The sequence below is a fragment of the Bradyrhizobium guangdongense genome, from assembly GCF_006483445.1.
In the GTDB taxonomy this organism is placed as follows: domain Bacteria; phylum Pseudomonadota; class Alphaproteobacteria; order Rhizobiales; family Xanthobacteraceae; genus Bradyrhizobium; species Bradyrhizobium guangdongense_A.
In genome coordinates, this window is sequence record NZ_PPPT01000027.1 from 1 (window position 1) to 48,136 (window position 48,136).

The 48,136-nt window shown below is 65.1% G+C and carries 53 protein-coding genes; 22 read left to right on the forward strand and 31 right to left on the reverse strand.

The window, feature by feature from the left end:
* Positions 1-168 precede the first annotated feature (168 nt).
* Positions 169-3,978, forward strand: coding sequence for a tetratricopeptide repeat protein (locus C2U70_RS04155; RefSeq protein WP_186294052.1), 3,810 nt, complete (start codon positions 169-171; stop codon positions 3,976-3,978).
* A gap of 100 nt (positions 3,979-4,078) precedes the next feature.
* Positions 4,079-4,315 carry a hypothetical protein gene (locus C2U70_RS04160; RefSeq protein ID WP_140976594.1) on the forward strand — a complete coding sequence of 79 codons (237 nt, stop codon included), beginning with the start codon at positions 4,079-4,081 and terminating at the stop codon, positions 4,313-4,315.
* 7 nt (positions 4,316-4,322) lie between these two features.
* On the opposite strand, the gene fliP is transcribed toward C2U70_RS04160, so the two are convergent.
* Together fliP and C2U70_RS04170 are read right to left on the reverse strand one after the other, a co-directional pair.
* Positions 4,323-5,081, reverse strand: coding sequence for a flagellar type III secretion system pore protein FliP (gene fliP, locus C2U70_RS04165; RefSeq protein WP_140976595.1), 759 nt, complete (start codon positions 5,079-5,081; stop codon positions 4,323-4,325).
* On the reverse strand, positions 5,078-6,004 hold the full coding sequence (locus C2U70_RS04170) for a flagellar biosynthetic protein FliO (RefSeq protein WP_140976596.1): 927 nt from the start codon (positions 6,002-6,004) through the stop codon (positions 5,078-5,080). Before C2U70_RS04170 ends, fliP begins: the two co-directional genes overlap by 4 nt.
* 350 nt (positions 6,005-6,354) lie before the next feature.
* Between C2U70_RS04170 and flgB the strand changes: the two genes are divergently transcribed.
* From flgB to C2U70_RS04225, 10 genes are all read left to right on the forward strand, one after another.
* Positions 6,355-6,759: a flagellar basal body rod protein FlgB gene (gene flgB / locus C2U70_RS04175; RefSeq protein ID WP_140976597.1), complete on the forward strand. Its 405-nt coding sequence runs from the start codon at positions 6,355-6,357 to the stop codon at positions 6,757-6,759.
* Between the two features lie 19 nt (positions 6,760-6,778).
* Entirely contained in the window at positions 6,779-7,204 is a 426-nt protein-coding gene (flgC, locus tag C2U70_RS04180; RefSeq protein WP_140976598.1) for a flagellar basal body rod protein FlgC, read from the forward strand.
* A 14-nt stretch (positions 7,205-7,218) separates the two neighbouring features.
* Positions 7,219-7,527, forward strand: coding sequence for a flagellar hook-basal body complex protein FliE (gene fliE, locus C2U70_RS04185; protein WP_140976599.1), 309 nt, complete (start codon positions 7,219-7,221; stop codon positions 7,525-7,527).
* Between the two features lie 144 nt (positions 7,528-7,671).
* Positions 7,672-7,935 (forward strand): flagellar biosynthesis protein FliQ, encoded by a 264-nt coding sequence (gene fliQ / locus C2U70_RS04195; RefSeq protein WP_060736542.1) that lies wholly within the window; start codon positions 7,672-7,674, stop codon positions 7,933-7,935.
* A 17-nt stretch (positions 7,936-7,952) separates the two neighbouring features.
* Positions 7,953-8,723, forward strand: coding sequence for a flagellar biosynthetic protein FliR (gene fliR, locus C2U70_RS04200; RefSeq protein WP_140976601.1), 771 nt, complete (start codon positions 7,953-7,955; stop codon positions 8,721-8,723).
* Between the two features lie 7 nt (positions 8,724-8,730).
* Complete coding sequence (flhB, locus tag C2U70_RS04205) at positions 8,731-9,810, forward strand: flagellar biosynthesis protein FlhB (RefSeq protein ID WP_140976602.1); 1,080 nt, start codon at positions 8,731-8,733, stop codon at positions 9,808-9,810.
* Between the two features lie 152 nt (positions 9,811-9,962).
* Positions 9,963-12,554: a cell cycle histidine kinase CckA gene (gene cckA, locus C2U70_RS04210; protein WP_140976603.1), complete on the forward strand. Its 2,592-nt coding sequence runs from the start codon at positions 9,963-9,965 to the stop codon at positions 12,552-12,554.
* 226 nt (positions 12,555-12,780) lie between these two features.
* Complete coding sequence (locus tag C2U70_RS04215) at positions 12,781-13,746, forward strand: Tim44 domain-containing protein (protein WP_140976604.1); 966 nt, start codon at positions 12,781-12,783, stop codon at positions 13,744-13,746.
* A gap of 231 nt (positions 13,747-13,977) precedes the next feature.
* Positions 13,978-14,604 carry a lectin gene (locus tag C2U70_RS04220; protein ID WP_140976641.1) on the forward strand — a complete coding sequence of 209 codons (627 nt, stop codon included), beginning with the start codon at positions 13,978-13,980 and terminating at the stop codon, positions 14,602-14,604.
* 141 nt (positions 14,605-14,745) lie between these two features.
* Positions 14,746-15,450 (forward strand): glutathione S-transferase, encoded by a 705-nt coding sequence (locus C2U70_RS04225; RefSeq protein WP_140976605.1) that lies wholly within the window; start codon positions 14,746-14,748, stop codon positions 15,448-15,450.
* Positions 15,451-15,519: 69 nt separating this feature from the next.
* Here C2U70_RS04225 and C2U70_RS32810 read toward each other — a convergent pair whose 3' ends face one another.
* The 3 genes from C2U70_RS32810 to C2U70_RS04235 form a co-directional block, all read right to left on the reverse strand.
* Entirely contained in the window at positions 15,520-15,696 is a 177-nt protein-coding gene (locus C2U70_RS32810; protein ID WP_186294053.1) for a hypothetical protein, read from the reverse strand.
* 224 nt (positions 15,697-15,920) lie between these two features.
* Positions 15,921-16,400 (reverse strand): hypothetical protein, encoded by a 480-nt coding sequence (locus C2U70_RS04230; RefSeq protein ID WP_140976606.1) that lies wholly within the window; start codon positions 16,398-16,400, stop codon positions 15,921-15,923.
* A gap of 75 nt (positions 16,401-16,475) precedes the next feature.
* Positions 16,476-16,931: a hypothetical protein gene (locus C2U70_RS04235; protein ID WP_140976607.1), complete on the reverse strand. Its 456-nt coding sequence runs from the start codon at positions 16,929-16,931 to the stop codon at positions 16,476-16,478.
* Between the two features lie 216 nt (positions 16,932-17,147).
* On the opposite strand from C2U70_RS04235, the gene C2U70_RS04240 reads away from it, so the two are divergent.
* A complete protein-coding gene (locus tag C2U70_RS04240; RefSeq protein WP_140976608.1) occupies positions 17,148-18,803 on the forward strand; it encodes a fumarate hydratase in 1,656 nt (551 codons plus the stop codon).
* A gap of 22 nt (positions 18,804-18,825) precedes the next feature.
* Here the strand turns inward: C2U70_RS04240 and C2U70_RS04245 are convergent, their stop codons facing one another.
* The 7 genes from C2U70_RS04245 to C2U70_RS04275 form a co-directional block, all read right to left on the reverse strand.
* Positions 18,826-19,815 carry a DUF3616 domain-containing protein gene (locus tag C2U70_RS04245; protein WP_140976609.1) on the reverse strand — a complete coding sequence of 330 codons (990 nt, stop codon included), beginning with the start codon at positions 19,813-19,815 and terminating at the stop codon, positions 18,826-18,828.
* Positions 19,816-19,960: 145 nt separating this feature from the next.
* Positions 19,961-20,905, reverse strand: a complete 945-nt coding sequence (locus C2U70_RS04250; RefSeq protein WP_140976610.1) for an SH3 domain-containing protein — start codon at positions 20,903-20,905, stop codon at positions 19,961-19,963.
* 20 nt (positions 20,906-20,925) lie between these two features.
* Positions 20,926-21,222 carry a hypothetical protein gene (locus C2U70_RS04255; RefSeq protein WP_140976611.1) on the reverse strand — a complete coding sequence of 99 codons (297 nt, stop codon included), beginning with the start codon at positions 21,220-21,222 and terminating at the stop codon, positions 20,926-20,928.
* A 115-nt stretch (positions 21,223-21,337) separates the two neighbouring features.
* A complete protein-coding gene (locus C2U70_RS04260; protein ID WP_140976612.1) occupies positions 21,338-21,892 on the reverse strand; it encodes an inner membrane-spanning protein YciB in 555 nt (184 codons plus the stop codon).
* An 11-nt stretch (positions 21,893-21,903) separates the two neighbouring features.
* Positions 21,904-22,479 carry a hypothetical protein gene (locus tag C2U70_RS04265; RefSeq protein WP_140976613.1) on the reverse strand — a complete coding sequence of 192 codons (576 nt, stop codon included), beginning with the start codon at positions 22,477-22,479 and terminating at the stop codon, positions 21,904-21,906.
* Positions 22,480-22,623: 144 nt separating this feature from the next.
* A complete protein-coding gene (locus tag C2U70_RS04270) occupies positions 22,624-23,034 on the reverse strand; it encodes an MAPEG family protein (RefSeq protein ID WP_186294054.1) in 411 nt (136 codons plus the stop codon).
* A 174-nt stretch (positions 23,035-23,208) separates the two neighbouring features.
* Positions 23,209-24,606 (reverse strand): carotenoid oxygenase family protein, encoded by a 1,398-nt coding sequence (locus tag C2U70_RS04275; protein WP_140976615.1) that lies wholly within the window; start codon positions 24,604-24,606, stop codon positions 23,209-23,211.
* Positions 24,607-24,714: 108 nt separating this feature from the next.
* Between C2U70_RS04275 and C2U70_RS04280 the strand changes: the two genes are divergently transcribed.
* The gene (locus C2U70_RS04280) at positions 24,715-25,464 is read left to right on the forward strand and encodes a TetR/AcrR family transcriptional regulator (protein ID WP_140976616.1); all 750 of its coding nucleotides are present in this window, start codon (positions 24,715-24,717) and stop codon (positions 25,462-25,464) included.
* 7 nt (positions 25,465-25,471) lie between these two features.
* Here C2U70_RS04280 and C2U70_RS04285 read toward each other — a convergent pair whose 3' ends face one another.
* Positions 25,472-26,074 carry a hypothetical protein gene (locus C2U70_RS04285; protein WP_140976617.1) on the reverse strand — a complete coding sequence of 201 codons (603 nt, stop codon included), beginning with the start codon at positions 26,072-26,074 and terminating at the stop codon, positions 25,472-25,474.
* A gap of 164 nt (positions 26,075-26,238) precedes the next feature.
* Between C2U70_RS04285 and C2U70_RS04290 the strand changes: the two genes are divergently transcribed.
* Entirely contained in the window at positions 26,239-26,799 is a 561-nt protein-coding gene (locus tag C2U70_RS04290) for an SET domain-containing protein (protein WP_140976618.1), read from the forward strand.
* Between the two features lie 107 nt (positions 26,800-26,906).
* Here the strand turns inward: C2U70_RS04290 and C2U70_RS04295 are convergent, their stop codons facing one another.
* The 3 genes from C2U70_RS04295 to C2U70_RS04305 all read right to left on the reverse strand — a co-directional run bounded on the left by C2U70_RS04295 (position 26,907) and on the right by C2U70_RS04305 (position 29,044).
* Positions 26,907-28,118, reverse strand: coding sequence for an MFS transporter (locus C2U70_RS04295; protein WP_140976619.1), 1,212 nt, complete (start codon positions 28,116-28,118; stop codon positions 26,907-26,909).
* 253 nt (positions 28,119-28,371) lie between these two features.
* Positions 28,372-28,770, reverse strand: coding sequence for a hypothetical protein (locus tag C2U70_RS04300; RefSeq protein ID WP_140976620.1), 399 nt, complete (start codon positions 28,768-28,770; stop codon positions 28,372-28,374).
* A 43-nt stretch (positions 28,771-28,813) separates the two neighbouring features.
* Positions 28,814-29,044: a hypothetical protein gene (locus C2U70_RS04305; protein ID WP_140976621.1), complete on the reverse strand. Its 231-nt coding sequence runs from the start codon at positions 29,042-29,044 to the stop codon at positions 28,814-28,816.
* 101 nt (positions 29,045-29,145) lie between these two features.
* Between C2U70_RS04305 and C2U70_RS04310 the strand changes: the two genes are divergently transcribed.
* Both C2U70_RS04310 and C2U70_RS04315 read left to right on the forward strand, forming a co-directional pair.
* Positions 29,146-29,964: a helix-turn-helix domain-containing protein gene (locus tag C2U70_RS04310; RefSeq protein WP_140976622.1), complete on the forward strand. Its 819-nt coding sequence runs from the start codon at positions 29,146-29,148 to the stop codon at positions 29,962-29,964.
* 44 nt (positions 29,965-30,008) lie between these two features.
* Positions 30,009-30,833: a helix-turn-helix domain-containing protein gene (locus C2U70_RS04315; RefSeq protein ID WP_140976623.1), complete on the forward strand. Its 825-nt coding sequence runs from the start codon at positions 30,009-30,011 to the stop codon at positions 30,831-30,833.
* Here C2U70_RS04315 and C2U70_RS04320 read toward each other — a convergent pair.
* Entirely contained in the window at positions 30,821-31,621 is an 801-nt protein-coding gene (locus C2U70_RS04320; RefSeq protein ID WP_140976624.1) for a thioesterase family protein, read from the reverse strand. The two genes, C2U70_RS04315 and C2U70_RS04320, sit on opposite strands and share 13 nt — an antisense overlap.
* A gap of 160 nt (positions 31,622-31,781) precedes the next feature.
* On the opposite strand from C2U70_RS04320, the gene C2U70_RS04325 reads away from it, so the two are divergent.
* Positions 31,782-32,447: a DsbA family oxidoreductase gene (locus tag C2U70_RS04325; protein WP_140976625.1), complete on the forward strand. Its 666-nt coding sequence runs from the start codon at positions 31,782-31,784 to the stop codon at positions 32,445-32,447.
* A 6-nt stretch (positions 32,448-32,453) separates the two neighbouring features.
* On the opposite strand, the gene C2U70_RS04330 is transcribed toward C2U70_RS04325, so the two are convergent.
* The 7 genes from C2U70_RS04330 to C2U70_RS04360 all read right to left on the reverse strand — a co-directional run bounded on the left by C2U70_RS04330 (position 32,454) and on the right by C2U70_RS04360 (position 38,099).
* Positions 32,454-33,644 carry a GNAT family N-acetyltransferase gene (locus C2U70_RS04330; protein WP_140976626.1) on the reverse strand — a complete coding sequence of 397 codons (1,191 nt, stop codon included), beginning with the start codon at positions 33,642-33,644 and terminating at the stop codon, positions 32,454-32,456.
* Between the two features lie 117 nt (positions 33,645-33,761).
* On the reverse strand, positions 33,762-34,259 hold the full coding sequence (locus C2U70_RS04335) for a DUF6789 family protein (protein ID WP_246666658.1): 498 nt from the start codon (positions 34,257-34,259) through the stop codon (positions 33,762-33,764).
* Positions 34,256-35,695, reverse strand: coding sequence for a cytochrome c oxidase accessory protein CcoG (gene ccoG, locus C2U70_RS04340; protein ID WP_140976627.1), 1,440 nt, complete (start codon positions 35,693-35,695; stop codon positions 34,256-34,258). The genes C2U70_RS04335 and ccoG overlap by 4 nt, the downstream gene beginning before the upstream one ends.
* 36 nt (positions 35,696-35,731) lie before the next feature.
* Positions 35,732-36,121: a DUF302 domain-containing protein gene (locus tag C2U70_RS04345; protein WP_140976628.1), complete on the reverse strand. Its 390-nt coding sequence runs from the start codon at positions 36,119-36,121 to the stop codon at positions 35,732-35,734.
* Positions 36,122-36,144: 23 nt separating this feature from the next.
* The gene (locus C2U70_RS04350; protein WP_140976629.1) at positions 36,145-36,348 is read right to left on the reverse strand and encodes a YgaP family membrane protein; all 204 of its coding nucleotides are present in this window, start codon (positions 36,346-36,348) and stop codon (positions 36,145-36,147) included.
* Positions 36,349-36,372: 24 nt separating this feature from the next.
* Complete coding sequence (trxC, locus tag C2U70_RS04355) at positions 36,373-36,816, reverse strand: thioredoxin TrxC (RefSeq protein ID WP_140976630.1); 444 nt, start codon at positions 36,814-36,816, stop codon at positions 36,373-36,375.
* A complete protein-coding gene (locus C2U70_RS04360; protein WP_140976631.1) occupies positions 36,813-38,099 on the reverse strand; it encodes an NAD(P)/FAD-dependent oxidoreductase in 1,287 nt (428 codons plus the stop codon). Before C2U70_RS04360 ends, trxC begins: the two co-directional genes overlap by 4 nt.
* A gap of 119 nt (positions 38,100-38,218) precedes the next feature.
* On the opposite strand from C2U70_RS04360, the gene C2U70_RS04365 reads away from it, so the two are divergent.
* The 4 genes from C2U70_RS04365 (at position 38,219) to C2U70_RS04380 (ending at position 43,226) form a co-directional block, all read left to right on the forward strand.
* Positions 38,219-38,518, forward strand: a complete 300-nt coding sequence (locus C2U70_RS04365) for an ArsR/SmtB family transcription factor (RefSeq protein ID WP_186294055.1) — start codon at positions 38,219-38,221, stop codon at positions 38,516-38,518.
* A gap of 124 nt (positions 38,519-38,642) precedes the next feature.
* The gene (locus C2U70_RS04370) at positions 38,643-39,644 is read left to right on the forward strand and encodes an efflux RND transporter periplasmic adaptor subunit (RefSeq protein WP_186294056.1); all 1,002 of its coding nucleotides are present in this window, start codon (positions 38,643-38,645) and stop codon (positions 39,642-39,644) included.
* Positions 39,641-42,859, forward strand: coding sequence for an efflux RND transporter permease subunit (locus tag C2U70_RS04375; protein WP_140976633.1), 3,219 nt, complete (start codon positions 39,641-39,643; stop codon positions 42,857-42,859). Before C2U70_RS04370 ends, C2U70_RS04375 begins: the two co-directional genes overlap by 4 nt.
* A 10-nt stretch (positions 42,860-42,869) precedes the next feature.
* Positions 42,870-43,226, forward strand: a complete 357-nt coding sequence (locus C2U70_RS04380; RefSeq protein ID WP_140976644.1) for a carboxymuconolactone decarboxylase family protein — start codon at positions 42,870-42,872, stop codon at positions 43,224-43,226.
* A gap of 61 nt (positions 43,227-43,287) precedes the next feature.
* Here the strand turns inward: C2U70_RS04380 and C2U70_RS04385 are convergent, their stop codons facing one another.
* From C2U70_RS04385 to C2U70_RS04415, 7 genes are all read right to left on the reverse strand, one after another.
* The gene (locus tag C2U70_RS04385) at positions 43,288-43,620 is read right to left on the reverse strand and encodes a hypothetical protein (protein WP_140976634.1); all 333 of its coding nucleotides are present in this window, start codon (positions 43,618-43,620) and stop codon (positions 43,288-43,290) included.
* Between the two features lie 128 nt (positions 43,621-43,748).
* Positions 43,749-44,162: a DUF3830 family protein gene (locus C2U70_RS04390; RefSeq protein WP_140976635.1), complete on the reverse strand. Its 414-nt coding sequence runs from the start codon at positions 44,160-44,162 to the stop codon at positions 43,749-43,751.
* Entirely contained in the window at positions 44,155-45,423 is a 1,269-nt protein-coding gene (locus tag C2U70_RS04395; RefSeq protein WP_140976636.1) for an allantoate amidohydrolase, read from the reverse strand. The genes C2U70_RS04390 and C2U70_RS04395 overlap by 8 nt, the downstream gene beginning before the upstream one ends.
* Positions 45,424-45,478: 55 nt before the next feature.
* Positions 45,479-46,210: an amino acid ABC transporter ATP-binding protein gene (locus tag C2U70_RS04400; protein ID WP_140976637.1), complete on the reverse strand. Its 732-nt coding sequence runs from the start codon at positions 46,208-46,210 to the stop codon at positions 45,479-45,481.
* On the reverse strand, positions 46,197-46,847 hold the full coding sequence (locus C2U70_RS04405; RefSeq protein ID WP_140976638.1) for an amino acid ABC transporter permease: 651 nt from the start codon (positions 46,845-46,847) through the stop codon (positions 46,197-46,199). Before C2U70_RS04405 ends, C2U70_RS04400 begins: the two co-directional genes overlap by 14 nt.
* Positions 46,844-47,512, reverse strand: coding sequence for an amino acid ABC transporter permease (locus C2U70_RS04410; protein WP_140976639.1), 669 nt, complete (start codon positions 47,510-47,512; stop codon positions 46,844-46,846). Before C2U70_RS04410 ends, C2U70_RS04405 begins: the two co-directional genes overlap by 4 nt.
* A 33-nt stretch (positions 47,513-47,545) precedes the next feature.
* A partial coding sequence (locus tag C2U70_RS04415) for a transporter substrate-binding domain-containing protein (protein WP_140976640.1) occupies positions 47,546-48,136 on the reverse strand: 591 nt, incomplete at its 5' end.

The following is a 48,136-nucleotide window of genomic DNA, read 5'->3' on the forward strand; positions in this document are numbered from 1 at the left end:
CGCCGCCGATGCCGCCGACCTGCCCAAGATCGACGGCCGCCCGACCCCGCCGCAAAAGTCGAATTGAGCGTCATATTTAACAGACCCTTAATTGGCAAAACCTACATTCGATGGCACGGGCCGGCGCCATTGCCGGCATGGACTGTCGAACCGGAAGAAATGCCGCCAATGGCGCGAATGGCTGCCGCTGGATTTTGGTCGCTTGCCCGCGCCTTCACGCGGGTTGCGCGCCGTCGCGTGCTGCCTGCCCTTGCGCTCGTTGCCCTGATCGCTGCCGCGACGCCTGCCAGCGCCGCCGAGCCGGTGCAGGGCGAAGCCACCATGGGCGCTGCCGGCGGTTTCGGGCGGCTGATCATCAAGCTCGCCGAGGATGTGCCCTCTGAGGTCACGAGCGCGGGCTCGATCGTGATCATCCGCTTCGAACGCCCGGTGGACGTGCCCGTCGAGCGCATTCCAGAAGGAGCACCCGACTACATCAACTCCGCCCGGCGCGACCCCGATGGCAGTGCCATCCGGTTGTCGCTGTCACGCCGGGTGAAGGTCAACACGATGAATGCCGGCGAACGCACCTTCGTCGACCTGCTGCCGGAAAGCTGGAAGGGGCCGCCGCCGAGCCTGCCGCTCGACGTCGTCAAGGAACTGGCCGAGCGTGCCCGCGCCGCCGAGAAGGCGCTGCGGACTCAGCGCGCGATTGCCGAGAGCAAGAAGCGGCCGCCGCTGCGCGTGCGCGCATCCGTGCAGCCGACCTTCGTGCGCTTCGTGTTCGAGATGCCCGACGGTGTCGGCGTGTCCTCGATCTTCAACGAGCAGAAGCTCACGCTCGCCTTTAACGCCGCGCTCAACATCGATCTTGCCGACGCCATCATCGCCGCGCCCGCCAACGTCGCCTCGATCAAGCAGAAGACCGAGATCGATCAGACCAGTGTGGAATTCGTGCTGATCGGCGAGTCCGACGTGCACAATTTCCGCGACGACAAGAATTACGTCGTCGACGTCGCTTTCCAGCCAAGCGACAAGAAGAAGGCCACGCCGACCGCGGAGTCGCTGCTTGCGCCGGCAAAATCCGCGACTGAGGCCAAGCCTGCAGCCGAGCACGGACCGAAGGCGGCCGTCGAGAAGCCGAAGGAGCAGCAGGCCCAGCGCGAGATCGCGCCGCCGACCTCGGAAACGATCGCGCGCGAGGCCAAGATCGACATCAAGCCGGTCGAGACCAGGCCGGAGCAGGCGGCAGCGCCGGCCGCGGAAGCGCCAAAGTCGTCGCCGCCCGTGAGCGAACCGGGCGCGTCGCAGGCGCATGCGACCGAAGCGCCGAAATCTGCACCAATGACTGCCCCCGTCGCCGAAGCGCCGAAGGCGCCCGCGGCAGCCGAGACGCCTGCGCCCGCCAAGCCGGTGATCGCGGAAGCTCCGAAGGAAATGCCCAGGGAGGCGGTCAAGGAAGTCGCCAAGGAACCGGTAAGAGAAGCAGTCGTGGAAGCGCCGAAGCCGGCGACGCCTGCGGCTGCTGAAGCGCCGGCGCAGCCCACGGCACCTCCCGCTGCAAGCGTTGAAGCGCGTCGCGACAGCGACGGCCTGCGCGTGCTCATCCCGCTCTCGGTGGCAACGCCGGCGGCCGCATTCCGTCGCGGCGACACGGTGTGGCTGGTGTTCGACAGCGCAAAGCCGATCGACTTCGAGCCGATCCGCGCCAGGGGCGGCGCGATGATCGGTGAGGTCAGCCACATGGCGCTCGCCAAGGGGCAGGCGGTCCGCATCCGGCTGACCCGTCCGCTGGTCTATTCGCTGACGACGGAAGAGGTCGGCAAGGAGACCAACTGGCTGCTCACGCTCGCCGACAAGATCCAGGCGTCGCCGCTGCCGCTGATGATGATGCGCAACATCACCGATCCCGCGCTCGCCAACATCGCCATTCCCTTCACCAATCCCGGCGTGCTGCACAAGGTGACCGATCCCGATGCCGGCGACACGCTGTTCGTGGTCACCGCGCAGCGTCCGGTGCGCGGCTTCATCAAACGGCAGGACATGGTCGATCTGTCGCTGCTCGAATCCGCGCATGGCATCGCCATCCGTCCCAACTCGGAAGAGGTCGCCGTCGAGGTCGGTCTGGAGAAGGTGCTGCTGGGCAAGAAGGGCGGACTGACGCTGTCGCCGGTCGACGTCTCGGCGGAACGTGCGCCGACCGCGGTGCGGCCGCTCTTCAACATCGAGGAATGGCGCAAGGGCCAGACCGAATACTTCATGACGCGCCAGCCGGCGCTGCTTGCCGCGATTTCCGCCGCCGAGCCGGCACTGCGCTCCATCCCGCGGCTCGATCTCGCGCATTTCTACATGTCGCGCGCGATGTATTACGAAGCCAAGGCCGTGACCGACGTCATGCTCTCCGATCCCCAGAACAAGGAGGAGAGCAACGCGCTGGTGATGCATGCGATCGCCAGCATCCTGATCGGTCGTCCGGCCCAGGGCCTGAAGGACCTCTCCAACCCCGTGATCGGCAACAGCCACGATTCGCAATTGTGGAAGGCGCTGGCCTATGCGCGGCAGGGCAAGTGGGCCGATGCGCGCGAAAAGTTCAAGAACGTCGAATTCGCCATTGCCTCGCTGCCGCTCGACATCCAGCGCATCGTCACCATGGACGCAATGCGCGCCTCGCTCGAGGTCAAGGACTATGCCGGCGCCTCCAAGCGCCGCAGCGAGCTCGAGGTCGTCGGCATTCCGCCCGAGATGAAAGCGTCCTTCGCGGTGCTGCGCGGGCGGCTCGCCGAGGCGCTCGGCCACGACAAGGATGCGCTCGACGATTACAAGTTCGCGGTTGCCTCCAACGATCGTCCGGCGGCAGCCGAAGCCAAGCAGCTCGAGGTCGCACTGCGCCAGAGGCGCGACGAGATCACCAAGGACGATGCCCTGAAGGATCTCGAAACGCTGGCGGTGACCTGGCGCGGCGATACGACCGAGGTCAAGACGCTGCAGATGCTGGCACGGATGTATGCCGACAACGGCCGCTATGCCGAAGCGCTCCAGGCCGCGCGGACCGCAACCAAGCTGCAGCCGAATGCGGAAGCCTCGCGGCAGGCACAGGATCTCGCATCCGAGCTGTTCGTGCAGATATTCCTGGGCCCGAAGGGCGACGACATGGCGCCGATCGAGGCGCTCGCGATGTTCTTCGAATTCCGCGAGCTGACGCCGATCGGCCGCCGTGGCGACGAGCTGATCCGGCGGCTTGCCGACCGTCTGGCCTCGATCGACCTGCTCGACCAGGCCGCCGAGCTCCTGCAATACCAGGTCGACCATCGCCTCGAAGGCGCGGCGCGCGCCCAGGTCGCCGCGCGTCTTGCCATGGTCTATCTTGCCAATCGCAAGCCTGACATGGCGATCTCGGCGCTGCGTGCCAGCCGCATCAGCGACCTCTCGGGCGAATTGCGGCAGCAGCGCCTGTTGCTGGAGGCGAGGGCGCAGAGCGACGTCGGCCGCCACGATCTCGCGCTCGATATCGTGTCCAACGTGGCGGGGCGCGAGGCGATCCGGCTGCGCTCCGACATCTTCTGGGCGGCGCGTCGCTGGCGTGAATCCGCCGAGCAGATCGAGCTTTACTATGGCGAGCGCTATCGCGACTTCAAGCCGCTCAACGCGGTCGAGAAGAGCGACGTGATCCGCGCCGCGGTCGGCTTTGCGCTCGCCGACGACACCATCGGCCTGTCGCGGTTCCGCGAGAAATACGCGCCGCTGATGAGCGAGGGCGCCGACCGTGCCGCCTTCGACATCGCCAGCAAGCCGGCGGCGTCATCCAGCGCCGAGTTTGCCGAGATCGCAAAGCTCGCCGCCAGCGTCGACACGCTCGACGGCTTCCTGCGCGAGATGAAGGCCCGCTTCCCCGACGCCACCGCGCGCGCGCCGACCTCGCCCCAGGCCAAGGACCAGACCGACCACACCGGCTCGCTGCCCGAGATCAAGCCCGTGAGGCAGATCAAGATGACCCGGTAGGGCCGGTGCTACATTAGACCCCTCGACAGGTGCCCGGCGAGACGGCAAGTTCTCGCCCAAAGCGCGCCTGATCAAGCGCTGTTGCCGGGAGAGGGTCGAAATGAGCAAGCCTGTGAAGACCGAAGCCGAACTCATCGCCATGGCGCGCGCCGAGTTGAAGGTCCACGCCGATAGTTTCGAGGGTATGACCATCTCGATCCTGCGCGACGGCGACAGTTGGGAGTTTCGCGCGGCCGCCGACCAGGCAACGATCGACAAGCCCGGTTACCCCGAAGCCGTCGCCATGCTGGTGCAGATCGGCGATCACCTCAGCAAGCAGTACGACGTGAAGGGGTAGGGGGCGGCTACCCCCCGTAACTCTGCACCAGGCTTCCCGCGACCAGCGACCAGCCGTCGACCAGCACGAAGAAGATCAGCTTGAACGGCAGTGACACCACGGCCGGCGGCAGCATCATCATGCCCATCGACATCAGCACGGAAGCGACCACGAGGTCGATGATGAGGAAGGGCAGGAACAGCAGGAAGCCGATCTCGAAGGCGCGTTTCAGCTCCGAGATCATGAAGGCGGGGACGAGGATGCGCAGCGACAGATCGTCGGGCGTCGCCGGCGGCGGCTCGCCCGAGAGATCCATGAACAGTTTCAGGTCCTTCTCGCGCACGTTCTTCTGCATGAAGCCGCGCAGCGGCACCGAGGCGCGCTGCAGCGCCTCCTCGACCTGAATCTGGTTGGCGACCAGCGGACGAATGCCGTCGTCATAGGATTTTTGCAGCACCGGCCCCATCACGAAGGCGGTGAGGAACATCGCAAGCGCGATGATCACCGAGTTCGGCGGCGCAGTCGCCGTCCCCATCGCGGTGCGCAGCAGCGATAGCACGACGACGATGCGGGTGAACGACGTCATCATGATCAGGATCGACGGTGCGATCGACAGCACCGTGAGCAGCGCGATGAGCTGGATCGCGCGCTCGGTAACCCCGCCGCCGCCCTGACCACCGCCGAGATTGATGCTGATGTCTTGCGCAGCCGCAGGCACCGCGAGAGCCGCGGCACCGATCAGAACTGAAAAGAAAACAACTCTACGCGGGAAAGCCGAGGGCCTCACGAAGACGGCTTCGGACGGCCGAGCAGGGAGGCCATCTCGTCTTCGAGGTTTTCAAAGCTCGTCTTTGCGGGCGCTGCGGCCGGCGCCTCGCTGCGCGACGGGCGCGGCGGCGGTGCGGACGGAGGCTCCGGCGCGACCGGCGGCGCGACGGTCTCGCCAGCCGGGCGGCGCAAGGCGGCTTCGAGCCGCTGCGCCATCTCCGCGAGATTTTGCTCGGCGCTCGACGGCGCGGGCGGCGGCGGAGGGGACGGCGGCGCTGCTGCCGGCGGGGGCGGCGGCGGCGCGGCTGCGCGTTCGGCGCGAACCGGCGGCACGCGCGGCGCTTCGCGCGGAGTATCGTTGCCGCGCGGCGGGCGCGGCATCATCGGCTCGCTGCGCGGGACGCGCGGCGGCATCGGTTCGGGGCGCGGCGCGATCGGTTCTGCCGTGAAGCCCGCGAGCGGATCGTTGCGGCGCTCGGTGAGGGCCGGCGCCGGGCGGCGCACTTCGTCCGCGAAGGAGGGGCGCGCCGGGCGCGGCGGCGGTTCGGGCATCTGCGGCTCGGGAAGATCGAGCGATTCGGGGCGCGGGCTTTCGTCCCAACCGCCGGCATCCGGCATCGGGGCAAGGCGCGGCGGCTCGGCGCCGCCGGGCCGTTGCGGCAGTTGATCGCGGGAGGGCGCTGCGCGCACGATATTCGGCTCCACGACGATGTCGGTCGGGCCGCCGATCATCAGGAGATGCTCGACATTGTCGCGCCGGACCAGAACCAGGCGGCGGCGGCCGTCCACCGCGGCGGCGTCGATCACGGCAAGCCGGGGCATCCTGCCACGCTGCGTATTGGCACCCAGCCGGTTGGACGCGAATCGGCGAACCAGCCACGCGGCGACGCCGATCAGCGCCAGAACGGCGATGAATGCGAAGATAAAGGTCACGGCCTGCATGCTTGTCCCCGGCAAATGGCGCTTTCCTCAATGCGGCCGTGGTCGAATCCGCTCGACCCAAGGCCCGCAACGCCCCAGAAGTTTGATCTCTCAACTCCCCACGGCAAAGCCCGCCGTCCCCGAACTCTTAATAACCTATGAATCGCTCGATCCAAAACGACTTCTTGGAATTCGCTCCTTTGCCAAGCGATTGGGTTAATTTCGCTTTTGGCGCGTAGAATCACGGGAGCCCGAGGCATCGTCCCGTTGGGGGACAGGCGGGCGCCACATCTTAACCAGCTATTAACCATACACGCGGCAAATTCTGCCTAGCTCCGGACATGATCCGGAGGCGGAAGGAGCCGCAGACGATGGCCATCAACGACCTGCCGGTGCTCTCGGCGCTTCGCACCAAGATGCAATGGCACCAGGAACGCCAGCGCGTCCTGTCCGAGAACGTCTCGAATTCCGACACCCCCCGTTTCCGCCCGCGCGACCTGGTCGAGCCCAAATTCGACAAGGCGGGCGCGGTGACCGGCTCGATGGGGCCGTTGGCGATGGCGCGCACCAGCGCCTCGCACATGGGCCCGTCGGGCGCGCAGTCGAGCTTCGACCAGAACAAGAATGCCGGCTTTGAGACTCGTCCCGCAGGCAACGCGGTCAATCTCGAGGAAGAGATGTTGAAGTCCGCGGCCAACCAGATGGACTACGCGGCGGCGACCTCGCTCTACTCCAAGAGCCTGAGGCTGCTGAAGACGGCGATCGGGAAGGCCTAGGGGCTGAAGGAGGCGGATCATGGCGAATGACAGCAGTGACTTCGGCCGCTCAATGGCGATCGCGACCTCCGGCCTGCGCGCGCAGGCCGGGCGCATCCGGGTAATCTCGGAGAACATCGCCAACGCGGAATCGACCGCACAGAGCGCCGGTGGCGATCCCTATCGCCGCAAGGTGCCGACCTTCTCCTCCGCACTCGACCGCACGCTCGACGCGCAGGTCGTGACGCTTGGCAAGATCAAGCCCGACCAGTCCGCCTTCCGCGTCAGGTACGAGCCGAACAATCCGGCGGCGGACGCCAGCGGCAACGTCAAATATCCAAACGTGAACTCGATGGTCGAAATGACCGACATGCGCGACGCGCAGCGGTCCTACGAGGCCAACCTCAACATCATCAGTGCGACGCGCCGGATGATCCAGCGCACGCTCGACATCCTCAAGTCCTGACAGGGAATTAGGCCATGGCTTCTCCGACAATTGCCGCCAATGCTTATGCCAATCTCGCGCGCGTGCTGGAAAACAGCGGCCCCGGCAAGGGCTCCGAAGCGCCGGGCCAGTCCTTTGCCTCACTGCTGAAGGACGCCGTCGGCAGCGTCATGGAAAGCGGCCGCAAGTCGGACGCCCAGTCGGTCGCGATGGCGAGCGGCAAGGCGAATGTGATGGACGTGGTCACGGCGGTCGCCGAAACCGACGTCGCTGTCTCCACGCTCGTCTCGGTCCGCGATCGCGTGATCCAGGCCTACGAAGACATCCTGAAGATGCCGATCTGATCGTCATTGCGAGCGCAGCGAAGCAATCCAGAATCTTTCCGCGGCGGCACTCTGGATTGCTTCGTTGCGCTCGCAATGACGGGGGAGAGGCCGAACTGTCCTCGTCAGTGCGGTGGGGATGAGACTTGGACAAAGGAATTTGCAATGACCGGACCTGAAACCCTCGACGTCGCACGCGATGCGATCTGGACCATCGTGATCGTCTCCTCGCCCCTGATGGTCGTCGGCCTCGTGGTCGGTGTCGTGGTGTCGCTGTTCCAGGCGCTGACGCAGATCCAGGAGCAGACGCTGATCTACGTGCCGAAGATCCTTGCGATCTTTGCCACGATGCTGCTCGCGCTGCCGTTCATGGCCGACTCGCTCCACGCCCACATGCTGCGGATATCGTCGCGAATCATCGGCGGCTGATGCACAATGCGTGAGTCATGCGCATCGACATCTCCTTGCTGCCGGCGCTCGCCGCCTCCTTCATGCTCGCCTTCGCCCGGGTCGGTGCGATGGTGATGCTGCTGCCGGGATTGGGCGAAACCAACATCCCGACCCGCGTCAAACTGTCGATCGCGCTGCTGCTGACATTGATCATCCTGCCGTTGCATCGCAACGCCTACAATGTCGACATGAACTCGATCACCTCGCTGCTCGTGCTGATGATGCATGAGATCGTGATCGGCATCGTGCTGGGTGCAACCGCGCGCGTGACGCTGTCCGCCCTCCAGGTGGCCGGCGCCATCATCGCGCAGCAGATGGGGCTGGGCTTCGTCACCTCGGTCGATCCGACGCAGGGCCAGCAGGGCGTGCTGGTCGGCAACTTCCTCACCATGCTGGGCGTGACATTGCTGTTCGCGACCGACAGCCATCACCTCGTGATCGCAGCCCTCAACGACAGCTACAAGATTTTCGCCCCGGGCGAGACGATGTCGAGCGGCGACGTTGCTGCGCTCGCCACGCGCGCGTTCTCGTCGGCGTTCCGGCTGGGGCTGCAGCTCTCCGGGCCGTTTTTGGTGTTCGGCCTCGTCTTCAATATCGGGCTTGGCGTGCTGGCGCGGCTGATGCCGCAGATGCAGGTCTATTTCGTGGGCGTCCCGCTCTCGATCTTCGCAGGCTTCCTGGTGCTTGCCGTCGTGATCGCGGCGATGATGGGAACCTTCCTCGACTACTTCATCGGTGTTATGCACCAGATGATGCCCATGAAGTGAGGGATCAATGGCGGACGAAAGGGATCCCGACAGTCAAACAGAAGACCCGACACAAAAACATCTCGAAGAGGCGCACGAGCGTGGCGACGTCGCCAAGAGCCAGGAGATCAACACCTGGTTCGTGATCGCGGGCGCGACGCTCGTGATCTCGACCTTTTCCGGCTCGATCGGCGGCGGCCTGTTGATGCCGATGCGAAACCTGCTCGCCAATTCCTGGATGATCAAGACCGACGGCAAGAGCCTGATCGCACTGACGCAGCAGCTCGAACTCGCGATCGTTGCCGCGATCGGCGTGCCGCTGTTGATGCTGGCGCTCGCCGCGATCGCCGGCAACATGCTGCAGCACCGCCTGGTGTGGTCGGCGGAATCCCTCAAACCCAAATTCAGCAAGATCTCGCCCGCTGCAGGCTTTAGCCGCATCTTCGGCAAGCAGGCGGCTGCCAACTTCCTCAAGGGCATCGGCAAGCTCATCGCGCTCGGCGCGGTCATGACCATGATTCTGTGGCCGGAGCGGCACCGCATGGAGGCGATGGTCAAGCTCGACCCGTCGGCCATGATGGGCGCGACCACGACCCTGACCATACAGCTCTTGGGCGCGGTGGTTGCCGCGCTCGCGATCGTGGCGATCGCCGACTACCTGTTCCAGTACCGGAGCTGGTTCCAGCGCCAGAAGATGTCGTTGCAGGAGATCAAGGAAGAGTTCAAGCAGTCCGAAGGCGATCCCCACATCAAGGGCAAGCTGCGGCAGTTGCGCCAGCAGCGCTCGAAGAAGCGCATGATGGCGGCGGTTCCAAAAGCCTCCGTGATCATCACCAACCCGACCCACTATTCGATCGCGCTGTCCTATGAGCGCGGCATGTCGGCGCCGATCTGCGTCGCCAAGGGCGTCGATAATCTCGCCTTCAAGATCAGGGAGATCGCCAAGCAGCACGACATCCCGATCGTCGAGAACGTACCACTGGCGCGCGCGCTCTATGCCACCGTGGATATCGACCAGGAAATCCCCGTGGAACACTACCACGCGGTCGCCGAGGTCATCGGCTACGTCATGCGGCTGAAGCGCGGTTTCTCGGCCGGGCGCGGCTAAAACATCCGAAAAGTACCGGAAATGGCCGTAAACTGGGAATCAGCGTACGTTTGCCCCTTGCTGCCCTTGCGCCCGCAGGTCCGATTCAGGCAGGGAGGACAGCGCCGCGCCGAAAGCGCGTCCTTTTCTGCCGACAGGTTGCGCCGTTTGATATGACCGCCGAGACCGACCACGACCTGTCACGCGAGCCAGCCGCGGCGCATGATTCGCCGCAGCGCGCGGGCAGCATTGCGCTGGTGCTGCTGGTGGCGGCGGCCCTGGTGGCGGTCGCCGTCGGCCTGATGACGCTCGGGCGCGCCCAGGCGCAGCCCTATATCCTCGGCATCCTCGCGGTGCTGGCGATGGTCGGCCTGTTCAGCCTGTTCGCCTTTGCCGCCGGCATCACCCGCTTCGTTGATCGCAATCTCGATGATCCCGTGATGGGCCGTATCGCCGATCACGCCTTTGACGGGCTCGCGGTGACCGACCCGCGCGGTCACGTCATCTATTCCAACGCCGCCTATCTGACGCTGACAGGTGCCGCCGGTCCGCAGGACGTCCGTCCCGTCGAACGCGTCTTCATCGGCAATCCCGATGTCTCCGAGGCGGTCTTCCGCCTGCTGAAAGCGGCGCGCGAAGGCAAACGCCAGCAGGAAGAGGTGCGCATCTCCGGGCAGGACGGCAGTCAGGGCCGCTGGCTGCGCATGCGTGTGCGCCCGCTCGGCACCGCCAAGCGCGAGGCGAAATACGCGGTGTGGTCGATCGCCGACATCACCCGTGACCGCGAGCGCCAGGAAGACGTCTTCCAGGAGCTCCAGCACGCGATCGAATATCTCGACCACGCGCCCTGCGGCTTCTTCTCCGTCAACCCTGCCGGCGAGCTCGCCTATGTCAACGCGACGCTGGCGAACTGGCTCGACTACGATCTCGCCGAGATCGGCTCGGGCGGGCTGAAGCTGACCGATATCGTCTCCGGCGACGGGGCCTCGCTGCTCACCTCGATCGTGGCGGTGCCGGGCGAGGTGAAGACGGAAGTCTTCGACATCGACCTGCGCATGCGCACCGGCAAGAGCATGCCGGTGCGGCTCTATCACAAGCTCGCCTTCGGCGCCGACGGCGTGCCCGGGCCGTCGCGCACGCTGGTGATCAGCCGCGCCCGCGACGAGCGCAGCGATCCCGATCGCGCCGCCGAAGTGCGCTTCATGCGCTTCTTCGACCACACGCCGATGGCGATCGCCACCGTCGACCGCGGCGGCAACGTGGTTCGGGCCAACGCCCGCTATGCCAAGCTGGGGCAGGCGCTCGGCCTCGACAGTGCCAGCAAGTCGATCTTCCGCGCGGTCAATTCGCGCGACCGGCACATTCTCATCGCGGCGATCAACCAGGCCGCCGAAGGCCAGGCCGACATCGCGCCGGTCGAGGTCGCGCTGGAAGGCACGAAGGAGCGCTGGGGCCAGTTCTTCGTCACGCCGGTGGAAGAGGACGAGCGCGACACCGAAGCCGCCATCGTCTACATGCTCGAGACCACCGAGCGCCGTGCGCTGGAAAACCAGATCAACCAGTCGCAGAAGATGGAGACGGTCGGCCAGCTCGCCGGCGGCATCGCCCACGACTTCAACAACGTGCTGTCGGCCATCATGATGGCCAACGACTTCCTGCTGAACGCGCACAAGCCGACCGATCCGTCGTTCCAGGACATCATGCAGATCAAGCAGAACGCGACGCGCGCGGCGACGCTGGTGCGCCAGCTGCTGGCGTTCTCGCGCCGGCAGACGCTGCGTCCGCAGGTGCTCGATCTCGGCGATGCGCTCTCCGATCTCGCCATGCTCTTGCGCCGGCTGATCGGCGAGAAGGTCAAGCACGAGACCATCCACGGCCGCGATCTCTGGCCGGTCAAGGTCGACGTCTCCCAGTTCGAGCAGGTCATCGTCAATCTCGCGGTCAACGCGCGCGATGCGATGCCCGAAGGCGGCAAGCTGATCATCCGCACCGCGAACGTCACGGCTGACGAGTCGGCCAAGCTCGCCTACAAGGGCATGCCCGCCGCCGACTATGTGCGCATCGAGGTGTCCGACACCGGCACCGGCATTCCCGCCGACATCCGCGACAAGATCTTTGAGCCGTTCTTCTCGACCAAGGAGGTCGGCAAGGGCACCGGCCTCGGCCTCTCGACCGTCTACGGCATCGTCAAGCAGACCGGCGGCTTCATCTATGTCGATTCCGAGCCGGGCAAGGGCACCTCGTTCCAGATCTTTTTGCCCCGCCATCGGCAGGAACCCGAGACGCAAGCCGACGCGCCGGCTGCCGCGACCAACGGCGCTGCTGTCGCTTCGACCGAGGCCGCCAAGACCGCGCCTCCGACTGAGGCCAAGCCGCGGACCGATCTCACGGGACAGGGCACCATCCTGCTCGTCGAGGACGAGGAGGGCCTGCGCGCGCTGAACGCACGCGGCCTGCGCTCGCGCGGCTATACCGTGGTCGAGGCCGAGAACGGCGTCGAGGCGATGGAGGTGCTGGACGAGCAGAGCGGTGCGATCGATCTCGTCGTCTCCGACGTCGTCATGCCCGAGATGGACGGTCCGACGCTGCTCAAGGCGATGCGCGAACAGAACCCGGACATCAAGTTCATCTTCGTCTCCGGCTATGCCGAGGATGCCTTCGAGAAGAGCCTGCCCGAGGGCCAGCAGTTCGACTTCCTGCCAAAACCCTTCACGCTCAGCCAGCTCGTCGCCGCGGTGAAGGAGACGATGGCGAAGGCCGGGTGAGCCTTTGTTGAGGCAATCCGGGAGTGCTTTTGCCTCGTGCGCAACGCCGCCGGGAACCACCGGTACCCGGCGACCAGCACCCCGCCAAACCCTCGCCAAATATGGGCTTTTGCCACATCCCCGCGACTGAGGGCCGCAGCCGCGGGTTCCGATAGTGGCTTCACTTTTGCGCCGTCGTGCCCATCTTAAGGGCACTTCCCCATGCCGGGGAAAATGGGAAACGCACATGATTTTCTCGCAACGTAGCCGCAGTATTTTGAAGACCATCGCCGTCGTGCTGGCGCTGGCGCTGCCGACCGCGCTCGCGATCTCGTCCGCCGACGCCCGCGTCGGCGGTGGCTTCTCGTCGGGCTCGCGCGGCTCGCGGACGTACTCCGCGCCGCCCTCGACGCAGACCGCGCCGGGCTCGACCTCGCAGTTCAACCGCACCTACACCCAGCCGGGCGCCGGCATGAATTCGGCCGCAGCCGCGCCCGCGCGCGGCGGCCTGTTCGGCCGCGCAGGCGGCTTCATGGGCGGCCTCGCGGCCGGCTTCCTGGGCGCAGGCCTTCTGGGCATGCTGTTCGGTGGCGGTCTGTTCGGCGGTCTCGGCGGCCTGTCGTCGATCCTCGGTCTGATCATCCAGATCGCGCTCGTCGTGCTGGTCGTGCGGCTCGCGATGTCCTGGTGGCAGCGCCGTCATACGCCGCAGGCGGCCTACGCGGGCCCGAGCGCCGGACCCGATCCGGGCGCACAGACCAACTATCGCAGCGGCCTGTCCGGCTTCGGCTTCGGCGCCAACAACGCGCCGCTCGAGATCAAGCCTGACGACTACGAGGCGTTCGAGCGCCTGCTGGGCGAAACCCAGGCAGCCTGGTCGAACGAGGACGTGTCCAAGCTGCACACGCTCGCCACGCCCGAAATGGTCTCCTATTTCGAGAAGGACCTCGCCGAGAACCGCGCGCGCAACGTCGTCAACAAGGTGACCAACGTAAAACTCCTGCAGGGCGATCTGGCGGAAGCCTGGCGCGAGGGCGAGACCGACTACGCCTCCGTCGCGATGCGCTTTGCGCTGACCGACAAGACGGTCGACCGCAACACCGGCGCGACCGTTGCCGGCAGCGAGCAGCCGATCGAGGCCACCGAGGTCTGGACCTTTGCGCGCCGCACGGGCGGCAATTGGGAACTGTCGGCGATCCAGCAGACCAACTGATCGCCGCTGCAATGCGAACACAAAAGGCGCCGCGCTCCCGCACGGCGCCTTTTTCTTTGAGACGGCCGCCTTGCACGACTGCGACGGAATAATGCGGCCTGCGGCGTGTTCGTGTCAGGCGGCAACCAAGAATAGCGACATCAGGAGGAAGAGATGATCCGTACCGGAAAATTCGCGCAGTCAAAATTCTTCCAGCCTCTTTGCCTTGCTTTCGCTGTGTCGACGCTTCCCATGCTCGCCGTCGGTGCGGCGCAGGCGCAGTCGGCCGACATGAGCTTCTTCGTGACCTCGAGCGGGCCCGGCAAGGGCGCCGATCTCGGTGGCCTCGACGGCGCCGACGCGCAATGCCAGAAGCTCGCGCAGGCTGCCGGCGCCGGCGCAAAAACCTGGCGCGCCTATCTCTCGACCCAGGCCGCCGACGGCAAGCCTGCGGTGAACGCACGCGACCGCATCGGCAAGGGTCCCTGGCAGAACGCCAAGGGCGCCGTCATCGCCAAGGACGTCGCCGACCTGCACAGCGCCGCAAACAATCTCACCAAGCAGACGGGGCTCAACGAAAAGGGCGAGGGGACCAACGGCGCCGGCGACCAGCCGAACCGGCATGACATCCTCACTGGATCGCAGCCGGACGGCACCGCGTTTGCCGCGGGCGAGGACAGGACCTGCAAGAACTGGACGAGCAGCACGCAAGGTGCCGCGATGCTCGGCCATTTCGATCGCAAGGGTCTGCGCGACGACGAGCCGTCAAAATCCTGGAACAGCTCGCACCCCTCGCGCGGCTCCGAAGGCGGCTGCTCGCAGGCCGACCTCAAGAGCACCGGCGGCGATGGGCTGCTGTACTGTTTCGCGGCGAACTGATTGATGGTCATTCCGGGGCGATGCGCAGCATCGAACCCGGAATCTCGAGATTCCGGGTTTCGGTCCTGCGGACCGCCCCGGAATGACGGAACCTCTGATCGCGTGCTAGGTTTGCAGCAACGTTCTCACAGGTTCTCTCCCATGAAATACGAACTCTACTACTGGCCGGAAATCCAGGGTCGCGGTGAATATGTCCGGCTCGCACTCGAAGAAGCCGGCGCTGCTTATGTCGACGTCGCGCGCGGCGCCCGCGGCACGGCCGCAATGATGAAGCTGATGGATGCACGCGATACGCCGCCCTTTGCGCCGCCGTTCCTGAAAGCGGGCAAGCAGATCATCGGCCACACCGCCAACATCCTGCTCTATCTCGGCGCCCGCCACGGGCTCGCGCCGAAAACCGAGGCCGGCAAATTATGGGTGCACGGGCTCCAGCTCACGATCGCCGATTTCGTGCTTGAGGTTCACGACACCCATCATCCGCTCGGCCCCTCGCTCTATTACGAGGACGCGCGCCCTGAGGCGAAGAAGCGCACCGCTGCGTTCTGGGACGAGCGGGTGCCGAAATATCTGGGCTATTTCGAAGGACTGTTGAACAGCAATGGCGGCGCCTACGTCACCGGGCGCAAGCTCACCTATGTCGATCTCTCGCTGTTCCAGATCGTCGCCGGCCTGCGCTACGCATTTCCGAGGCGCATGAAGAATTTCGAGAACGAAATCCCCGGCCTGGTCGGTCTCCACGACCGCGTCACGGCGCGACCGAACATCAAGGCTTATCTCGCGAGCGAGCGGCGCATTGCCTTCAACGAGCAGGGCATCTTCCGCCGCTACAAGGAGCTCGATCGCTAGACGAGCAAATCCGGCGCGCGGGCTCGCGCCCGCCGGCCGGATTTCATCCCGAGTCTGAAGCGCTCCGTGTCAGGCGATCTGGTCGATCCGCGTGCCCTGGCCCGGCGGCAGCGGCGCGGGCGGCGGCGGCTGATAGGCCTTCTCGGCTTCCTTCTGCGCCTGGTTGTCCTGCGCCTTGTTCGCATTGGTGTCGTAGCTCGGCACCACGACAACCACCGGCGGCGGCGCAACGCTGGAAACACTCATTGGTCAAACCTCTCACATTGAAACATGTGAGACTGACCTTGGGGACGCCAAGGATCCCTGAAATGGATCGTTAAAATGCGAGCGAATTTGCGCGGGACCGTGATGGATGGTGAAGATCAGGTAGACTCTCGCCACCTGTCATTGCGAGCGCAGCGAAGCAATCCAGTCTGTGACCGGGGCGAGACTCTGGATTGCTTCGCTGCGCTCGCAATGACGGAGCGCGTTTACTCGTCCTTGCCGCGCGTGATCGAGATCGCCGCGTCGGTCTTGGTGCGCGTGCATTCCATGTTGAGCCGGCGATAGCGCATCGTCACCTTGTCACCGCGCAAAATGCCCATGCGCTTCAGACAGCGCGTCGCGCCCGTGGTGGTGTCGTCCTTCGTCACCGTGAAGATGATCGCGGCTGCCGCGCCGACCAGATCGTAAAACTGTTGCGTCGGCCGGCGGTCGCCCTTGGCATAGAGTTCGTTTGAGTAGTTTTGCCCGTTGCCGCGGCAGCCGAGCGACAATTCCTTGGCCGCCGGGTGCGTGAGATAGACGATGTTGGCGGCCTTGAAGTTGACCTTGAGCCCGTCGATGTTGTGCGCGAGCTGTTTTGAAATGTCGTCGCACTGATCCGCGCGCGCAGGCGCGGCTGACGCCACAAGGCCGGAGATTGCGGCGGCGATGAGAAACGCGCCGCGAGAGTTCAGTTTCAAAATCATGTCAGGGAGCCCCTTCGGCCGGTATAAAAGCGTGTGCGCCGGGCTCATGCAAGGGGCGGGCGTGCAACAACGGCCTCAAAACCCAGGGATGGTCACGCCCAGCGCGGACGCCGTCACGTTCAGCAGATTGACCAGCGTCGGCACGGATACCAGCAGCGTCGCGAGGCCGAGCTGCTGGTCGCGGATCGTGCAGGCGATGGCGCCGGCGGCCATCAGCGGGAAGACGACGATCTGAGCCGCCGTCATCAGGGCGCTGATGCCGGGAAGATCGAAGCCGTGCTGGAGGGCCGAAGGCATCAGGTTCAGCAAGGCCATGAATGTGATGGCTGTGAGCGCGAGGATCGCGCCGCGCATGTGACTGATGGCTGTGAAAACCAGCGCCGTCAGCGCCAGCACCGGCTGCGCGGCGAGGAAGGCCTTGGTCAGGTATCCGCTGTAGCCGGGACCGGGGATTTCGATGCTGCCGTCAAACAGGAACGTCACGTGGGACAGGCCGTCGTACGCCTCCATGAGCGCGAGGGCGGCGAGCACGACCAGGAGGGCAAGCCTGTGCTTTTCGGGTAGCGGAGAAGCCGGTTGGGACGAGGTTTGATGGGCCATTGCGGGGGCAGGGGACATTCGCGAAATCGATTGCTGGGGGGCGTCTGAAAACCTTCCCTTTGTGGGAAAAGGGCTTAGAAGGGTTCAAACCTCAGCCCTTTTTGGCATCTTTTGCCGCGGCTAGCCGGCCCAACCCGAGACCAGACCATGAACGCTCCGACCGCCTTCCCCGACTCCTCCAAGCCCGTTCCGCCCTACAAGCACACCCCGCTGTTTCCGCTCGGCAAGGACGAGACGCCCTACAAGAAGATCTCATCCGAGGGCGTGCGGGTCGAGAAGGTGCTCGGCAAGGACATGCTGGTGGTGTCGCGCGAGGCGCTGCGGGCGCTGTCGGAGGCGGCCTTCGGTGACATCAACCACTACCTGCGCCCCGGCCATCTCAAGCAGCTCCGCTCCATCCTCGACGACAACGAGGCGAGCCCGAACGACAAGTTCGTCGCGCTGGACTTTTTGAAGAACGCCAACATCGCCGCCGGCGGCGTGCTGCCGATGTGCCAGGACACCGGCACCGCGATCATCATGGGCAAGAAGGGCTGCAACGTCATCACCGATGGCGACGACGAGGCCGCACTGTCGGAAGGCGCGCGCGATGCGTATCTGCGCCGCAATCTGCGCTACTCGCAGGTCGCGCCGCTCTCGATGTACGAGGAAAAAAACACCGCCAATAACATGCCGGCGCAGTGCGAGATCTACGCCGAGGGCGATGATGCCTACAAGTTCATGTTCATGGCCAAGGGCGGCGGCTCCGCCAACAAGAGTTTTCTATTCCAGGCGACGCCGTCCGTGCTCACCAAGGACCGGCTGCTCGCTTTCCTGAAGGAAAAGATCCTGACGCTCGGCACCGCGGCGTGCCCGCCCTATCACCTCGCGATCGTGATCGGCGGCACCTCGGCCGAGCTCTGCATGAAGACGGTGAAGCTCGCCTCCGCGCGTTATCTCGACGCGCTGCCGACCCAGGGTTCGCCCGACGGCAACGCCTTCCGCGACGTCGAGATGGAAAAGGAAATCCACAAGATGACGCAGTCGCTCGGTGTCGGCGCGCAGTTCGGCGGAAAATATTTCTGCCACGACGTGCGCGTGATCCGCATGCCGCGTCACGGCGCTTCGCTCCCGATTGGGCTGGGCGTCTCCTGCTCGGCCGACCGCCAGGTGCTCGGCAAGATCACCCGGGACGGCGTCTATCTCGAGGAGCTCGAGCACAATCCGGCGCAGTATCTGCCGCAGGTCGAGCAGACCCTCGACGGCGAGGTCGTCAAGATCGACCTCAACCAGCCCATGAAGGACATCCTCGCGACGTTCTCCAAATATCCAATCAAGACCCGCGTCTCGATGACCGGCACCATGATCGTCGCGCGCGATAGCGCGCATGCAAAACTGCGCGAGCGCCTCGAGCGCGGCGAGCCGCTGCCGGACTACTTCAAGAACCATCCGGTCTATTACGCCGGTCCCGCCAAGACTCCCGAAGGCTACGCCTCCGGCGCGTTCGGTCCAACCACCGCGGGGCGCATGGATTCCTTCGTCGACCAGTTCCAGGCTGCCGGCGGTTCCATGGTGATGGTGGCGAAGGGCAACCGCGCACCGGCGGTGCGCGAGGCCTGCAAGAAGTATGGCGGCTTCTATCTCGGCTCGATCGGCGGTGCTGCGGCAAACCTCGCCGAGCACTGCATCAAGAAGGTCGAGGTGCACGAATATCCCGAGCTCGGCATGGAAGCGATCTGGCGCATCGAGGTCGTGGACTTCCCCGCCTTCATCATCATCGACGACAAGGGCAACGACTTCTTCAAGGAGTTGAACCTGGGCTAGAGCTCGGCTTTCGAGCGGTGCGCTACCGCGGAACGCGATATTCCGCCGGCGCGCCGTTCTCCGGCCCGTCGAACATCACGAGCACGCGCCACGGCTGTCCGGCGGTGTCGCTCAGCACCAGCAGCGTCTCGGCCTTTGCGGTGGTGTCGGCGACCGTGAGATTGTGGCTCGTGCCGAGCGTGCCGGTCTTTGGATCGTAGAACACGATGGCGGGCGTGATCGCCTGCTCGTTGACCGGTCCGGTCAGCAGCAGCAGGCCGCCCGAGACGGCGGCGATGTCCCTGATGCCGATCGTGGTGCCGAGGGGCAGCGTCTTGAGCTCCGCATTGAGCGGTGCAGCTTCCGTGAAAACGGCCTGTGCGTTCACCGCGAGGATGTAGGCCTTGCCGTCGTCGGAGGGGCCGCGGAAGCCGAGATACATCCGTCCGTCCGCGACTGCGATGCCTTCGATGTTGGCGCCGTTCTCGCCGAGCGGCTTGTCGTAGGCCGAGGGAAGCGCGTCTTTGATCGCACCGCGCAGCCGCATCACGGATGCCTCGACGCCGACGACCTCGTCGTCGGAGATGTCATAGGGTGGCATTCCCGTGCCCTTGTCGACGGGAATTCGGAAGACGTGATAGCTCGTCGGATTGCTGTCCTCGGGATGATGCCGTTTGCGGCCGTGCGATCCGATCACGTAGAAATAGCCGTCATCATAGGCCGCGCCTTCGGCATCGGGATCGCCGCTGGCCTGATCGCCGAGCAGCTTGATCACCTTGCCCGGCTTGATCGTGGTGCCGTCTATGGCGAAGAATTGCGCGTATTTCTTTTCGTCATTGGCGATGAGACAGGCCGCAGGCGTCGCGCAGGCCGCGCCGCTGAGATTGGTGCGGGCGTCGGCGCTCTTCTTGAACGGTTCGCTCACTTGCCAGGCCGGCGACTGCGGCTCGAGCGTGTCGGCGCTGACAGGCGTTGCCGAGGCGAGCGCAATGATGGCTGCGAACAGATGGATGCGTGCGGAAAGGGGCGACATTCAAACCTCCCCTCTGATCGGTTGAAAGTGTATTGGTCGCAACTAAAAATTCTGGGTTGCACGACGACCTTGCGCCCAAAGCCCGTCGCGGTCAACGACACGAACGCTTGAACGCCGTGGCCAAAGACCGCAGCGCGAGCGGAGTTTAGCTGCAATTCGTGACTTGGTTGGAGCACAACGCGCGCCACCAGCCGCGCACGCCGTCATGGCTCTCGACAAGGCCCCAGGCGCCGCTGCATGCAAGGAGGCGCTTTGGTCCGCCGTCGGTGTCGAGCGCGCCGCCGAGCTCGCGCTGTGCCGGCGTCCATTTGGCGTCAATGAAGGGCGCGGTGAACAGTCCGCCCATGCGCGTGCCGCCATTGGCGTAGGCCGCGCCGACCTTGTTGGCGGCGACCCAGCCGCGCCCCGCATAGGGTTTTGGTGCGTTGCGCGGATATTTTTTCTCGTCCTCATAGTCCTTGCCCGGAGGCTTTGCGCCTTCGATCAGGAACCAGCCGTCCTTGAAGCCGATGATGCGGAATTCGGTCAGCCACCCGCCCTCGGGGGTGTTCTCGGCGCCACCCATCTTGAGGCGATAGGGCGCGGGCAGGGTGCCCAGCACGCGCGCCTTCACCGACGGCTCGGCCCGCACGTTGAGGCCGCTCGGATCCTTGTCCTGCGTCCATGCGCCGATATCGCAGGGCTCGGTGCCCTCGGGAAGGGAGGCGCGCTTCGCCGCGAGATCGGCGTGGAGTTTTGTGTAGTCGCTCTCCTCGCCGTCGGCATCGCTCATTGTGGTGTCGCGATTGCCGCGGGCGGGATCGGTGCGCGGCTTCAGCTCGGCCGTGACTGCGCGCGTACGATCGTCGGACAGCTTGACGATGAGCACCTGACGCTGCGCGAACACGCTGGCCGGTATCTTGGGATCGTTCGATGTTGCGGGATCGAGCGCGAGGTAACCGGTGGCGCCATCGGTGCGATAGGCTTCGCCCGCGACATATCCTGCGGGTACCAGGGCGAGCGCGCTTGCGCGCCACGCCGGTTCGCTGTCGCCTGCGCGCGCCGCCGCGACGGAGAGGGCCGTCGCGGCGATGATGCTGAGAACACGCATGGCGAATGCAAAGCGGGCGATTAAGCCCGCGTGCCCGTGAACGGGAAGCTGCCCATCGGGCCGATGCCCATCTCGCCGCTCATGCTGTCGCCGGCGACCTTGCCAATGAACTCGAGCGTCAACGGCATCGGGTTGGTGATCGAGACCTTCCAGTTGACGGCATCGCCGCTGATGGCACCGTCGAAAATCTCGGCACTGTTGCCTTCGGCACCTTGCGTGCCGGTCAGCGTGCCGCCGGAGCTCTTCAGGCTCAGCGTCGCCTGGCGCTCGCCCATCGGCGTTGTCATGGTCAAATTCCAATTTCCGTCAACGGCCATTCCTGTCTCCCAACTTTTTTACCCGGCAGTCCGCGATGAGCCGCGGCGGGGCCAAGGCGAGCGTATAGCCTAACTCGTCCGACCTGCCTAACGCACTCTTTGACGCGGCTGGACTTCAGGCGCGGGCGGCCGCACGGATGCGGCTGCCGACGATGAGGCGGAAGGCGGCGTACTGGATCGCGAATGCGCCGAGCTTGGTGCCGACCAGCACCACCGAGATGTAGAAGGCCCACAGCTTCATGTCGCCGGTCATCGCCACCGCAACCGTGCCGGCGGCGAGCACGAACATCAGCGCGGCCCAGGCGTAGCCGGCAACCGTCACATATTCCGGGATCGTCTCGCTCACGACCGGCGGCATGTAGCGCAGCATCCAGCCGCGCTTGAGCATGATGATGCCGATCGCGACATGGCCGATCGCGGGCTTTGCCAGCACGAAGCGCGGATCGTGGGTGAGCAGCGTCAGGCTGCCGAGCACGATGACGAGGCCGAGGCTCGCCCAAGTCATGTAGCTCAGCGTCTGGCCCTTGTACCGCGACCAGGCCACCTGGGCGATAGCGCCGATGATCGCAACGGCAGTCGCGAGAATGACGTTGTCGGTCGCGAGATAGATGACCAGGAAGACGATGGTCGAGAGGAAGTCGGAGACGAGCCGGCGGAATACGTCTTTCATCGTCTGTCCTGTCAGTGCGTGTGGGGCAGGGCGTTCGGGGGCGTACCGTACTTGATCTTGCGGTACTCGGGATACCATTTTGTGAAATAGATCGCGCTGTTGCGGGCCGCAAACGCGATCGCAATGCTCGACCAGATCGGCAGGCCCGGCACGTAGAGCAGCACGACATTGGCCGCCAGCATCAACAGCGCGGCTGCGGTCCACGCCGCGGTAATGATGTAGTTGGCACGCATGAAGCCGGGCATCGCCGCGATCTCGGCCGGCACGGCCTCGATCGCATATTGCAGCGTGAAGGGTTTGCGGATCAGCATCGAGCCCAGCGAGATGACGAAGATGCCGACGTCGACCGATACCTTCACCCCGAGCGTGCCGAAGGCGGGATCGACGAGGACGATATAGAGGCCGATCGCGGCGAGGATGATCGCGGAGCCCGCGGCCAGCATCTTCACGGAGCGGCCGTACCAGAGATCGATTGCGATGGTGGCGAGGCAGACCGCGGACGCCGTGAACACGCTGACGGCCGCGGAGGCTACCAGCATCAGGAAGGTGAAGACGCCGTAGGGGGCAAGGATCAGGAAAATGGCCATGTGGGGTGCCTCGGTCGGCAAATCTTTACAGTGTCAAGATGGATAATGCAGATCCCGGACCGGGTCAAGGAAAATCTTTACAGTGTCAAAATGATGTGAAGAATGTAGGGTTAATCGAATAATTACAGTCGCTTGACGCCTGAATCATTGCGGCATCGTCCCCGCAATAACCCGCGACAAGATGTTCACCGCGCAGGTCACGAGCAAGCCGATCGTGACGACAATGCTGCCGCCGCGACAAATCCAGAACAGTCGTGAATTCGTCACCGCATACATGCCGAGCGGATGAAGCAGCCGCGACAGCAGTAGCGCGCCCATCAGCAGGTGAATGCGCAGGGGCGTCGTCCCCGCCATCTCGATCATCGCGACCATCAGTGAGATGATCGGGACATATTCCATGAAATTGCCGTGTGCGCGGATTGCGCTGCGCAACGCGATATTGCCACCATCATTGAAAGCAGCCTGATTGCTTCGCCGCAGCCGGATCACCTGGAGCGCGAGCACGGCGTACAGCAAGGCGAGGATCGCGAGATAACCTGCGGTGATCGACGGCATGTGCATGCGGATCTCCGTTGTGCGTATCAACCGCTGTCATTCCGGGGCGCGACGAAGTCGCGAGCCCGGAATCCATCGAGCGGCACCACTTGCGGTACAATGGATTCTCAGATGCGCAATTGCGCATCAAAGCTCGCGCCAAGTGGCGCGCCCCGGAATGACCAGGGGAGGGCTTTACTGCGTCCCCACCCAATTGCCGTGGAATCCATCAGGCACGCGATGGCCGAGCTGCACCAGCGCGACGGGGCCGGCCTCGACGTCCTGCGCGTTGAATACCGCGAGATCGCTGCGGTTCTCACGCGCGCGCCAGACCACCGACAGCAGCCAGCCGTCGCCTTCGGCGGCATCCTTGCCGCGCTCGACGAAGACAGGCTCGGAGATGGTGTCGCCGGCCGGCAGCAGATAATGCGCGAGCCGTTTTCCGGCGCCGTCGACATGCACGATGCCGGAGAGCGCGCCGAACATCGGCAGCTTCGGATTGGCGCAGGCGTACCAGCCGTGGTTCGTCTTTAGCCCGGCTCGGCGGTCGTCGACGCGCGGGAATTCGCCGGTGAGGTCGTCGAGATAAGTCTGCTGGAAGCGGTCGGTATTGTCAGAGAGATCGAAGGTCCAGCGGCAATGACGCGCGCGCGACTTGTCGGGATCGGTGGGCCTGCCGTCCGGATGCGGGAACAGCGGCGCTTCCTCGAACTGCATGACGTCGGCGATGATGCGGTTGCCTTCCTCCCACGCATTCATGACGTGGAAGACGTAGCAGCTCTCGGCGCGGAACCAGACGATGTCCTTTTCCGAGCCGCTTCGTTTCATCACGCCGACATAGGCGCCTTTCTCGGGCTCCCAGGCGTAGGGCGGCTTGCCGCTCATCGCGCGCTGCATGCTGCCGGTGATTGGCAGGATCGGAAACAGCACGTGGTTATCCGTGACGATGAAGTCGTGCACCATGCTGGCATAGGGCGCGTCGAATCGCGTGAAGCGCGTCACCTTGCCGGAGGCGTCGATCGCCCCGTAGGAAAGGGCGGGTGTCAGCGGGCCGCTCGCATTGTAGCCGAAGAACACGAGCTCGCCGGTCGTGGGGTCTACCTTGGGATGCGCGGTGAAGGGCCCGGCGATGCGGCCCCCGAAGTTGCAGTAGCCGCGGGTCGCGAGCGTGCCGGGTTCGATCTCGGTCGGCAGATGCCCCTCTTCGAGTGCGAGCAGCTTGCCAGCGTGGCTGATGATGTTGGTATTGGCGACGCCGCCGTCGGTGAGGTGCGCCGGCGCGTCCGGCATCTTGCGGCCGAAGCCGCCGAACAGTGCGCGGCCGGCATCGTGCTCGGCGAGGAATTTTGGCGTGCGGACCCAGCGGTTGCGATAGCTCGCCTTGCCGTTCTCGAGATGAAAGGCGTGCAGCATGCCGTCGCCGACGAACCAGTGCGCGCCGGGCGCGTCGAACTGCGGATTGGGCCCGTTGCGATAGAGCGTGCCGTTCAGCTCCCGCGGCAACTCGCCGACGATCTTGAGGTGTGGCGCATCTGCCTCGAACGGGATCGGCGCGAGGTTGGTCCGGCTATCCTTGATGGCTTCCTGCAGCACGTCGTAGACCCTCCCTATCTTTACGTTGTAAAGATTCGATACAGGAGCTGTTGGCTCTGGTCAAGTGAAATCTTTACACTGTCAAAATTGCGTGACATAAGTTGACTTATGGCCAAGACCGACACTGCGCGCCGCCCGCGCGCCAAGAGAGCATCACCCTCCGCATCCGTTGCGCGACCGCGCCTTGCGCGCAAGGCCGGCCCCGCGAAGAGCACGAGCGCCAAGACCGAAACGCCCTATCACCATGGCGCGCTGCGCGAGGCCCTGCTGCAGGCGGCCGAGCGCATTCTGGAGCGTGACGGTCTTGCCGGCCTCACGCTGCGCGCGGTGGCGCGCGAGGCGGGCGTGTCGCATGCCGCGCCCACGCATCATTTCGGCGATCTGACCGGGCTGATCTCGGAGCTCGCGGCGATCGGCTTCCGCAATTTCAATGCGGCCATGGTTGCCGCCCGCAACAGCGAAACGCATCCGTTGATGAAGGGGATGGCGAACGCCAAGGCCTATGTCGCCTATGCGCGCGCGCATCCCGGCATGTACAGCCTGATGTTCCGCACCGAGCGGCTCGATTACTCACGGCCGTCGTTGCACGAGGCCGCCAGCGCCTCGTTCAAGGGCCTGGCGAGCTCGGCCCGCTTCGCGCCTCCCGAGCAGCTCACCGAGGATGCGCTCGAGGCCTTGTCGCTCGAGCATGCCGCGGTCATCGCGCGCAACTGGTCGCTGGTGCACGGCTTCACCATGCTGATGCTCGACGGGCGCCTCAGCGACATCCTGCATCGCCTGCCGCCGGGCACCACGCCCGAAAAGCTTCTCGAAGCGGTTCTGCTGTCGACGGTCGCCAATAAGCAACCGGGCTGCTAATCGGGGTCTAGCGCGCGACGAGCTCCACCGCGCGGCCGCTCGCACCCACGATCTTCAGTTCGTCCTTGCCGCATTTGAAGCCGCGCGCAAGTTCGTCCGCAGCCTTGCGCGCGAGCTCGTTGGCGTTGGGATTGGCGATCGCATCGACATAGGCGACATGGCAGACCGCTCCCGGCGGCAGCCGCGTCACGACCAGCAGCGCCTTGGTGTTCGGCCGTCCCTGCTTGTCGGGGTCGTTGTTGTCGGCGATGTGCCAGCGCTGGATGATCGCGAATGGCTTGCCGTCGGCGGCGCGCCACTCGACGGTGTGCTCACTCGAATTGAACGGGCCGAACCAGACCTCGGCGGCGGGCTCCTTGGCGGCCGCCGAACGGTTCTTTCCGACCGAGACGATTTCGCGAAGATCGTCCTCCGAGATCAGCACGATGAGGCCGGCCTTGCCCGGACACACCCGCACGGTGCTGTCGTCGACACCATTGCCTGCGCTTCTAACGCGGCAATCCCTGGGCGCGGTCGAGGTATAGCTGCTGCCGAAAGATTGGGCGTGGGCCGGGCCATACCAGGCGCAAGCAAGCAGCGCGATCAGGCAGGCGAGCGTGACATGCTTCATGACGAGGCCTCCGGCCCCCTGGAACTCTCTCCATCAGACGTGTTCATTGTGGGGAAGGTTCAAACTTGGCTCCGAGGCACCTGACAGCGGCGCGGAATCGTTCTAGAAGGGCGCCTTCGCCTGAGCCCTCGCGGCTCCATTCGCGTTTCTCAACTTTCTCGGTCATGCCCGCTATCTCCTCGAACAAACCGTTTCGCGTCGGCCGCTCCAAGACTGGACTTGGTCTCTTCGCCACCAAACCGATCAAGAAGGGGACCCGGATCATTCGCTATTTCGGGCCGATCCTGGATTCCCGGATCAAGGAACAGGACGACATCGAGAACAAATATCTGTTCGAACTGAACGGCCGCTGGACCATCGACGGCTCCGTGCGCAAGAACGTCGCCCGCTACATCAATCATTCCTGCCGGCCGAACGCGGAATCCGACGTGCGCCCGCGCGAGCGCAAGGTCTTCATCCGCGCCATCAAGAACATCGAGCCGGGCGACGAGATCAACTACGACTACGGCACCGACTATTTCAAAGCCTATCTGAAGCCGATCGGCTGCAAATGCGCCTCATGTGAGACCAAGCGCAAGAAGCTGCGCGCCGAAGCCCGTGCCGAACGCGCCAAGGTCAAGGCCCGCGCGGAGCGCAAGGCGCAGAAGGCCACCGGCAAGGCGCCCGCAAAGAAAAAGCTGAACGGCAAGCATTTTAACGGCAAGGTCGGGCGCGTTCGGGGCTAAGTATTCGCTGGAACGCGTCGTAGCCCGGATGAGCGAAAGCGACATCCGGGATCCTTGTCCGTGGCTTCCCGGGTATCGCTTCGCTCACCCGGGCTACGAACTCAGGCCTATCTCACCGCCCGTCGATACAGCACCAGCAGCAGTCCAAACAGCACGGCCGCCGACACCCCAAGCGACCAGTGGATGCCGATCCCGGCGCCGACGACGCCCACGGTGAGGCCAGAAAAGGCGCGCATGCCGAGGCCGGCCATGTTGAACAGGCCCACCACGCGGCCGCGGCTGTCGGCCGGCGCGTTGATCTGCACCAGCGCCTGCGCCATCGTGTTGAACGACAGCTCAAAGAATCCGGCCGCAAACAGCAGCGCAATGGCGACACCATAGATTCCGACGGTGGCGAAACCGAGCAGGGTGACGCTCCAGAGGATCGCGAGCAGGATCGCGGTCCGCGGGCTCGGTTTCAGCCGTCCCCAGGATTCGAGCGCGATGGCCGCGAGCACCGCGCCGCCGGCGTCGGCCGCCAAGAGCACGCTGTAGGACACGCCGGGGTCGCCATGGCCGAGATCGCCGGCAAAGCCCGGCATCTGGGCGTGATAGGCGTTGCCGATCATGAAGGAGGTGAGGCCCGCGAGCCACGTCATCGAGGTCAGCACCGGCTGCTTTGCGATGTCGCGGATGGTCTGCACGATGTCGCCAAAGCCGCGCACCGCGAAGCGCCGCGGTGTCGCGCTCCTGTCGCTCGTCGGCGCCCAGAACAGCCACAGCAGCATCGGCAGATAGAACAGCGTGTTGAGGATGATGCCGTGGGCAGGTCCCAGTGCCAGCATGATGACGCCGCCCACGGCGGGGCCGACCAGAATGCCGAGATAGCGCGCCATTGCGTTCAGCCGCACGGCGCTCGGCAGGTCCTGAGGGCCCACGATGTCGAACAGCAGGAGCTGGTTCGGCGTCTGCCACAGCACGCCGGCACAGCCATGGATCACCAGCAGCAGCATCGCATGCCACATCTGCAGGCTGTCGGTGAGGAAGAAGAGGCCCCATCCGGCCGACGCCACAATGAAGAGCAGCATGCCGCACTGGATGATACGCCGCGGGTCGAAGCGGTCGGCCAGCCCGCCGACGGCGACGGAAAACAGCAGGAACGGCAGCCAGTGCGACAGCACGGCAAAGCCGCCGAGCGTCGGCGAATGGAATTTCTGGAACACCACCCAGTAGCTGATCACATGCTCGACATTGTCGGCCATCATCGCCAGCACATAGGCTGCGAACTGCATGCGATAGGGCCGCGACTTCATGGCTGCGAAGGAACTGGACGCAGCCACGGACGCCGTCGAGGATGGAGGGTTCAAGCGATCACCAGGGATTGGCCGGCCCTTGCCGGCATTTGGCTTCCGCTTGCGCCGATACACGGTCGTTTCCGTGCACTCAAGAGGCTCGGGCGCAAACCAGCCCCGCATCGCGGCCGAAATGCGCATTGGAAGAGCGGCGCTCGCAATGACGAGCGAGGCGCCTGCAAACTGCTTCTCCAGCGTCGTCCTGGCACCAGGGCGACGCTGGAGGATTCGGCAGCGCGCCTTACGCGGCCATTGCACTCCCGCTCTTGCGCAGGCCGATGAACTGCAGCTCGGCGAACACGCCGGTGGCAATCGCCTGCGCCACGACCATGACGACGCCCAGCAAATTCGGCGACACGGCGCCGGAGAGCAGCAGCGCGATGCTGCCGACCGTCCACAGCGCGTTGCCGACCACGACCAGCAGCACCAGCGCCTTTGGCACCGCGCCGCGCGAGGCGAGCCATCCGACAAGCGCGGTGTAGGCGATCAGGAACAGGCCGGTCTCGCGCAACAGCGCCTCCGGCAGGTTGAACAGCGCGGCAAAGGCGGCGGCACCGAAGGTGAAGCCGAGGGCTGCGACGCCGCTGAAGACGGCATCGGCGAGCAGGGCGCGGCGCAGGAAATTGGATGCATGGATCATGGTCAGTCTCCTTCTTGAGGTTTCCTTGGGGGCGGGTGAAAAATCAACGCGCGCCGCGCCACCAGGCGCGGACGAGGGCGGTGAGGCGGAACGGGCAGAGGCTCTTGCCGACGCTGTGTTCGAACGCCAGAACCTGGACCACCACGAACTCGCCGGTCGAGTGCACCAGCGGTTCCGGCATGTTGAGGTGGCGTGCCAATGCGCGGGTCGCGAGCTTCACGGCCCAGGGCAAGACGCTGTCGGCGAGGGTGCGGTAGATCAGCAGCGCGATCATGGTTCATCTCCTGTGGTGACGAAGATGCGCCGTCCCGCTCGGCAATTCGATTACCTCCCGGGTAATGGAAGGGCCGAGATTCGCATGCTAGGTTTCTCATCATGAACGCACATGCATCCATGGCCCGGGCCGCCGAAAAATCCCAGCCGATCCATATCGGCGACCATTTGCGCGAATGGCGGCAGCGCCGTCGCATGAGCCAGCTCGACCTCGCGGTCGAAGCCGAGGTCTCGGCGCGCCATTTGAGCTTCGTCGAGACGGGGCGTGCCGCGCCGTCGCGCGACATGGTGCTGAAGCTTGCCGAGCGCCTCGATGTGCCCCTGCGTGAACGCAACGTGCTGCTGGTTGCGGCCGGCTATGCGCCGGCGTTCCAGCAGCGCCCGCTGGAGGATCCTGCCTTGAAGTCAGCCCGCCAGGCGATCGATCTCGTGCTGAAGGCGCATGAGCCGAACCCCGCGCTCGCCGTCGACCGGCACTGGAATCTGGTGTCGGCCAACCGCATGGTGGCGCCGCTGCTCGAAGGCATCCCACAGCGGCTGCTCGGCCAGCCCGTCAACGTGCTGCGGCTCGCCTTCCATCCCGAGGCGCTGGCGGCACGGACGGTGAACCTCGCCGAATGGTGCGGGCATCTTCTGGAGCGCCTGCATCGGCAATGCGAGGCGACCGCCGACCCCGAGCTGATCAAGCTCTACAACGACCTGAAGGCCTTTCCGATCCCGGCACGCTCGGCGCCGCTGTCGAGCGACAACGTCGCGATCCCCTTCAAGATGCGGCATCAGGGCGAGATCCTCAGCTTCTTCTCCACCACCATGGTGTTCGGCACGCCGGTCGACATCACGCTGTCGGAATTGGCGATCGAGACGTTCTTTCCGGCCGACGAAAAGACCGCGGAGCGGCTGCGAGCGATGCAGCCGCGCTGATCGGCAGCGTTTACAGCTCCGCGGGCCGCTCGTAGAATCCTGGCATGGATACCCGCGCGTCAAAACCCCTTCGGCCTGCCAATCCCGTCGGCGATCTCCTGCGTGGCTGGCGCACGCGCCGCGCGTTGAGCCAGGCGGAGCTGGCGTTTGAGGCTGGTATCTCGATCAAGCATCTGAGCTATGTCGAGACCGCGAAGGCGACGGCAAGCAGGAACATCCTGCTACAACTTGCCTCCGCGCTCGATCTGTCCCTGCGCGATCGCAACGCGCTGCTCGAGGCCGGCGGCTTTGCGCGCCAATATGGCGAACGAGATTTGTCTGCGCCGGAGCTCGCCGACGCGCGCCGCGCCATCGATCTCCTCCTGAGCCGTCACGAGCCGTTCCCGGCGATCGTGACCGACCGGCGCTGGAACGTGATGCAGGCGAACCGCGCCGCCTTGCGCCTGATGACAATGTTGCTGGGCGAAGAGCGCATGCAGCGGCCGCTCAACCACATGCGGATGTTCCTCGCGCCGAACGAGCTCAGACCGTTCGTCGAGAACTGGCTAGGCGTCGCGGCGGCCTTGTTGTCCCGGGCACGTCACGAGGCGATGGCCGCGCCGCTCGACGAGGCCCTGCAATCGACCTGGCGCGAGCTGATGCGGATGTCCGACCTCCCGGCATCTCAGATCGAGGAGGGCGCTGCACCCGGTCCGCTCTGCGAGGTACGCCTGCGCAAGGGCGAGATCGGCATCGGCCTGATCGGCGCGGTGCTGACGCTCGGCACGCCGCAGGACGTGACGCTGCAGGAGCTCCGCGTCGAGATGTTCATGCCGGCCGACGCTGCCTCAGAGGCTACGCTGACCGCGCTTGCCGCTCAGGACGCCTGAGCCTGCGCCGCCTCGCGCCGTTCGAAGCTCATCGCCTGCATCACCTCCGCGAACGGCCCCTTGTGATCGCTCAGCGTTGCCTGGGTGAGGCCCGCGCCATTGGCGCCGACGCGCGTGGCGGCGCGGATCAGGACCCATTCGTCCTCCGGCGCGCGAAAGAAATAGAGGCTGATCTCGGGATTGATGAACGTCCATTCGCGCATGTCGACGATCTGCGCCACACCGCTGGAGAAATCGGCGGCCTGAACCGCCTGCAGCAGAGGTGTGTTGGTCTCGCCCTCGACGAGCGGCGCATCGAGCCGCATCCAGGCGGCCGCGGGACCGGGCTTCTCCAGCGCACCTTCGATCAGCCGCACCGAGACGTTCTGGAAGTAGCGGCTCCATTTTTGCGCGAAGGCAGGCGGCGGCGTGCCGGCGTCGGGCGCCTTGTCGGGAGAGGCTGCCTTGGCGAACGGATCCCTCGGCGTTTCGCTGCCCTCGGCCGTGAGCAACGCGGTGCAGCGGCCGATCTCGGTTTCGCCGTCCATCAGCCGCACCTGCACGGTCTTGGCCTTGCGGCCATCGCGCAGCAGCTCAGTCCTGGTGGTAAAGGCGCGCAGGCCCGCGGGCCGCCAAAGATCGAAGGTGAGGCGGCGCACGGCAAAGCCCGAGTCCTTCGCGATCCGTTCGACGTCGCGGGTCATCAGTGCGGTGGTCGCACTTCCCTGCAGCATGTCCGGCGACCACGGTCCGCCGGCATGCTCGGTGGCGCGGAACGATTGGCCTTCCGGCCTGAAGATGGCGGTCATCGCGGTCTCCCATGGGTCGATCTTGGTCGCGAGTATCGGTGGGGGTCGCCGGGGGCACAATAACCGCAGAGGTGCAGTCGTGAGCCATGCGGAACCCATGTCTTGCGCGGCACCCGGTTCGGCTTATCTTGGGCCGATCAAATTCGCCCGGGAGACACATATGAGCACGCTCAAGCCGCTGAAAATCGACGTCGTCTCCGACGTGGTGTGCCCGTGGTGCTATATCGGCAAACGCCGCATCGAGAGCGCGCTGGCGCTGGTGCCCGACGTTCCCGTTGAGCTGACCTTTCGGCCGTTCTTCCTCAATCCCTGGGTGCCGCGCGAGGGCATCAGCCGCGAGGACTATCTCACGCAGAAGTTCGGCTCGGTCGAAGCCTACAAGGGCATCGCCGGCCGCGTCGTCGCGGCTGCAGGCGAGGAGGGGTTGACCTACCGGCCCGAGCTCGTGCAGCGCCAGCCCAACACGATCGATTGCCACCGGCTGATCCACTGGGCCGGCGCGATCGGCAAGGCGCCGGAGATGAAGCAGCGCCTGATGGAGCTCTATTTCCGTGACGGCGGCGATCTCACAGATGTCAACGTGCTGGTGCAGGCGGCCGCCGATGTCGGCCTCGATGCCGACGACGTGCGCCGGCGCCTCGCCACCGACGAGGATGTCGCGCGCATTTCGGCTGATGCTCAGGAAGCCGCGGAAAAGGGCATCTCCGGCGTGCCGACCTATGTCTTCGCGCAGAAATATGCGGTTTCGGGCGCTCAGGATCCGAACCTGCTCGCACGGGCCATCCGTCAGGTGTCAGCCGAGATCAACGCGCAGGCGGCAGAGTAATCGCCGCTACTTACGGAGCAGGCGAACGGCGCGCCGCGCCAGCCCCAGCGCAAACCCCCGCGCAACCAGCGCCGCATGGATCAGTGCGACCGTGGGATCGTTCCGTCGCAACGGGATCAGCACGTCGCCGATCGCAAGGCGGCCGCGCCAGATCGGATTGATCATGGGGTGGTCGGCGCTCGCGGTGGAATCGGCGCTGGCAATCGCGGGATCGGCGCAGAGGTGGCGGGTCAATTCCAGCGTGAGCAGCACGCCCGGCGAATACTTTGCAAAGCGCTCGTCGATGCCGAGCTTGAAGAAGAACGCGCGAGTTTGATGCCGCAGCACGATGCCGGCCGCGACAGGCGTAGCGCCGGCGCGCAGCATGATGATCTCGCACTGGCCGGTCTCGGCCAGCGCCGGGACGGCGCGGCGGATGAACGCGGCGTCGCCAGCGTTCTGCACGAGTGCTGTGCCGCGCTTGCCCTTCCAGCCGCTGGCTTCGAGCGGGAGGAATGTTTCGAGTGCGGCGCCGATATCGCGCGGCGTGCGCGCAATCTCGAACGCGACAACGCCATGGCTTTCGAGCCGGTGACGCTGGCGACGCAGCTCTTTCAGCTTCTTGCCGCCCAGTCCCGCGCGCAGCAGCGTCTCGCTGTCCTGCGTGGCGTCGAGGGCGGCGCGTGTATAGGACGTCAGCACCTGCGACGAGAGGCCTTCGCGGGCAAGGCTTGCGTTGATCGCCGTCATCGCCGCGCCGTCGAGCGCGACGTCGCGCAGGATCAGCGCATGCGCGCCGGCCTGGCGCGCCTGGTCGAGCAGTTGCGTGGCAGCATCACCGGCTGCGGCGCGATCGAGTGGCGGGCTGCACAGCGTGCCGTAGGGATGTGCGCTCACCAGCGTGGGCAGAGGAATCTTCCACGCGCGCCACAGCGAGACCACCGGCATCAATCCGGTCAAGCGGTTCGACGCATCGAAGGCACAGAGCGCGTCGGCACCAGTACGACCGTGCGCCGAGGCGCTGACCGCGAGCTCCCAGCCGGGCAGGTAGTAGCCGTTCGGCTCGCTCGCGCGATCGCTGAGCGATTGCCACTGGGCGAGGTCGACGGATGCGAGGGGAATGAGTGGCGCGGTGCCTTCCGGATTGCGGCCGCGCGAAGCCGTGGCATCCCTCATCGGTGCAGGATTGATCGCAGATCGATGTGCGATATCGACCACGTCCCAAATTTCCCATTTGCGCGGGCGGGCGCTTACGCCTGGCCGCATTGTCAGGCCAAATGTAATGCAAAGATTGGAAAATACCGTTGGCGCGCGCCTTCAATTCGAGCGGTAGCGTTAACCGTGCGTTGACCGTGTTCGATCGAGGGCCGCATAGGCGATGCCGACGAACACGCTATAGGCAAGCACCATCGCGAGCGAGAAGGCGGCGGGCCACGGTCCGAGGCCCATGTCCGATGCGAATGGGCCGCGGCCGAGCATCGGGAACAGGAACAGTCCCATGGCGACCCAGCCGACGAGGCCCAGGACGAGACCCTTCGCCGCCCCGCTACGGCCGGGCAGCCGGGAGTAGATCAGCGAAAAGGCCAGACTGATGATCAGCGTCCCGTTGATGAACGACAGCAGCCAGGGAAGCGCCGGCTGCACGGACTCGCCGAGCGCGGCGCCCAGCACGCGCTGGAGGTCCTGGTAGGGTTGGAACGCCGGCAGCCAGCCCATTCGCTCCTTCAGGACCATCAGCGTCCCGTGCGCTATGTTGCCGCACAGGCCGGCGACGACGGCGCGCCAAAGTCGATCCGCGGTCGAGCGCGGCATCGCCATAGCGACGCCGCTCATTGGTCCGCCGGCACGAAATGATCGCCCGCGCTCACGGTCTGTCCGTTGGCGATGTCGGTCATGGTGACCGCGATCCCGACCGCCTTTTGCGGCACATGGGCCTTGTCGACCTGGACCGACAATCTGACCTCGCGGGTCTGGTCCTGGCCGACCTCGACGACCAGCTTGCCGTCGGGCTTGCGGTCGATGCCCGCGATCCGGAGGGTCGCGCCGGGCAGGCCTGTGATGTCGAGCGCAAAACTGCGTTCCGCCCCCTTGTTGAGCAGGCGCACGGTGTAGTCGTTGCGCACGCCCCCATCGGAGAGCTGCACGAACAACGGGTTGCGCTCGTGCAGCACGTTGACGTCCATCGTGCTGCGGGTGGCGAGCGTGTAGAGCATGATGCTGCCGACGATGGCGATCGCGACAACGTAGATCAGCGTCCGCGCGCGGACGATCCGGTAGATCGGCGCCTTGCCCTCGCGGCGGCGCTGCATGTTGATATCGGTGTCGTAACCGATCAGGCCGGTCGGCCGGCCGATGTCGCGCATGATGTTGTCGCAGGCGTCGATGCACAGCCCGCACTGGATGCAGCCGAGCTGGATGCCATGGCGGATGTCGACCCCGGTCGGGCAGACGTTGATGCATTGATGGCAGTCGACGCAGTCGCCGGCGGGGTCGCCCTGGATGCGCGCGGCCTCCGCCTTCTTCACCGACATCCGCGGCTCGCCGCGGTCGCGGCGATAGGTGACGTTGAGCGCCCATTCGTCGGTCAGCGCCGCCTGAATGCGTGGCCACGGGCACATGTAGATGCAGACCTGCTCGCGCGCGTGGCCGGCGAAAAGGTAGGTCGTGGCGGTCAGGATGCCGATCCAGAGATAGGCGACGAACGGTGCCTGGAAGGTCGCAAGCTCCTTCACCAGCGTCGGTGCGTCCGCGAAATAGAGCACCCAGGCGCCGCCGGTCCACCACGCGATCATGATCCAGAGGAAATGCTTGAGTGCGACCCTGCGGACATGATCGAACGTCCAGCCGCGCTTGTCGCCGATCATGCGCTCGCGCCGGTCACCCTCGACCCAGCGTTCGACCGCATAGAACAGGTCGGTCCACACCGTCTGCGGACACATGTAGCCGCACCATATCCGCCCCGCGACCGCGTTCATCAGGAATAGCGTCATCGCCGCGATGATGAGCAGGCCGGTGAAGTAATAGACCTCCTGCGGCCATAGCTCGATGAAGAAGAAGTAGAAGCGGCGGTGTGGAAGATCGACCAGCACGGCCTGGCTCGGCAGGCCAGGCCCGCGATTCCAGCGCACGAAAGGCAGCAGGTAGTAGACCCCGAGCGTGATGCACAGGATCGTCCATTTGATGCGGCGGAACCGCCCGTGAACCGACTGTGGATAGACCTTCTTGCGCTTCTCGTAGAGCGGGCCTTCGATCAGGGTTTCATTGGACATGGGGCGAAAATTCCTCGCAATCGATAGTGGCTGCCCTCAGGCGATCTCGGCGACGACCTGCTTGAGCATTTCGCGCACCTGGTTCGCCACCGCGCCGAGCTGCGGGTTTTCGATCGCGGCCATCGAGGCCACGGGATCGACCGCCGAGATCTCGACCTTGCCGCCGTCGCGCTGCTGGACCACGACGTTGCATGGCAGCATCGTTCCGATCTTATCCTCCAGCGTCAGGGCTTGGTAGGCGAGCTTTGGATTGCAGGCGCCGAGGATCAGATAGGGCCGGAAATCGGCGCCGATCTTCTTCTTCAGCGTGTCCTTGACGTCGATCTGGGTCAGCACGCCGAAGCCGTGGTTCTTCAGGGCCGCGGTCGTCGCCGTGACAGCCGCGTCGAACGGCAGGTCGACGGTCTTGGAGAAATGATAGGTCATGCTTGCTCCTCCGTTGAAGCGCGTCAGGAGAACGCGCAGCCGCCGCGCAGGCCGAGCTTCTTGAACACGATCGCCGCGGGGCAGAAGCCGGTGAACGAGGCCTGGATCATGTTCAGCCCGGCGAACGCCGTCAGCAGGTACCAGTAGGCGTTGACATAGGTGCCGAGCGCGAGGCCGAGCAGGACGACGAATCCTGCGAAGGCGAGGACGGCTTTGTCGACATTCATGGGATACTCCTTTTCAAGGTGAAGTTACGGATTTGCGAGAGCGGATTCGGTCCAGGCGACGATGCTGCGTGCATCCATCGCGCCGGCATGGCGGGCAACCTCGCGGCCGCCGCGCATCAACAAGAGGGTCGGGATGCCCGAGATGTTGAGGCGCGACGACAAGGCCTGTGCGTTGTCGGAATTGAGCTTCAACATCCGGACCCGCGGCTCGAGCTCGCGCGCCGCACGCTCGAACTGGGGCGCCATGGCGCGGCAGGGACCGCACCAGGGCGCCCAGACGTCGACCAGCACCGGGATGTCGCTGTTGGCGACGTGGCGGCCGAAGGCGTCCGCGTCGACCTCGATCGGATGCCCGGTGAAGACAGGCTGATGGCAGGCGCCGCAGCGCGCGCCTTCCGGCGCGCGGGCGGCGGGCAGGCGGTTGGTCCGCCCGCAATGGCCACAGACGACCTGGTGCGTCGCACTCATGTGCCGGTCCTGACTTCCTTGATCTTGTTGATGTTGAGCTTGTCGAGCACGAAACGCTCGTAGAACGGCTCGCTCTCGCCGCGGCGCATCTTGCGGAGGAAGTATTTTTCGAAGGCGACCTTGGCGTAGTGCACCCACTCGCCCTTGGACGACCAGTTGACGTTGCGCGGCGGGATCTGCGGCTGCGCCAGGAAGGCGACGCCGGAATCGCCGAAATCGGCAAGGCAGATTGCATTCCAGGTCGGCACCGCCGTCGGAGCCTGTCCGCGCAGCAGGGCGCCAATGTTCATGGCGGTCGCCGTCACCATGGATTCGATCATGAAGCCGGTCTTGGGCACGCCGACCGGCACCGGCGTCGCCCCGACCGGCGCGATCGCGACGCACACCCCGACCGCGAAGACGTTGGGGAAGGCCGGATTGCGCTGGTGTTTGTCGACGAGGACGAAGCCGCGCGGATTGGTGAGCTTGTCGATGCCGCGGACGGCCTCGACACCGCGGAACGCCGGCAGCATCATCGAATAGGCAAAGGGCAGGTCGTGTGCCTTGTGAACGGTGCCGTTCTCGGCAAACTCCTCCACCGACATCATGCCCGGGCTGACGCTCGCCACGCGCGCGTTGGTGATCCATTTGATGTGCTTCTCGCGCATCTCGCTTTCGAGCAGGCCTTTGGTGTCGCCGACGCCGTCGAGCCCGAGATGGCCGATATAGGGCTCCGACGTGACGAAGGTCATCGGCACCCGATCGCGCAGCTTGCGCCGGCGCAGCTCGGTTTCGAGGATGAACAGGAACTCGTAGGCCGGGCCGAAGCAGGAAGCGCCTTGCACCGCGCCGATCACGACGGGACCTGGATTGGCAGCGAGCTTCTCGAACGCGTCCTTGGCGTGGGAGGCGTGATCGACGTGGCAGATCGACTGGGTGTGGCCCTGCGGCCCGAGGCCGGGGATCTCGTCGAAGGCGAGCTCAGGGCCGGTCGCGACCACGAGATAGTCGTAGTCGATCGAAGTGCCGTCGCCGAGCTCGACACGGTTCTCGGTCGGATGCACGCGCTTGGCGCCCTGCGTCAGCAGGCGCACACCCTTGCGCTTCATGATGTCGGCGAGATCGATCTCGATCTCGCCGCGCTTGCGCCAGCCGATCGCCACCCAGGGATTGGAGGGGACGAAGTGATACACCGCGCCCTGCGAGATCACGCTGATGCGATCGTCCTTTCTCAACTGGGGCAGCAATTCATAGGCCATCAGCGTTCCGCTCAGGCCGGCTCCGATTACGACGATTTCCGCCATGGGTACCTCTCCGTATTGGACTGGGATGCACCGCCGGTTCGGTTCCGGCTGTTCTGCGATGCTTGACTATATATTCGAACATGCGTATATACGCAAGTATGAAAATAGATAGCGAAGTGATGGAGCAGGCGGCGGATCAGGCAAGTGACCTTCTGAAGGCACTCTCCAACCGGCACAGGCTCCTCATCATCTGTCAGCTCATCGACGGCGAGCATTCTGTCGGCGAGCTGGCCGAATTCCTGGGCCTCAGGGATTCCACGGTGTCCCAGCATCTTGCGCTCCTTCGCAAGGATGGCCTGGTATCCGCGCGGCGCGACGCGCAGACGATCTTTTATTCGATCGCGAGCGAACCCGCGCGCGAAGTCCTGAAGACACTCTACCAAGTGTTCTGCGCACCGAAGTCCGCAAGAACAAAATGAACGGTATGAGCGAATGAGCCGCGGCGCGTTGAGCAAGATCAACGTGCCGCCCTGCAATGCCGATGAAATGAGAGGACGCCGCGCAAAGCGGCGCGATGGTTCCATGATTTCGCGGGTATGTCCCATGCGACGCGTTGTGCTCACCTTGGGATTGGCGGCAGCCTTTGGCGCCGCTCTTGTCCCGATCCGCCTTGCGGCGGCCGAACTGGTTACTGTGACGCAACAGAACGTTGCCGACGAAAAGGCCGTGTTCGCGACGGTGGAGAGCATCAGCGTCGTGCCTGCACGCGGCCGCATCGGCGGTACCGTGGTCCAGCTCAAGGTGAGGGAAGGCGACCGCGTCAGCGCCGGTCAGGCGATCGCCGCGATCGGCGACGACAAGCTCGCTTTGCAGATGAAGTCGCTCGACGCGCAGATCGAAGCACTGCAGGCGCAGGCGAACCAGGCGCAGATCGACTTCACGCGTATCGAGGGGCTGGTCGAGCGCGGCACGCTGCCGCGCGTCAAGCTCGACGAGCAGCGCACGGCGTTGAACGTCGCCGAGAACGGCCTGCGGGCCAAGACCGCCGAGCGAGCCGTGATCAACCAGCAGCTCAGCGAAGGCCAGGTGCTGGCGCCGTCGGACGGTCGGGTGCTGAAGAAGCTCGTCACCGTCGGCTCAGTCGTGCTGCCCGGCGATGCCATCGCCACCGTAGCCCAGCAGAATTTCAAACTGCGGCTGCGCGTACCCGAGCGGCATGCGCGTGCCCTCAAGGCCGGCGACAAGATCCGTGTCGATGGCGCCGAGCTGGGCGGCGAGGCGTCCAAATGGGGTGTGATCGAGCTGGTCTATCCGCAGATCGAGGAGGGGCGCGTCATTGCGGACGCGACCGTGGACGGGCTCGGCGAATACTTTGTCGGCGACAGGCTTCGAGTATGGATTTCGGGCGGTTCGCGGCCGGCTTTCGTGATCCCGGCAAGCTACGTGAAGACGCGGTTCGGCATCGACTATGTCCAGCTCCGCAAGGCTGACGGCTCGGTCGAGGTGCCCGTGCAGCGCGGCCGCGACATGCCGACGCCTGCGCTCCCCGACGGGCTCGAGATCCTGTCCGGCATCCGTGCCGGCGACCAGTTGGTGCGGCCGTGAATCTCGGATTGTCAGGACGATTGACCAAAGCGACGATCGCATCGCCGCTCACGCCGCTGTTCCTCATCGCCGCGCTCGTCGTCGGCCTGATGGCCGTCGTCGTGATTCCGCGCGAGGAGGAGCCGCAGATCAGCGTGCCGATGGTCGACATCCGCATCAATGCGGACGGCTTGCGTGGACCCGATGCCGTCGAGCTGGTGACCAAGCCGCTGGAATCGATCGTCAAGGGCATCGACGGCGTCGAGCACGTCTATAGCCAGACCGAGGACGATCGCGTGATGGTCACCGCGCGCTTCCTGGTCGGCACCAAGTTCGAGGATGCCATTCTGCGCGTCCACGAAAAAATCCGCGCCAATCTCGATCGCATCCCGGTCGGCATTCCAGAACCCCTGATCGTCGGCCGAGGGATCAATGACGTCGCAGTGACGGTGTTGACGTTGTCGCCCAAGCCGGAAGCGGCCGCGCGTTGGACCGACAAGGACCTCTATGAGCTCGCCGAGAAACTGCGCGCTGAACTGATGAAGGTCGACAATATCGGACTGACCTACATTTCCGGCGGTGCGGCCCAGCAGATCAAGGTCGAGCCCGATCCGGAAAAGCTGTCGCTGTACGGCATTACGCTGCAGCAGCTCGTGGCCAAGGTGAAGGACGCCAACCGCTCGTTCCTGGCGGGCCAGGTCCGCGATGCCGGCACCATGCGCAACGTCGCAGCCGGCCAAACGCTCTCAGGCATTCCCGATATCGGGCTGCTGCTCATCACGACCCGCGACGGCCGGCCGGTCTACGTCAAGGACGTGGCGTCCGTCATCGTCGGCCCCAGTACGATCGAGCACCGGGTCTGGAACGATGCGCGCGACGGCAAGGGGCAGTGGACGCGGACGCCCGCGGTCAGCGTGGCGCTTGCCAAGCGCGCCGGCGCCAACGCGGTTATCGTCTCCGAGGACATCGCCAGGCATCTGGAAGGGCTGAAGTCGCGCCTGATCCCGGACGACGTCCAGGTGACGGTGACGCGGGACTACGGCGAAACCGCCAATGAGAAGGCGAACGAGCTGCTGTTCCACCTGGCGCTCGCGACCGTCTCGATCGTCGTGCTGATCGCGATCGCGATCGGCTGGCGCGAGGCACTGGTGACCTTCGTCGTGATTCCGACGACGATCCTGCTCACGATGTTCGCCGCCAATTTGATGGGTTACACCATCAACCGCGTCAGCCTGTTCGCGCTGATCTTCTCGATCGGCATCCTGGTCGACGACGCCATCGTCGTGGTCGAGAACATCGCGCGTCACTGGGGCATGCGCGACGGCCGGCCGCGCTTGCAGGCGACCATCGAGGCCGTCGCCGAGGTCGGAAATCCCACCATCGTTGCGACGCTCACCGTCGTCGCCGCCCTGTTGCCGATGCTGTTCGTGTCCGGGCTGATGGGCCCCTACATGGCGCCGATTCCGGCCAACGCCTCGGCTGCGATGCTGTTTTCGTTTTTCGTCGCCATGGTGGTTGCGCCGTGGCTGATGCTGAAGCTGGCGCCGAGGGGTGAAGTGACGGCCGCGCATGATGCGCATGACGAGGGCCGGCTCGGCCGCCTCTACCGGCGCTTTGCGACGCCGATCGTCAGGAGCAAGCGCTCGGCCTGGATATTCCTGCTCGGCGTCGGCATCGCCACGCTGCTGTCGATGACGCTGTTCGCGACCAAGTCGGTGACAGTCAAGCTGCTGCCGTTCGACAACAAGTCCGAGATCGCTGTTATCGTCGACCTGCCGGAAGGCGCGAGCCTCGAAGCGACCGAGCGCACGCTGTTCGGCGCGGCTGAGATCGCGCGCCAATTGCCGGAGGTCACCTCGCTGCAATCCTATGCCGGCACGCCGGCGCCGTTCAATTTCAACGGCCTCGTGCGGCACTATTATCTGCGCGAGAAGCCCGAGCTGGGCGAAGTGCAGGTCAACCTGACTGCTCGCGGCGAGCGCAAGCGGGCGAGCCACGACATTGCGCTCGAGCTGCGCGAGAAGCTCAAGGCGCTCGATCGGCCCGATGGCACCAGCATCAAGGTGGTCGAGGTGCCGCCGGGTCCGCCGGTGCTTGCGACGCTGCTCGCGGAAATCTACGGACCTGACGCGGCGACGCGCCGTGCCGTCACGGCCGAGCTGAAGAAGGTTTTTGCAAAAGTGCCCTTCATCGTCGACGTCGACGATTCCATCGGCGAGAAGCGGCCGCGGCTGCGGCTGTCGATCGACCAGGACCGGCTCGAGTTCTTCGGCGTCGAGCAGCGCGACGTCTACGACACGATCCAGGTCCTGTTCGGCGGCACCTCGGTCGGCTATTCGCATCGCGGCGAGGACCGCAATCCCATCGCGATCGCGGTGCATCTGCCCAAGCGCAGCCTGGTCTGGGACGAGGCGCTGGCGTCCACTCCCGTTCCCGCCAACACGCTGCCGGGCAGCAAGACGGTGGTCGAGCTGGGCCAGGTCGTGAAGGCGACGATGGAAGAGGGCTCGCCGGTGATCTTCCGCCGCGACGGGCGCTTCGCCGACATGGTGATGGCCGAGCTTGCCGGCCGCTTCGAGGCGCCGCTTTACGGCATGCTCGAAGTCGCAAAGCAGGTCGATGCCCATGACTGGGGTAGCGTGCCAAAACCTGCGATCAGCCTGCACGGGCAACCCACGGACGAGCAGCGCCCGACGCTGCTGTGGGACGGCGAGTGGGAGATCACCTGGGTGACGTTCCGCGACATGGGCGCAGCCTTCGGCGCTGCGATCCTCGGCATCTATGTGCTGGTGGTGGCCCAGTTCAAAAGTTTCCGCCTGCCGCTGGTCATCCTGACGCCGATCCCGCTGACGCTGATCGGCATCCTGATCGGGCACTGGCTGCTCGGCGCGCCCTTCACAGCCACCTCGATGATCGGATTCATCGCGCTTGCCGGCATCATCGTGCGCAACTCGATCCTGCTGGTGGATTTCATCCGCCATAGCGGGGCCGAGGGCAGGTCCCTGCGCGAAATCGTGCTGGAGGCCGGCGCCGTCCGCTTCAAGCCGATCCTCCTGACCGCGCTCGCGGCCATGATCGGGGCCGCGACCATTTTGCTCGACCCGATCTTCCAGGGGCTGGCGATCTCGCTGCTGTTCGGGCTCGCGTCGTCGACGCTGCTGACCGTGCTCGTCATCCCCGCGATCTACATCGCACTTCGCACGCCGCGCGAAGCGCCTCATGCCGAACCGAACTGACGAGGACAAGATGGACAAGAACTACCCTGAAATCACCAGGCAGATATCGGCCAACCTGAAAAAGCTGCGCCAGGACATTCCCGACACGATGCAGGGGTTTTCGGCGCTTGCGAAAGCGGCGACCCGCGAAGGCGCGCTCGACAAGAAGACCAAGGAGCTGATTGCGCTTGCAATCGGAATTGCCACGCGTTGCGACGGTTGCATCGGCTTCCATACCGAGGCGCTGGTCAGGCTGCATGCGACCCGCGAGGAGTTCGAAGAGACATTGGCCATGGCCATCTATATGGGCGGCGGACCCTCGCTGATGTATGCGGCGGATGCGATCGCTGCCTTCGAGCAGTTCCAGCAGCAGGCGGTTGCCGCCTGAGCGCATGCGAAAAGGACCGGACGGCGCGAGCCGTCCGATCCTCGTCCATCATGGGATGGAATTACCAGCGGTCGCCGACACCCACGCCGACGCTGACGCCGGGCGCGCGAATGCCGACACCGGCGCGCGGGCCGTCGTCCCAGGTGTGATCGCGATAGACGCGGCGCTCGTAATAGCGGTCGCGCGGCATGTAATTGTAGGAATCGCGCACGATCACGCGCGCCCCGCCACGGGTGCGATAGCAGTTGCCGGCATCGTCACAGACGAGCCGCACCTGCTGCACGAGATCCGGATTGGCGTATTCGCCGGTCGAATAGATATCGGTCGCCTTCGCGGCACCGGTTGCTGCCAGCGCGCTAATGCCCGCCAACAGGGCGATTGCAACTGTCCTCATTCAATGTCCTCCTTCGTCCCGAAACTGCCCTCGCGAGGGACAAGACCGGGAGAGGGCATTCGTTCCCCAAAGGAGGTTCCCACGTGACGTCGGTGTGCGCGCTGGTTCCTTGCGACTGCCAGTTCCAGCTAGACCGCTTCGAACACGATCTTCTGCGTGCCCTGCCACAGCACCATCTTGCCGAGCGCGGCGAGGTTCTCGAGGCCCGAGGTCAGGGTGATGAAATGGTTGCCGGCGAGCTGGCCCATCTTGCTCGCGAACCGGACGCCGCCATAGCCGAGCAGGATTTCGGTCTCGCTGATGCCGCCGGGATAGAGAATGATCTGTCCGGGGGCCGGATAGCTGGTGTGATTCTCGTAGTCGACACCGAAGGCCAGATCGCCGAGGGGAATCCACACGCCTTCGCCGCTCCAGCGGACGTGGATCACCTGGCTCTCGAACGGCAAATGCTTGCGGAAGGCCGCGCAGGTTTTTGGTGCGAGCTCGCTCTCGAATCTGGCGCCGAACGTGAACGGGCCGGCGGTGACGCGAAGATCATCCATTATTTTTCTCCTTCTTGCGACCCTCGTCGCGAAAATTTTCGATGACGTCCAGAAGCACGCGCGCGCCGGTCTCGACGTCAGCGTCGTCGACGTGCTCGTCCGGATGATGACTGACGCCGCCGCGGCAGCGCACGAAGATCATGCCGATATCGGTGATGTCGGCGATCGCCATGCCGTCATGCCCCGCGCCGCTGGGCAATGTCATCGGCGCAAAACCGCAGCGGACGATCGCTTCGGAGATCTGCGTCGCGAGCCAGGAGGCGCAGGGAACGCTCCGGCCCTCATGGGTCACGTCGATCTGGGGACGCAGGCCGCGCGTCTCGGCAATGCGCTCGATGGTCTTGACGGCTGACGCGACGGCGAGACGCCGGTGCTCATCCGAGGCGCAGCGCATGTCGATGGTGAAGATGACGCGCCCGGGGATGACGTTGGAGGCGCCGGGATCGGCTCTGAGATAGCCGACCGTGCCGAACAGTCCGATGTCGTTGCGGCACTGGGTCTCGATGGCGACGATGCATTCGGCGGCGCCCGTGAGGGCGTCATGGCGCATGGCCATCGGCACGGTGCCGGCGTGGCCGGCCATTCCCTCGAGCGTCACGTTCAGCCGGGTCGCGCCGCTGATTGCGGAGACGACGCCGACAGGCAGGGCTTGCGCCTCCAGCACCGGGCCCTGCTCGATGTGGAGCTCGATATAGCCAAGAAACTCGCCGGGCGCGCGGGCGGCCGCGCCAATGTGATCGGGATCAAGTCCGAAGCGTTGCATGGCCTCGCGAAGCGATACGCCGTCGGAGTCGCGGGCCCTCAGCGTGCCTTCGTCAAACGTTCCGGCGACGGCGCGGCTTCCCAGCAGCGTCGAAGCGAAGCGCACGCCTTCCTCGTCGGCAAACGCAATCACTTCGATTGCAAAAGGCAGGCGTTTGCCGCGCCGGTTCAGTTCGGCGACGCAGGCGATGGCCGTGACGATCCCGAGTGGGCCGTCCCATTTGCCGGCATCGCGCACCGTGTCGTAATGCGAGCCGAGCAGCAGGGCCGGTCGCCGTGACTCTTCGCCCTCGTAGCGGCCCACGACATTGCCGATCGCGTCGACCCGCGCCGACATGCCGGCCTCACGCATCCAGCCTGCCAGCAGATCCCCGGCGCGACGATGCTCGGAGGACAGATAGACGCGCGTCAGCGCGTCCGGGGTCTCGGAAATCTGGCCGAGTTCCTCGATGCGGGCGATGATGCCCGGACCGAGGCGCGGTGATGCTTGCTCACGCATCTGGGGCTGCGTTCCTGTCTGTACGTTTCTTCTTGAGCCGCTCGATGTCGTTTCGTCAGTGCAGGGAGGCACCGACGAATTGCGCCAGTTCCGGTGTCGTCGGGTTGGCAAAGAGCTGTTTCGGCGGCCCTTCCTCGTGCACCTTGCCCTGGTGCATGAAGACCAGCTTGGTTCCGACGTCGCGCGCGAAGCGCATCTCGTGGGTCACGAGGATGAGCGTCATGCCGTCCCTGGCGAGCTGCTCGATCACCCGCAAGACTTCGTTGACGAGCTCGGGATCGAGCGCGGAGGTGATTTCATCGCACAGCAGCACGTTCGGGCGCATCGCCAATGCCCGCGCGATCGCGACGCGCTGCTGCTGGCCGCCCGACAATTGCGACGGATAATTGCCGGCCTTGTCGGCTAGTCCGACCTTCGCCAGCATTTCCTTCGCGAGCTCCTTGGCGCGGATCTCGCCTTCCCGGTTCACCACGCGGGGCGCGAGCATGACGTTCTCGGCGGCGGTGAGGTGCGGAAACAGGTTGAACTGCTGGAACACCATGCCGACATTGCGGCGGAGATCGCGTAAGTCGGCGCGCGCCTTGGCGACGTCGATGCCGTCGACCGAAATGCCGCCCGCGTCGTAGGTCTCGAGCCCATTGATGCAGCGGAGCAGGGTGCTCTTGCCGGATCCCGACTTGCCGATGATGGCGACCACGGCGCCGCGCGGGATCTCGACCGAGACGCCCTTGAGCACCTCGACTGCGCCAAAACTCTTGCGCACGTTCTGAATGCTAACGAGCGACATTGGACGTCCTTTCCAGGCGGTGGGCAAACCACGACAGCGGGAAGCAGAGCGCGAAGTAGATCAACGCGACGAGCGAGTAGACGAGGAACGGGCGGAAGGTGGCGTTGTTGAGCATGGTGCCGGCCTTGGTGAGGTCGACAAAGCCGATGATCGAGGCGAGCGCCGTGCCCTTGACGACCTGGACCGAGAAGCCGACCGTCGGCGGGATCGCGATCCGGAACGCCTGTGGGAGGATCACGTACCGCATCTGCTGCATGTAGCTCATCGCCAGCGTGTCGGCGGCCTCCCACTGTCCCTTCGGGATGGCCTCGACGCAGCCGCGCCAGATCTCGGTGAGGAACGCGCTGGTCCAGAACGTCAGCGCGAGCCAGGCCGCAAGCCATGGGCTGACCTCGATGCCGAACAGCGCGACCCCGAAGAAGAACAGGAAGAGCTGCATCAGCAGCGGCGTGCCCTGAAAGAACTCCACATAGATTTTCGTCGTCCATTCAAGCCAGCCGATCCGCGAGACCCGCGCGAACAGCAGCGCAAGACCGACGAGGCCGCCGCTTGCGAACGCGACCAGCGACAGCGCGACGGTCCAGCGCGTCGCCAAGAGCAGGTTGGACAGGATCACCCAGAAGGAGAAGTCGCTCATCGCCCAGGCCCCCGGAACACCAGGCGCCCGATGCCCCGCAGGGCCGCCCGGGTGACGATCGCCAGCAGCAGATACAGGCCCGCAACCACGAGATAGACCTCGAAGGCGCGGAAGTTGCGCGACTGGATGAAATTGGCCGCGTAGGTCAGATCCTCGGCCGAGATCTGCGAGACGACCGCCGATCCCAGCATGACGATGACGATCTGCGACGACAGCGCGGGATAGATCTTCTCGAAGGCCTGCTTGAGAACGACGTAGCGCAGCACTTGCAGGCGGCTCATGGCAAGGCTTACGCCGGCCTCGATGTGTCCCTTCGGCACCGCTTGAATTCCGGCCCGAATGATCTCGGTCGAGTAGGCGCCGAGATTGACGGTCATCGCGAGCACCGCTGCGGTCGTCTCGTTGAGCTTGATGCCGGCGGCCGGCAGCCCGAAGAAGATGAAGAACAACTGCACGATGAACGGCGTGTTGCGGATCACCTCGACATAGGCGCCGGTCAGCCGGTCGAGCCAGCGCGGGCCGAAGCTGCGGGCCGAGGCTCCGAGCGTGCCGAGCGCAATGCCGGCGACCGTCGACACGATCGTCAGCAGGATGGTGAAGACCAGCCCCTTCAGCAGCAGGTCCCAGTAGGGCAGCAGGTCAGCGAAGTGGAGCTTGTAGGTCATCGCCAGGTCGCTCCGTGCGTGCGCTGAGGCGGATCAGAAGCCGGCCGGCAGGGAGGCCTTCAGCCACTTCTGCGAAAGCTTCTCGAGCTCTCCGCCGCTCTTGGCCTTGGCGATGATCTCGTTGACCTTGGCGAGCAGGGCCGGCTCCTCCTTGTTGAGGCCGACATAGCAGGGCGAGTCCTTGATCACGAATCTCAGGGTCGGCGCACGGCCTGTGCTCTTCTCCGCGATTGCGGCCGCCACGGTGTTGCCGGTGGCGATCAGGTCGACCTGGCCGGCGATGAAGGCCGCGATGGTCGCATTGTTGTCCTCGTAGCGCTTGATCGTCGTGCTCGACGGCGCCGTCTTGGACAGTTCCTGCTCCTCGATCGATCCGCGGGTGGCGCCGACGGTCTGCCCGGCGAGATCCTCGACCTTGGCAATCTTGCTGTCCTTGGTGCCGTAGACGCCGGAGAAGAACGGTGCGTAAGCCGCGGAGAAGTCGATGACCTTCTCGCGATCCGGGTTCTTGCCCAGGCTCGAAATCACAAGATCCGCCTTGCGCGTCTGAAGATAGGGGATGCGGTTGGCGCTGGTCACCGCGATGATCTCGACCTTAACGCCCAGCTCCTTGGCGACGAGGTT

Bases quoted from the DNA above. Each gene is read 5' to 3' on its own strand.
- C2U70_RS04225 (WP_140976605.1), top strand. From the start codon at position 14,746: ATGAAATACGAACTCTACTACTGGCCGGAAATCCAGGGTCGCGGTGAA.
- C2U70_RS04360 (WP_140976631.1), bottom strand. From the start codon at position 38,099: ATGGCGGAAATCGTCGTAATCGGAGCCGGCCTGAGCGGAACGCTGATG.
- flgC (WP_140976598.1), top strand. From the start codon at position 6,779: ATGGCGAATGACAGCAGTGACTTCGGCCGCTCAATGGCGATCGCGACC.
- C2U70_RS04320 (WP_140976624.1), bottom strand. From the start codon at position 31,621: ATGACCGCCATCTTCAGGCCGGAAGGCCAATCGTTCCGCGCCACCGAG.
- C2U70_RS04280 (WP_140976616.1), top strand. From the start codon at position 24,715: ATGGCCAAGACCGACACTGCGCGCCGCCCGCGCGCCAAGAGAGCATCA.
- C2U70_RS04350 (WP_140976629.1), bottom strand. From the start codon at position 36,348: ATGAATGTCGACAAAGCCGTCCTCGCCTTCGCAGGATTCGTCGTCCTG.
- flgB (WP_140976597.1), top strand. From the start codon at position 6,355: ATGGCCATCAACGACCTGCCGGTGCTCTCGGCGCTTCGCACCAAGATG.
- fliR (WP_140976601.1), top strand. From the start codon at position 7,953: ATGCGCATCGACATCTCCTTGCTGCCGGCGCTCGCCGCCTCCTTCATG.
- C2U70_RS04345 (WP_140976628.1), bottom strand. From the start codon at position 36,121: ATGACCTATCATTTCTCCAAGACCGTCGACCTGCCGTTCGACGCGGCT.
- C2U70_RS04255 (WP_140976611.1), bottom strand. From the start codon at position 21,222: ATGGCCGTTGACGGAAATTGGAATTTGACCATGACAACGCCGATGGGC.
- C2U70_RS04245 (WP_140976609.1), bottom strand. From the start codon at position 19,815: ATGTCGCCCCTTTCCGCACGCATCCATCTGTTCGCAGCCATCATTGCG.
- C2U70_RS04265 (WP_140976613.1), bottom strand. From the start codon at position 22,479: ATGGCCATTTTCCTGATCCTTGCCCCCTACGGCGTCTTCACCTTCCTG.
- C2U70_RS04410 (WP_140976639.1), bottom strand. From the start codon at position 47,512: ATGACCTACAAGCTCCACTTCGCTGACCTGCTGCCCTACTGGGACCTG.
- C2U70_RS04160 (WP_140976594.1), top strand. From the start codon at position 4,079: ATGAGCAAGCCTGTGAAGACCGAAGCCGAACTCATCGCCATGGCGCGC.
- C2U70_RS04365 (WP_186294055.1), top strand. From the start codon at position 38,219: ATGGAGCAGGCGGCGGATCAGGCAAGTGACCTTCTGAAGGCACTCTCC.
- C2U70_RS04215 (WP_140976604.1), top strand. From the start codon at position 12,781: ATGATTTTCTCGCAACGTAGCCGCAGTATTTTGAAGACCATCGCCGTC.
- C2U70_RS04300 (WP_140976620.1), bottom strand. From the start codon at position 28,770: ATGATCCATGCATCCAATTTCCTGCGCCGCGCCCTGCTCGCCGATGCC.
- C2U70_RS04390 (WP_140976635.1), bottom strand. From the start codon at position 44,162: ATGGATGATCTTCGCGTCACCGCCGGCCCGTTCACGTTCGGCGCCAGA.
- C2U70_RS04270 (WP_186294054.1), bottom strand. From the start codon at position 23,034: ATGCCGTCGATCACCGCAGGTTATCTCGCGATCCTCGCCTTGCTGTAC.
- C2U70_RS04395 (WP_140976636.1), bottom strand. From the start codon at position 45,423: ATGCGTGAGCAAGCATCACCGCGCCTCGGTCCGGGCATCATCGCCCGC.
- flhB (WP_140976602.1), top strand. From the start codon at position 8,731: ATGGCGGACGAAAGGGATCCCGACAGTCAAACAGAAGACCCGACACAA.
- C2U70_RS04220 (WP_140976641.1), top strand. From the start codon at position 13,978: ATGCTCGCCGTCGGTGCGGCGCAGGCGCAGTCGGCCGACATGAGCTTC.
- C2U70_RS04405 (WP_140976638.1), bottom strand. From the start codon at position 46,847: ATGAGCGACTTCTCCTTCTGGGTGATCCTGTCCAACCTGCTCTTGGCG.
- C2U70_RS04400 (WP_140976637.1), bottom strand. From the start codon at position 46,210: ATGTCGCTCGTTAGCATTCAGAACGTGCGCAAGAGTTTTGGCGCAGTC.
- C2U70_RS04290 (WP_140976618.1), top strand. From the start codon at position 26,239: ATGCCCGCTATCTCCTCGAACAAACCGTTTCGCGTCGGCCGCTCCAAG.
- C2U70_RS04380 (WP_140976644.1), top strand. From the start codon at position 42,870: ATGGACAAGAACTACCCTGAAATCACCAGGCAGATATCGGCCAACCTG.
- C2U70_RS04315 (WP_140976623.1), top strand. From the start codon at position 30,009: ATGGATACCCGCGCGTCAAAACCCCTTCGGCCTGCCAATCCCGTCGGC.
- C2U70_RS04240 (WP_140976608.1), top strand. From the start codon at position 17,148: ATGAACGCTCCGACCGCCTTCCCCGACTCCTCCAAGCCCGTTCCGCCC.
- C2U70_RS04285 (WP_140976617.1), bottom strand. From the start codon at position 26,074: ATGAAGCATGTCACGCTCGCCTGCCTGATCGCGCTGCTTGCTTGCGCC.
- C2U70_RS04155 (WP_186294052.1), top strand. From the start codon at position 169: ATGGCGCGAATGGCTGCCGCTGGATTTTGGTCGCTTGCCCGCGCCTTC.
- C2U70_RS04385 (WP_140976634.1), bottom strand. From the start codon at position 43,620: ATGAGGACAGTTGCAATCGCCCTGTTGGCGGGCATTAGCGCGCTGGCA.
- C2U70_RS04335 (WP_246666658.1), bottom strand. From the start codon at position 34,259: ATGAGCGGCGTCGCTATGGCGATGCCGCGCTCGACCGCGGATCGACTT.
- fliE (WP_140976599.1), top strand. From the start codon at position 7,219: ATGGCTTCTCCGACAATTGCCGCCAATGCTTATGCCAATCTCGCGCGC.
- C2U70_RS04325 (WP_140976625.1), top strand. From the start codon at position 31,782: ATGAGCACGCTCAAGCCGCTGAAAATCGACGTCGTCTCCGACGTGGTG.
- C2U70_RS04305 (WP_140976621.1), bottom strand. From the start codon at position 29,044: ATGATCGCGCTGCTGATCTACCGCACCCTCGCCGACAGCGTCTTGCCC.
- fliQ (WP_060736542.1), top strand. From the start codon at position 7,672: ATGACCGGACCTGAAACCCTCGACGTCGCACGCGATGCGATCTGGACC.
- cckA (WP_140976603.1), top strand. From the start codon at position 9,963: ATGACCGCCGAGACCGACCACGACCTGTCACGCGAGCCAGCCGCGGCG.
- C2U70_RS32810 (WP_186294053.1), bottom strand. From the start codon at position 15,696: ATGAGTGTTTCCAGCGTTGCGCCGCCGCCGGTGGTTGTCGTGGTGCCG.
- ccoG (WP_140976627.1), bottom strand. From the start codon at position 35,695: ATGTCCAATGAAACCCTGATCGAAGGCCCGCTCTACGAGAAGCGCAAG.
- C2U70_RS04250 (WP_140976610.1), bottom strand. From the start codon at position 20,905: ATGCGTGTTCTCAGCATCATCGCCGCGACGGCCCTCTCCGTCGCGGCG.
- C2U70_RS04170 (WP_140976596.1), bottom strand. From the start codon at position 6,004: ATGCAGGCCGTGACCTTTATCTTCGCATTCATCGCCGTTCTGGCGCTG.
- C2U70_RS04260 (WP_140976612.1), bottom strand. From the start codon at position 21,892: ATGAAAGACGTATTCCGCCGGCTCGTCTCCGACTTCCTCTCGACCATC.
- trxC (WP_140976630.1), bottom strand. From the start codon at position 36,816: ATGAGTGCGACGCACCAGGTCGTCTGTGGCCATTGCGGGCGGACCAAC.
- C2U70_RS04230 (WP_140976606.1), bottom strand. From the start codon at position 16,400: ATGATTTTGAAACTGAACTCTCGCGGCGCGTTTCTCATCGCCGCCGCA.
- C2U70_RS04370 (WP_186294056.1), top strand. From the start codon at position 38,643: ATGCGACGCGTTGTGCTCACCTTGGGATTGGCGGCAGCCTTTGGCGCC.
- C2U70_RS04310 (WP_140976622.1), top strand. From the start codon at position 29,146: ATGAACGCACATGCATCCATGGCCCGGGCCGCCGAAAAATCCCAGCCG.